At 43.9% G+C, this 55,910-nt stretch carries 65 protein-coding genes and 1 tRNA gene (1 of these 66 only partly in view); 11 read left to right on the top strand and 55 right to left on the bottom strand.

The genetic code is table 11. The features are described 5' to 3' along the window. The 3 genes from ilvC to BTW00_RS07875 all read right to left on the bottom strand — a co-directional run. On the bottom strand, nucleotides 1–619 hold the 5' portion of the coding sequence (ilvC, locus tag BTW00_RS07885; RefSeq protein ID WP_075106944.1) for a ketol-acid reductoisomerase. It extends 398 nt beyond the left edge of the window; only the first 619 of its 1,017 coding nucleotides appear in the window; it begins with the start codon at nucleotides 617–619; the stop codon falls past the left edge of the window. Nucleotides 620–769: 150 nt separating this feature from the next. Next, nucleotides 770–1,267, bottom strand: coding sequence for an acetolactate synthase small subunit (gene ilvN / locus BTW00_RS07880; RefSeq protein ID WP_075106943.1), 498 nt, complete (start codon nucleotides 1,265–1,267; stop codon nucleotides 770–772). After that, the gene (locus BTW00_RS07875; protein ID WP_178379274.1) at nucleotides 1,267–3,099 is read right to left on the bottom strand and encodes an acetolactate synthase 3 large subunit; all 1,833 of its coding nucleotides are present in this window, start codon (nucleotides 3,097–3,099) and stop codon (nucleotides 1,267–1,269) included. The genes ilvN and BTW00_RS07875 overlap by 1 nt, the downstream gene beginning before the upstream one ends. 853 nt (nucleotides 3,100–3,952) lie before the next feature. On the opposite strand from BTW00_RS07875, the gene BTW00_RS07870 reads away from it, so the two are divergent. Then, entirely contained in the window at nucleotides 3,953–4,450 is a 498-nt protein-coding gene (locus BTW00_RS07870) for a DUF4124 domain-containing protein (protein WP_075106942.1), read from the top strand. Nucleotides 4,451–4,468: 18 nt separating this feature from the next. Here BTW00_RS07870 and BTW00_RS07865 read toward each other — a convergent pair whose 3' ends face one another. Next, nucleotides 4,469–6,289, bottom strand: coding sequence for a bifunctional ADP-dependent NAD(P)H-hydrate dehydratase/NAD(P)H-hydrate epimerase (locus tag BTW00_RS07865; RefSeq protein WP_075106941.1), 1,821 nt, complete (start codon nucleotides 6,287–6,289; stop codon nucleotides 4,469–4,471). Between the two features lie 248 nt (nucleotides 6,290–6,537). Here BTW00_RS07865 and queG point away from each other — a divergent pair, with 248 nt between their 5' ends. Next, entirely contained in the window at nucleotides 6,538–7,701 is a 1,164-nt protein-coding gene (gene queG, locus BTW00_RS07860; protein WP_075106940.1) for a tRNA epoxyqueuosine(34) reductase QueG, read from the top strand. A gap of 139 nt (nucleotides 7,702–7,840) precedes the next feature. Here queG and lysM read toward each other — a convergent pair whose 3' ends face one another. The 6 genes from lysM to BTW00_RS07830 form a co-directional block, all read right to left on the bottom strand. Further along, entirely contained in the window at nucleotides 7,841–8,350 is a 510-nt protein-coding gene (gene lysM, locus BTW00_RS07855) for a peptidoglycan-binding protein LysM (protein ID WP_058025369.1), read from the bottom strand. Between the two features lie 258 nt (nucleotides 8,351–8,608). Further along, nucleotides 8,609–8,845, bottom strand: coding sequence for an acyl carrier protein (gene acpP, locus BTW00_RS07850; RefSeq protein ID WP_071003168.1), 237 nt, complete (start codon nucleotides 8,843–8,845; stop codon nucleotides 8,609–8,611). Between the two features lie 253 nt (nucleotides 8,846–9,098). Then, on the bottom strand, nucleotides 9,099–9,827 hold the full coding sequence (gene fabG / locus BTW00_RS07845; RefSeq protein ID WP_058025367.1) for a 3-oxoacyl-ACP reductase FabG: 729 nt from the start codon (nucleotides 9,825–9,827) through the stop codon (nucleotides 9,099–9,101). Beyond that, nucleotides 9,824–10,792 carry an ACP S-malonyltransferase gene (gene fabD, locus BTW00_RS07840; protein WP_075106939.1) on the bottom strand — a complete coding sequence of 323 codons (969 nt, stop codon included), beginning with the start codon at nucleotides 10,790–10,792 and terminating at the stop codon, nucleotides 9,824–9,826. Before fabD ends, fabG begins: the two co-directional genes overlap by 4 nt. Before the next feature lie 423 nt (nucleotides 10,793–11,215). Further along, a complete protein-coding gene (gene rpmF / locus BTW00_RS07835) occupies nucleotides 11,216–11,398 on the bottom strand; it encodes a 50S ribosomal protein L32 (protein WP_057758809.1) in 183 nt (60 codons plus the stop codon). A 317-nt stretch (nucleotides 11,399–11,715) separates the two neighbouring features. Beyond that, nucleotides 11,716–12,309, bottom strand: coding sequence for a DUF177 domain-containing protein (locus BTW00_RS07830; protein ID WP_075106938.1), 594 nt, complete (start codon nucleotides 12,307–12,309; stop codon nucleotides 11,716–11,718). 182 nt (nucleotides 12,310–12,491) lie between these two features. Here BTW00_RS07830 and BTW00_RS07825 point away from each other — a divergent pair, with 182 nt between their 5' ends. Continuing rightward, on the top strand, nucleotides 12,492–13,235 hold the full coding sequence (locus BTW00_RS07825) for an elongation factor P hydroxylase (protein WP_075106937.1): 744 nt from the start codon (nucleotides 12,492–12,494) through the stop codon (nucleotides 13,233–13,235). Between the two features lie 232 nt (nucleotides 13,236–13,467). Continuing rightward, nucleotides 13,468–14,088 (top strand): L-threonylcarbamoyladenylate synthase, encoded by a 621-nt coding sequence (locus tag BTW00_RS07820; RefSeq protein ID WP_058025561.1) that lies wholly within the window; start codon nucleotides 13,468–13,470, stop codon nucleotides 14,086–14,088. 93 nt (nucleotides 14,089–14,181) lie between these two features. Here the strand turns inward: BTW00_RS07820 and rplQ are convergent, their stop codons facing one another. The 33 genes from rplQ to BTW00_RS07655 all read right to left on the bottom strand — a co-directional run bounded on the left by rplQ (nucleotide 14,182) and on the right by BTW00_RS07655 (nucleotide 33,921). After that, nucleotides 14,182–14,541 (bottom strand): 50S ribosomal protein L17, encoded by a 360-nt coding sequence (gene rplQ, locus BTW00_RS07815; RefSeq protein ID WP_021813387.1) that lies wholly within the window; start codon nucleotides 14,539–14,541, stop codon nucleotides 14,182–14,184. A 19-nt stretch (nucleotides 14,542–14,560) separates the two neighbouring features. Then, nucleotides 14,561–15,568 (bottom strand): DNA-directed RNA polymerase subunit alpha, encoded by a 1,008-nt coding sequence (rpoA, locus tag BTW00_RS07810; RefSeq protein ID WP_058025562.1) that lies wholly within the window; start codon nucleotides 15,566–15,568, stop codon nucleotides 14,561–14,563. Between the two features lie 80 nt (nucleotides 15,569–15,648). After that, a complete protein-coding gene (gene rpsD, locus BTW00_RS07805) occupies nucleotides 15,649–16,290 on the bottom strand; it encodes a 30S ribosomal protein S4 (protein ID WP_058025563.1) in 642 nt (213 codons plus the stop codon). Between the two features lie 48 nt (nucleotides 16,291–16,338). Further along, nucleotides 16,339–16,728 (bottom strand): 30S ribosomal protein S11, encoded by a 390-nt coding sequence (rpsK, locus tag BTW00_RS07800; RefSeq protein ID WP_045454458.1) that lies wholly within the window; start codon nucleotides 16,726–16,728, stop codon nucleotides 16,339–16,341. A 20-nt stretch (nucleotides 16,729–16,748) separates the two neighbouring features. Continuing rightward, entirely contained in the window at nucleotides 16,749–17,105 is a 357-nt protein-coding gene (gene rpsM / locus BTW00_RS07795) for a 30S ribosomal protein S13 (RefSeq protein ID WP_058025564.1), read from the bottom strand. A 252-nt stretch (nucleotides 17,106–17,357) separates the two neighbouring features. Further along, nucleotides 17,358–17,474 carry a 50S ribosomal protein L36 gene (gene rpmJ / locus BTW00_RS07790; RefSeq protein ID WP_010196721.1) on the bottom strand — a complete coding sequence of 39 codons (117 nt, stop codon included), beginning with the start codon at nucleotides 17,472–17,474 and terminating at the stop codon, nucleotides 17,358–17,360. Between the two features lie 31 nt (nucleotides 17,475–17,505). Beyond that, a complete protein-coding gene (gene secY / locus BTW00_RS07785; protein ID WP_178379273.1) occupies nucleotides 17,506–18,837 on the bottom strand; it encodes a preprotein translocase subunit SecY in 1,332 nt (443 codons plus the stop codon). Nucleotides 18,838–18,856: 19 nt separating this feature from the next. Next, the gene (gene rplO / locus BTW00_RS07780; RefSeq protein WP_058025566.1) at nucleotides 18,857–19,297 is read right to left on the bottom strand and encodes a 50S ribosomal protein L15; all 441 of its coding nucleotides are present in this window, start codon (nucleotides 19,295–19,297) and stop codon (nucleotides 18,857–18,859) included. Beyond that, complete coding sequence (gene rpmD / locus BTW00_RS07775) at nucleotides 19,297–19,476, bottom strand: 50S ribosomal protein L30 (RefSeq protein ID WP_057758718.1); 180 nt, start codon at nucleotides 19,474–19,476, stop codon at nucleotides 19,297–19,299. The genes rplO and rpmD overlap by 1 nt, the downstream gene beginning before the upstream one ends. A gap of 20 nt (nucleotides 19,477–19,496) precedes the next feature. Next, the gene (gene rpsE / locus BTW00_RS07770) at nucleotides 19,497–20,012 is read right to left on the bottom strand and encodes a 30S ribosomal protein S5 (protein WP_075106935.1); all 516 of its coding nucleotides are present in this window, start codon (nucleotides 20,010–20,012) and stop codon (nucleotides 19,497–19,499) included. 2 nt (nucleotides 20,013–20,014) lie between these two features. Next, on the bottom strand, nucleotides 20,015–20,365 hold the full coding sequence (rplR, locus tag BTW00_RS07765; protein WP_057758713.1) for a 50S ribosomal protein L18: 351 nt from the start codon (nucleotides 20,363–20,365) through the stop codon (nucleotides 20,015–20,017). 11 nt (nucleotides 20,366–20,376) lie between these two features. Continuing rightward, nucleotides 20,377–20,910 (bottom strand): 50S ribosomal protein L6, encoded by a 534-nt coding sequence (rplF, locus tag BTW00_RS07760; protein WP_058025569.1) that lies wholly within the window; start codon nucleotides 20,908–20,910, stop codon nucleotides 20,377–20,379. A gap of 176 nt (nucleotides 20,911–21,086) precedes the next feature. Further along, complete coding sequence (rpsH, locus tag BTW00_RS07755; RefSeq protein WP_058025570.1) at nucleotides 21,087–21,485, bottom strand: 30S ribosomal protein S8; 399 nt, start codon at nucleotides 21,483–21,485, stop codon at nucleotides 21,087–21,089. Between the two features lie 11 nt (nucleotides 21,486–21,496). Then, nucleotides 21,497–21,802: a 30S ribosomal protein S14 gene (gene rpsN, locus BTW00_RS07750; RefSeq protein WP_058025571.1), complete on the bottom strand. Its 306-nt coding sequence runs from the start codon at nucleotides 21,800–21,802 to the stop codon at nucleotides 21,497–21,499. Nucleotides 21,803–21,814: 12 nt separating this feature from the next. After that, complete coding sequence (rplE, locus tag BTW00_RS07745; RefSeq protein ID WP_057758706.1) at nucleotides 21,815–22,351, bottom strand: 50S ribosomal protein L5; 537 nt, start codon at nucleotides 22,349–22,351, stop codon at nucleotides 21,815–21,817. Between the two features lie 21 nt (nucleotides 22,352–22,372). Continuing rightward, a complete protein-coding gene (gene rplX, locus BTW00_RS07740) occupies nucleotides 22,373–22,690 on the bottom strand; it encodes a 50S ribosomal protein L24 (protein ID WP_011279796.1) in 318 nt (105 codons plus the stop codon). 8 nt (nucleotides 22,691–22,698) lie between these two features. Beyond that, on the bottom strand, nucleotides 22,699–23,067 hold the full coding sequence (rplN, locus tag BTW00_RS07735; protein WP_010196702.1) for a 50S ribosomal protein L14: 369 nt from the start codon (nucleotides 23,065–23,067) through the stop codon (nucleotides 22,699–22,701). 183 nt (nucleotides 23,068–23,250) lie between these two features. Continuing rightward, nucleotides 23,251–23,526: a 30S ribosomal protein S17 gene (rpsQ, locus tag BTW00_RS07730; protein WP_021813375.1), complete on the bottom strand. Its 276-nt coding sequence runs from the start codon at nucleotides 23,524–23,526 to the stop codon at nucleotides 23,251–23,253. Further along, the gene (rpmC, locus tag BTW00_RS07725) at nucleotides 23,523–23,720 is read right to left on the bottom strand and encodes a 50S ribosomal protein L29 (RefSeq protein ID WP_025644397.1); all 198 of its coding nucleotides are present in this window, start codon (nucleotides 23,718–23,720) and stop codon (nucleotides 23,523–23,525) included. The genes rpsQ and rpmC overlap by 4 nt, the downstream gene beginning before the upstream one ends. Continuing rightward, entirely contained in the window at nucleotides 23,720–24,133 is a 414-nt protein-coding gene (rplP, locus tag BTW00_RS07720; RefSeq protein ID WP_025644399.1) for a 50S ribosomal protein L16, read from the bottom strand. The genes rpmC and rplP overlap by 1 nt, the downstream gene beginning before the upstream one ends. 3 nt (nucleotides 24,134–24,136) lie before the next feature. Then, nucleotides 24,137–24,865, bottom strand: a complete 729-nt coding sequence (gene rpsC / locus BTW00_RS07715) for a 30S ribosomal protein S3 (RefSeq protein WP_058025573.1) — start codon at nucleotides 24,863–24,865, stop codon at nucleotides 24,137–24,139. A 3-nt stretch (nucleotides 24,866–24,868) separates the two neighbouring features. Then, nucleotides 24,869–25,198, bottom strand: a complete 330-nt coding sequence (gene rplV, locus BTW00_RS07710) for a 50S ribosomal protein L22 (protein WP_021813373.1) — start codon at nucleotides 25,196–25,198, stop codon at nucleotides 24,869–24,871. Nucleotides 25,199–25,208: 10 nt separating this feature from the next. Then, nucleotides 25,209–25,484: a 30S ribosomal protein S19 gene (gene rpsS / locus BTW00_RS07705; RefSeq protein ID WP_010196682.1), complete on the bottom strand. Its 276-nt coding sequence runs from the start codon at nucleotides 25,482–25,484 to the stop codon at nucleotides 25,209–25,211. A gap of 12 nt (nucleotides 25,485–25,496) precedes the next feature. After that, nucleotides 25,497–26,324, bottom strand: coding sequence for a 50S ribosomal protein L2 (rplB, locus tag BTW00_RS07700; RefSeq protein ID WP_058025575.1), 828 nt, complete (start codon nucleotides 26,322–26,324; stop codon nucleotides 25,497–25,499). Between the two features lie 11 nt (nucleotides 26,325–26,335). Beyond that, complete coding sequence (gene rplW / locus BTW00_RS07695; protein WP_071003149.1) at nucleotides 26,336–26,686, bottom strand: 50S ribosomal protein L23; 351 nt, start codon at nucleotides 26,684–26,686, stop codon at nucleotides 26,336–26,338. Further along, on the bottom strand, nucleotides 26,683–27,285 hold the full coding sequence (rplD, locus tag BTW00_RS07690; protein ID WP_075106934.1) for a 50S ribosomal protein L4: 603 nt from the start codon (nucleotides 27,283–27,285) through the stop codon (nucleotides 26,683–26,685). The genes rplW and rplD overlap by 4 nt, the downstream gene beginning before the upstream one ends. A 14-nt stretch (nucleotides 27,286–27,299) precedes the next feature. Beyond that, nucleotides 27,300–27,938: a 50S ribosomal protein L3 gene (rplC, locus tag BTW00_RS07685; RefSeq protein WP_075106933.1), complete on the bottom strand. Its 639-nt coding sequence runs from the start codon at nucleotides 27,936–27,938 to the stop codon at nucleotides 27,300–27,302. Nucleotides 27,939–27,987: 49 nt separating this feature from the next. After that, the gene (rpsJ, locus tag BTW00_RS07680) at nucleotides 27,988–28,299 is read right to left on the bottom strand and encodes a 30S ribosomal protein S10 (protein WP_010196670.1); all 312 of its coding nucleotides are present in this window, start codon (nucleotides 28,297–28,299) and stop codon (nucleotides 27,988–27,990) included. 407 nt (nucleotides 28,300–28,706) lie between these two features. Next, nucleotides 28,707–30,311: an Rne/Rng family ribonuclease gene (locus tag BTW00_RS07675; protein WP_075106932.1), complete on the bottom strand. Its 1,605-nt coding sequence runs from the start codon at nucleotides 30,309–30,311 to the stop codon at nucleotides 28,707–28,709. 120 nt (nucleotides 30,312–30,431) lie between these two features. Continuing rightward, nucleotides 30,432–31,118: a nucleoside triphosphate pyrophosphatase gene (locus BTW00_RS07670; RefSeq protein WP_071003143.1), complete on the bottom strand. Its 687-nt coding sequence runs from the start codon at nucleotides 31,116–31,118 to the stop codon at nucleotides 30,432–30,434. Between the two features lie 74 nt (nucleotides 31,119–31,192). Continuing rightward, a complete protein-coding gene (gene mreD, locus BTW00_RS07665; protein ID WP_058024002.1) occupies nucleotides 31,193–31,678 on the bottom strand; it encodes a rod shape-determining protein MreD in 486 nt (161 codons plus the stop codon). Nucleotides 31,679–31,803: 125 nt separating this feature from the next. Further along, a complete protein-coding gene (gene mreC / locus BTW00_RS07660; protein WP_075106930.1) occupies nucleotides 31,804–32,661 on the bottom strand; it encodes a rod shape-determining protein MreC in 858 nt (285 codons plus the stop codon). Nucleotides 32,662–32,892: 231 nt separating this feature from the next. Further along, nucleotides 32,893–33,921, bottom strand: a complete 1,029-nt coding sequence (locus BTW00_RS07655; RefSeq protein WP_083499578.1) for a rod shape-determining protein — start codon at nucleotides 33,919–33,921, stop codon at nucleotides 32,893–32,895. A 625-nt stretch (nucleotides 33,922–34,546) separates the two neighbouring features. On the opposite strand from BTW00_RS07655, the gene gatC reads away from it, so the two are divergent. The 5 genes from gatC (at nucleotide 34,547) to BTW00_RS07630 (ending at nucleotide 39,339) form a co-directional block, all read left to right on the top strand. Beyond that, nucleotides 34,547–34,861 (top strand): Asp-tRNA(Asn)/Glu-tRNA(Gln) amidotransferase subunit GatC, encoded by a 315-nt coding sequence (gene gatC / locus BTW00_RS07650; protein ID WP_058024005.1) that lies wholly within the window; start codon nucleotides 34,547–34,549, stop codon nucleotides 34,859–34,861. An 81-nt stretch (nucleotides 34,862–34,942) separates the two neighbouring features. Then, nucleotides 34,943–36,439, top strand: a complete 1,497-nt coding sequence (gatA, locus tag BTW00_RS07645; RefSeq protein WP_075106929.1) for an Asp-tRNA(Asn)/Glu-tRNA(Gln) amidotransferase subunit GatA — start codon at nucleotides 34,943–34,945, stop codon at nucleotides 36,437–36,439. Beyond that, nucleotides 36,439–37,965, top strand: coding sequence for an Asp-tRNA(Asn)/Glu-tRNA(Gln) amidotransferase subunit GatB (gene gatB / locus BTW00_RS07640; protein WP_075106928.1), 1,527 nt, complete (start codon nucleotides 36,439–36,441; stop codon nucleotides 37,963–37,965). Before gatA ends, gatB begins: the two co-directional genes overlap by 1 nt. Before the next feature lie 114 nt (nucleotides 37,966–38,079). Continuing rightward, nucleotides 38,080–38,156, top strand: a tRNA-Pro gene (locus BTW00_RS07635). Between the two features lie 214 nt (nucleotides 38,157–38,370). Next, on the top strand, nucleotides 38,371–39,339 hold the full coding sequence (locus tag BTW00_RS07630; RefSeq protein ID WP_075106927.1) for a DUF1853 family protein: 969 nt from the start codon (nucleotides 38,371–38,373) through the stop codon (nucleotides 39,337–39,339). A 62-nt stretch (nucleotides 39,340–39,401) separates the two neighbouring features. On the opposite strand, the gene BTW00_RS07625 is transcribed toward BTW00_RS07630, so the two are convergent. From BTW00_RS07625 to BTW00_RS07590, 8 genes are all read right to left on the bottom strand, one after another. After that, nucleotides 39,402–39,932: a DUF2726 domain-containing protein gene (locus tag BTW00_RS07625; RefSeq protein ID WP_075106926.1), complete on the bottom strand. Its 531-nt coding sequence runs from the start codon at nucleotides 39,930–39,932 to the stop codon at nucleotides 39,402–39,404. Nucleotides 39,933–40,230: 298 nt separating this feature from the next. After that, nucleotides 40,231–41,373 carry a LysM peptidoglycan-binding domain-containing protein gene (locus BTW00_RS07620; RefSeq protein ID WP_075106925.1) on the bottom strand — a complete coding sequence of 381 codons (1,143 nt, stop codon included), beginning with the start codon at nucleotides 41,371–41,373 and terminating at the stop codon, nucleotides 40,231–40,233. 248 nt (nucleotides 41,374–41,621) lie between these two features. Next, nucleotides 41,622–42,980 (bottom strand): folylpolyglutamate synthase/dihydrofolate synthase family protein, encoded by a 1,359-nt coding sequence (locus tag BTW00_RS07615; RefSeq protein ID WP_075106924.1) that lies wholly within the window; start codon nucleotides 42,978–42,980, stop codon nucleotides 41,622–41,624. A 186-nt stretch (nucleotides 42,981–43,166) separates the two neighbouring features. Then, nucleotides 43,167–44,111 (bottom strand): acetyl-CoA carboxylase, carboxyltransferase subunit beta, encoded by a 945-nt coding sequence (accD, locus tag BTW00_RS07610; protein WP_178379272.1) that lies wholly within the window; start codon nucleotides 44,109–44,111, stop codon nucleotides 43,167–43,169. A 499-nt stretch (nucleotides 44,112–44,610) separates the two neighbouring features. Continuing rightward, nucleotides 44,611–45,435, bottom strand: coding sequence for a tryptophan synthase subunit alpha (gene trpA, locus BTW00_RS07605; RefSeq protein ID WP_075106923.1), 825 nt, complete (start codon nucleotides 45,433–45,435; stop codon nucleotides 44,611–44,613). 113 nt (nucleotides 45,436–45,548) lie between these two features. Next, complete coding sequence (locus BTW00_RS07600) at nucleotides 45,549–46,109, bottom strand: NADAR family protein (RefSeq protein WP_075106922.1); 561 nt, start codon at nucleotides 46,107–46,109, stop codon at nucleotides 45,549–45,551. After that, a complete protein-coding gene (trpB, locus tag BTW00_RS07595; RefSeq protein WP_256714034.1) occupies nucleotides 46,110–47,384 on the bottom strand; it encodes a tryptophan synthase subunit beta in 1,275 nt (424 codons plus the stop codon). Between the two features lie 135 nt (nucleotides 47,385–47,519). Beyond that, a complete protein-coding gene (locus BTW00_RS07590) occupies nucleotides 47,520–48,191 on the bottom strand; it encodes a phosphoribosylanthranilate isomerase (RefSeq protein ID WP_075106921.1) in 672 nt (223 codons plus the stop codon). A gap of 201 nt (nucleotides 48,192–48,392) precedes the next feature. Between BTW00_RS07590 and BTW00_RS07585 the strand changes: the two genes are divergently transcribed. After that, nucleotides 48,393–50,012, top strand: coding sequence for a deoxyribodipyrimidine photo-lyase (locus BTW00_RS07585; RefSeq protein WP_075106920.1), 1,620 nt, complete (start codon nucleotides 48,393–48,395; stop codon nucleotides 50,010–50,012). A 1-nt stretch (nucleotide 50,013) separates the two neighbouring features. Here the strand turns inward: BTW00_RS07585 and BTW00_RS07580 are convergent, their stop codons facing one another. After that, nucleotides 50,014–50,757, bottom strand: coding sequence for a DUF4230 domain-containing protein (locus BTW00_RS07580; RefSeq protein ID WP_083603600.1), 744 nt, complete (start codon nucleotides 50,755–50,757; stop codon nucleotides 50,014–50,016). 593 nt (nucleotides 50,758–51,350) lie between these two features. On the opposite strand from BTW00_RS07580, the gene BTW00_RS07575 reads away from it, so the two are divergent. After that, nucleotides 51,351–53,069, top strand: a complete 1,719-nt coding sequence (locus tag BTW00_RS07575; RefSeq protein ID WP_075106919.1) for a proline--tRNA ligase — start codon at nucleotides 51,351–51,353, stop codon at nucleotides 53,067–53,069. Nucleotides 53,070–53,143: 74 nt separating this feature from the next. Here the strand turns inward: BTW00_RS07575 and queF are convergent, their stop codons facing one another. From queF to BTW00_RS07560, 3 genes are all read right to left on the bottom strand, one after another. Then, nucleotides 53,144–54,013 carry an NADPH-dependent 7-cyano-7-deazaguanine reductase QueF gene (gene queF / locus BTW00_RS07570; RefSeq protein ID WP_075106918.1) on the bottom strand — a complete coding sequence of 290 codons (870 nt, stop codon included), beginning with the start codon at nucleotides 54,011–54,013 and terminating at the stop codon, nucleotides 53,144–53,146. Nucleotides 54,014–54,097: 84 nt separating this feature from the next. Then, nucleotides 54,098–54,871: an ABC transporter permease gene (locus BTW00_RS07565; RefSeq protein ID WP_057762348.1), complete on the bottom strand. Its 774-nt coding sequence runs from the start codon at nucleotides 54,869–54,871 to the stop codon at nucleotides 54,098–54,100. A gap of 29 nt (nucleotides 54,872–54,900) precedes the next feature. After that, the gene (locus tag BTW00_RS07560; RefSeq protein ID WP_058024026.1) at nucleotides 54,901–55,863 is read right to left on the bottom strand and encodes an ABC transporter ATP-binding protein; all 963 of its coding nucleotides are present in this window, start codon (nucleotides 55,861–55,863) and stop codon (nucleotides 54,901–54,903) included. Between the last annotated feature and the right edge of the window lie 47 nt (nucleotides 55,864–55,910).

Below are 55,910 nucleotides of genomic sequence, written 5' to 3'. Positions count from 1 at the left end.
TTACCAATTCAACCGCGCCGCCACAAAGAACCGCTTGCTCACCGAATAGATCGGTTTCAGTCTCATCTTTAAATGTGGTTTCGATGATGCCTGAACGACCACCACCAACACCAGCAGCATATGATAGTGCTAATTGCTTAGCTTGACCTGAAGCGTCTTGATAGATTGCAATAAGATCAGGGATACCACCGCCTTTAGTGAACTCTGAACGTACGGTGTGACCTGGTGCTTTTGGTGCTACCATGATCACATCAAGATCGCCACGTGGTACCACTTGGTTATAATGGATCGCAAAACCGTGGGCAAATGCAAGGGTCGCGCCTTCTTTGATGTTTGGCTCGATGACGTCGTTATAAAGCTCTTTTTGGAACTCATCAGGCGTCAAAATCATGATTACGTCAGCAGCTTTTACGGCTTCTTCTACTTCAGCAACTTTTAGGCCTGCATTTTCAGCTTTTTTCCATGAGCCTGAGTTGGCACGTAGACCAACCGTTACATCAACGTCTGAGTCTTGTAGGTTAAGCGCGTGCGCATGGCCTTGTGACCCATAACCGATAATGGCAACTTTTTTACCTTGAATAATTGATAGATCACAATCTTTGTCATAAAAAACGTTCATAAATAGAGTCCTTGTCCTCAATCATGGCGTACCATGGATAGTAGGCGCTTATACTGTAATCAAGATAGTGACTAAGATAAGCGCTTTGTTGATTTAGATAAATAGTTTTTAATTAAAATATAGCTTGATTAAAATAGGTCGCAATAAATACTAGGTGCTAAGTGTTTTTTCGCCGCGAGCAATACCAATCACACCCGAGCGAACCACTTCCATAATACGCTCACGTCCAAGCACATCGATAAAGCCATCAAGTTTGGCTTTATCACCAACTATTTGAATCGTATACAAGTTGGCATTCACATCGACAATCTGTGCGCGGAAAATATCTGCGCTGCGTTTCACCTCTTCACGTACGCTACCAGTCGCTCTTACTTTGATCAGCATCAATTCACGCTCAACGTGTACATTCTCCGTCAGATTATGCACTTTAACCACTTCAATCAATTTATGCAATTGTTTGGTGATTTGTTCGATTCTTTCTGGTGAAGTAATGGTCGTCAACGTCAGACGTGAAATACTTGGGTCATCAGTAGGCGCGACGTTTAGCGTTTCGATATTGTAGCCACGCTGTGAGAACAAGCCGACTAGACGCGACAACGAACCCGCTTCGTTTTCCATCAATACCGAAATCAGATGTTGTTGTTGCATTAGGTACGCTCCCCTTTTGTTAACCACATATCACGCATGGCCTGTCCAGCGATTTGCATCGGATATACATGCTCATTACGATCGACATAAACATCGATAAATACCAGTTTGTCTTTCATTGCCATGGCTTCAGCCAACTGTGCTTCCATGGTCGCAGGATCAGTAATCTTGATACCGACGTGACCATAACTTTCAGCCAATTTGACAAAGTCTGGTAAGGAGTTCATATAAGACTGAGCATGGCGACCTTCATACAGCATGTCCTGCCACTGCTTGACCATACCTAGCTGTGCGTTATTCAAGTTCAGGATCTTGACTGGCAAGTTGTATTGTAAGCAAGTTGACAGCTCTTGGATATTCATCTGAATAGAGCCTTCGCCTGTGATACACACCACATCACGCTCAGGGTTGGCAAGCTTTGCTGCCATGGCATACGGCAAGCCAACGCCCATCGTACCTAGGCCGCCTGAGTTCAGCCATTGGCGAGGCTCATTATAAGTATAGTAAAGGGCTGCAAACATCTGATGCTGACCGACGTCACTTGTGATAATAGCGTTACTGTTAGTCACTTTATCTAGAGCTTGTACGACACTTTGTGGCTTAATGCCATTATCTGTGCTGGTGTCATAACGTAAACCATGGCGCTTACGCCACTCATTAATTTGTGACCACCAATCGAGCAATGCGTGTTGCTCTAATTGCTTATCTTCTCCAACGATCTCTAGCATATCGGTTAAGACAGATTTTACATCGCCAACGATAGGAATATGCGCAAGGATGGTCTTTGAAATCGACGCAGGATCGATATCGATATGGATAATCGTCGCGTTCGGACAGAATTTTTTGACATTATTGGTGACGCGATCATCGAAACGCGCACCCACTGCCAAAATAACATCGGCATGATGCATAGTCATATTGGCTTCATAAGTACCATGCATACCAAGCATACCTAGAAACTGACGATCAGAGCCAGGAAATGCACCAAGACCCATCAATGTATTGGTCACTGGTAAATTAAGACGGTGAGCCAAATCAGTCAACTCTTCATGAGCATTGCTCCAAATAACGCCGCCACCTGCATATACGACAGGACGCTGGGCAGATAGTAGTGTCTCGACCGCTTTTTTGATCTGACCACTATGGCCTTTGAGCGAAGGTTGGTATGAGCGTATAAATACCTCTTCTGGATATTTATAGGCAAACTTTTCACTAGGAGCAGTCATGTCTTTTGGCACATCAATAACGACAGGACCTGGTCGGCCAGACTGTGCAATGTGAAATGCCTTTTTAACAATCATCGGAATTTCGCTAGCATGGCGCACCTGAAAACTATGCTTAACGATCGGACGCGATACCCCCACCATATCCGTTTCTTGGAAAGCGTCTTCACCGATTAGACTACTTGGCACCTGACCTGAAATCACGACCATCGGTACTGAATCCATAAAGGCGGTCGCAATAGCAGTAACCGTATTGGTGGCACCAGGCCCTGAGGTTGCCAATACAACCCCCGTCTCACCAGTGACTCGTGAATAAGCATCTGCCATGTGTCCTGCCGCCTGCTCATGACGCACCAAGATATGCTCAATGGCTTCTTGCTGAAATAGCGCATCATAGATGTGCAGGACGGCACCGCCTGGATAACCAAAGATATATTTGACGCCTTCGTCAGTCAGCGCTTGTACCAGCATTTCAGCGCCCGATAGCATCACAGGCTGTGAGCTGCCTTCTGCAAGACGTTGTTGCTTTTCTTCAAAATTTTTGGCGGCATTACCCGTTTGGGTATGTCCCGTCATATTCGGACTTTGCGTGGTTTGCGTCACTGTCATCACCTTTTTTTGCGGCGAGGATTTGCGGTATTCTATGACAAGAGATAACCCCATATAGGTATTACTTCCAAACTCATAAAATGATCGCTAATCCTTGTCCATATCAAGAATATTTGCCTATCATATTTAAGTAATGTTGTTTTTTAAGACAGCAAATTACTCAAACACAGCAATGTATTTAAGGTCAGTTTTGTGATGGATGTTTATCGATATACAGTGACAAGATGCGGGCGCACCTATAAAGAAGCTTATTATTGAGTATTCATGCAAGCAAGTACGGATAATAAATTCATTGATACAGATGCATCGATATAGATGAAATGACTTTTATAGCCAAATACGGTGTCACAAGCTCAGTAGAACTGATGACAAGGCATTAAAAAAATATCATACCTAATATTATATCGTGTTTCATACAACTGCTAGAATCACATTTAGCACATGTCAAATAATAAGTTTATCTTAGTCATTGTAGACAGATAAGTCCGGAGATGATGATTAGCTATCAATAGTAATCGTTCTGCTACTATATCTGCTATATCATTATCACAAAGGAAATAAAACTGCGTAAGCTACCGATAAGTAACCCGTAGTTCTCATTCTCAAGTGTCACGGCAATATCATAAAAGCCGCTCACTGACCAATCAACTTCTATTATATTCGATTGTTTGTCTGTTATTGTCAAGAAAAACTTCTAAAGCCCATCCCAAACTATTAGTTATTAAATAATATACATTGATAAGTATTATTTGCTAAAATCGGAAGTCGATACATTAGTGCTGCCAATAAAGTGCTCAAATGTTATATTTACCCTTATATAAATTTGCTTTTATAAAACAAGAGGATTGCTGTTATGGCATATGCATCTAAAATAGCGACTGCTGCCAAACTGCTAACAAGTACTGCGTGTATGCTAATGCTGTCCATGAATGCCAGTCAGGCTATTCAAGTTTACAAATCCATTGGCGCACATGGCGAAGTTAAATATAGTCAGCACGCGCCGCAAAATGGTAAAAACGTTGAGTTGATTGAATTTCGTAGTGACGGTAGACAAAATAACGCCGGACAAATGGCTGGCAAAACAGACCCCAGCCAAAGCAATAATACTCAAACGGCAGAAGAACAGCGCGTAGCCGCACTTGAAGCACGTATCAAAGAGCAAGAAGCTCAAGCCAATGCTCAGCGCTGCCAATCGCTACGTAACAATTTAACGAATCTAAATGTTGGCGGCCGTATCTATGAGATGGATGCAAATGGCAAACGTCAATATCTAGATGGCCGTGAGATTGAGCTAAAACGTGAGCGTGTACAGCAGGCGATCGACCAGTATTGTAGTGGCTCTACAACCTAGTCGACCCAATAGTGAGGGTTAGTCGACCATCACTAGTTGCATAACATGGCGAATGGCTGCTGGCATATCTTGCGCTTGCAGCCCTCGTTGTCCAATCATAAGTCTGTTTTCACTATGACAATCACTATTTTGGTTGACCAATACATCTCCTGCAAATCCATGTATAAGTACCGCCTGAGGTAAACTGTACGACTCTGCTGCTAAGTCTTGTTGTGCTAATAATCCAGCAATCACTCCAGATAGAATATCGCCCATGCCAGCAGTTGCCATACCAGCATTGCCCGCATCACATACATATACTCGCGCTCGTCCTGATTTTTGCTCCAAAACTAGCGACCCTGCTCCCTTTAATACCCAGTCACCACCATAAACTGCAGCGCATTGTTTTATGGCTCGCAATCTATCACTTTCTACCTCGCTTATTTTTTGATCGAGCAATCTAGCCGCTTCGCCGCTATGCGGTGTCAAGCAAACTCGATGATTGATGCTATGTTCGCGAAGCTCTGTTACCAGTTCATGGCTATCCACTTGCAGCGAGGCCAAATGATAAAGACCATCTGCATCGATCACTATTGATTTTTCATGAGCGATCGCAGTCTGTATGTAGTCGATAAACAGCGCCTTTGCTTTTTCGTCACGGCCCAATCCCATGCCAATAGCGACAACACTGGCGTGTTCAATCAGTGCCTTTAACCCATCTGCATCATGCAAATTAATTGTCATCGCATCTGGCAGTGACGTTAATAATGCACCATGAAAAGCCTCATGACAGGCAACGGTTATTTTACCAGCGCCAGTTGCCATGGTGCTTGAGGCAGACAGTATCGCAGCACCGCCCATCCCTTGAGAGCCATCAACGCGATTTCCACCAATGATTAGCGCATGACCGTAGCTACCTTTGTAACTGTTTCGGCGGCGCGGCTTCATACTCTGTGCAGCCGTCCGTAGTATGGCAACAGGTTCAAATGCTTCAATAGTATTTTGCTTGGCATTTTTATCAGATATTTTGTGAGGTCTAGCTGTTTGATAAGGTATTAACGGTATATCGATTATGTCTCCGCTATAATCCGTACCATCTTTGGTGTGCAAACCAAATTTGCGCGCAATCAGGCATAAGGTGACATCAGCTTGTACTGCTATACGATCAAATACCGCACCAGTAGAAGCCACCAATCCGCTTGGAATATCGACGGCGACTGCTAGTGCGTTTTGTTGCTGAGTAGTACGATTAAAAGCGCTAATAGCCTCTTTATAAATACCTTCTGGTGCACGATCTAGCCCAATCCCAAACAGTGCGTCAACATAAACGTCAGCTGGCAAAACCTTCTCTTTTGCACTATCTTGATCAACAATTTCTTCAAAACGTTGGTAATGACAGTTGGCAGATAGCGCTATTTGAAGAGCCTTTGTTGCGTCAGTTATATTGCTACTGTCGCTGTCTTTGCTGTTAGAAGTGACTGATTTATCATCAATAACGAAATCGTTTTTATCAAAACCAACAGCAATGACCTCTACTTGCCAGCCAGCTTGTTGCAGATAGTGAGCAATGAGCCAACCGTCCCCGCCATTATTACCCTTACCTACCCAGACACTTACTCGGCGCAAACGCTCCGTACGATGATAAACGTTGGTATTAGCAGAATGATTAGCATTGAGACATTTTTGTTCATAAAGCAATTCTATCTGCTGTGCCATTTGCCAAGCTGCTTGCTGCATTAAGCCAAAACTATCATATCCTTGAGCAAACCACGCTTGCTCCATGGCATAAATTTGCTCACTACTATAAAGCGCAATAGGTTTTGTATTTTTTATAGGTGATAAATTGGTAAAATTTTTCATTTATTATCCTCGGCCATATTTTTCTGATATTTTTATAGTGTTGAAAGTCTAGTTTCTAAACTTTGGTATCAGCTTAGCAAAAGCTCATGTCTACTTATGTATCAATATGAATGTGAGTTTATTTTCTTTTCTACTTGCGCTTATCGCTCACTGGCTTATCATAAACACTATTCATATGATTACTGATTGTGAGATGCGAATAATCTGATCAACCCAAACAAGCAGACAGCCAATAAGCCTCTATCTATATGCCTACCGATAAAAACAAGATTGCCGTTAGTAACTCAACAGTCTTTGCAACAACAGCAGATATTAAACAATGGATCAAAACGCAAGCGCAAACATTAGGATTTGCTGACTGTGGGTTTTTATCTGTCCATCATCCACTGTTTACTAAGCAAATCGAACAGCTACAGAAGTGGCTGGATAAAGGCTATGAGGGTCAATTGCAGTTCATGCACAACAACCATCATCTGCGCGCTCATCCCGAGCAGTTAGTGGATGGCGCAAAGACCATTATTAGTGTAAGGATGGACTACCTAACCAAAGCCCCAACACCGCGTGCTGTCACAGACAACGACCATCCCAACCAAGGCATCATTGCGCGTTATGCAAGAGGTCGTGATTATCATAAGACAATGCGTAGCCGTTTAAAGCAATTGGCTCTGAATATCGAGGCCATGCTTCCTGAATGGCAACATCTCGATATTGGTTCAGATAAAGAGTTTGTTTTTAGACCCTTTAGTGATTCTGCGCCTATCTTTGAGCGGCCTATTGCCGATGCTGCTGGTCTGGGCTGGACAGGTAAGCATACGTTATTAATCAACAAACAAGCTGGCTCATTTTTTGTGCTAGGTGAGCTGTTTTTAAGCTTAGAGCTGCCCGATGACCAGCCTGTTAAAGAGCATTGTGGCAGTTGTAGCGCTTGCATTGATGTATGCCCTACCCAAGCGATTGTAGCGCCTTATGAGCTCAATGCTTCTGCCTGTATCTCTTATTTGACGATTGAACACGATGGTATTATTGATACCAAGTATCGACGCGCGATTGGCAATCGGGTGTTTGGCTGCGATGACTGTCAGCTGATCTGTCCATGGAATCGTTATGCCAATCTGACTACCGTTGAGGACTTCGCACCAAGGCATGGTCTCGATAACAGCAGTTTGCTTGAATTATGGCAATGGCAAGAAGCGGATTTTTTGAACAACACACAAGGAAGCCCGCTCAGACGCACAGGCTATATCAATTTTTTACGTAATATCGCGATTGGTCTTGGCAATGCCAATGCCAGTTTGGATGTGGTTGAGCAGTTAAAGTCTAAGCTCACCATGTATAGTGCTATGCTCGACGAACATATCGAGTGGGCCTTGGATGAGCAGCAAAAAAAGCTGAAAGACAACAACCAGTTCTAAATACTTCAAGTATTCGCCACTATTAGAACTTCATATCCATTGCTATATCATTTTAAATAATAAAAAAGCCTCTTATAAAAGAGGCTTTTTTATCATCGATTTTTTGTACAGATTATTTATTGTTTATATCATCAATTTGTTATGGCTTAGGAATGCGTAACACTTGACCTGGATAGATTTTATCTGGATCAGATAGCATTGGCTTATTGGCTTCAAATATTTTCATATAATCGCCAGACTCACCGTAAACATCTTTAGCAATCTTAGATAAGCTATCGCCAGATTTTACCGTATACATCGTTGACTCAGGTGCATCTTCTTCGATATCGATATTATCAATGACCTTAGCAACATTTTGTACGTTACCAATAGCAATAATTGCTTTTTCGCGATCAGCTTGAGTTTTCGCGTTACCGCTGATTTCTGCTGTATCTGTAGAGCCGTTATATTTGATTTTTAAATTACTGATATTTAGATTCTGTTGTTGTATACGGCGTAACAAAATATTAGCAACGGATTGAGCTGAAGGCTCGCTACTTTTTACCGGTGTATTGGCATCTGCCTTGGTCTCTGATTTGGCATCGTGTTTCTCGTCATCACGATTAAAGATTTTATCGCCAATATCTTTTGCAAAACTGAACATACCCATATAACTGCTCCTTGAAATATTGTTATTTATTATTCATATTTATTTTCGGTGGTGTGTTATTGAACATCACCGTGCTTTGTACTGTCTACCATGATGAGTATAGACAAACGAACCAAACGTGAATAGTAAGAGTATGTTGAGTAATGTTAATTGACGTAGCTTATGTTAATGCAACCGATCAATTAAATCACCCTCATAAAAAAACCGCCTATCTATTAAGATAAGCGGCATTATAAAATTTGCTAAACAAATGGCAAATTATAGCTGGGCTTGTACGTAATCAATTGCTTTTTGAACAGTAGTCAATTCTGCAGAGTCTTCGTCAGGAATAGTGATACCAAAATCACTTTCAAAAGACATCACCAATTCAACTAAGTCCAACGAGTCCGCACCTAGGTCTTCCATGAATGAAGCATCGTTATTGATGTCTTCAACGTTCATACCTAGTTGCTCTGCTACTGCTGATTTTACTCTTAGCTCGATATCATTACTCATATAGATCACTCCGTTATCATCTATTATTTTTAATAAACTGCTATAGCGCCTCATTTAAGCTCTATAGCATGGTATATAAAATGTGTTTGCCAGACTAGCAATGCTGTCTGAGTACTCTATGACTTGTTACAAAGTCTGTCTAATAAAGCCCTGCTATAATACAGGGCTTTGAATCAAAAGTATTCGTTATTATAACACCCTTTATTATAGTTTACACTCGTTCACACAGTTTTTTATTATAACTATGTAACGCCTACATATACATGCCACCATTGACCGGAATGACCGCGCCGGTGATATAGCTGGCTTCATCACTGGCTAAGAAATGTACTGCTGCTGCGATGTCTTCTGGTTGACCAAGACGGCTGATAGGAACGGCATCTAGCATAGAATTCAATAGGCGCTCGTCGAGCTCATCTGTCATATCAGTCTCGATTAAACCTGGTGCCACGCAATTGATAGTCACTTGGCGTGAACCGATTTCACGTGCAAGCGTACGACTGAAACCTTCTACACCAGCTTTAGTCGCGGCATAGTTAGATTGACCTGCATTACCCATTTGAGCAACAACAGAGGTGATATTAATAATACGACCACGGCGCGCTTTCATCATACCGCGTACTGCGCGTTTGCTCATGCGGTAAACTGAGGTCAAATTCGTATCGATGACATTTGACCAGTCATCGTCTTTCATACGCATTAGCAGACCGTCTTGCGTGATACCTGCATTGTTGACCAATACTTGTACCGCTCCATAGACGCTTTCGATTTCTTCGAACAATTTATCAATTTGAGTAGTATCACGTACGTCTAAGACGCGACCGATACCACCACTATCATGAAGATAGTCATCAATAAGTTCAGCACCTTTTTCAGTGGTTGCTGTTCCAATGACAAAATGTCCTTCTTTAGCAAAGCGTTTGGCAACTGCCTTTCCGATACCGCGACTCGCGCCAGTTACTAATGTAATCGTACGGCTCATGATAACACCTCTAATAATTTCTCTAGACGGGCAGGCTTGTCTGTAGGATAGCTTGCGATTGGCTGCGCTTGACGCTTAGCTAAATTGCTTAATACGTTGCCACTGCCACATTCGATTAATAGATTAATTTGCTTATCGGCCAGTTCCTGCATGGTTTTTGACCACAGTACTGGCTCACTCAGCTGTTCAGTCAATGCTTGTTTGATACCTACTGCACTGGTTTCAACACGCGCATAGCGATTTTGAATCACAGGAATGGCCGCTTGATCAAATTGAATACCTGCTAATATCTCAGCTAAGGCATTACTTGCAGGCTCCATTAATGCACAATGAGATGGCACACTCACTTTTAAGGGCACAGATTTTTTGCCCGTATTTTTGACTTTGTCGATGACAGCGTTAACGCCAGCAGCGTTACCCGAGATCACTACCTGTCCTGGGCTGTTGAAGTTAGCAGCGCCAACAATGGCACCCTCGACATGCTCTGTTGCTTGCTCACACAGATTTTCGACTCGGTTGTCTTCTAGTCCTAACACGGCAGCCATAGCAGTATCGACACCTACAACGGCCTCTTGCATCAACTGACCTCGTTTATGCACTAGGGTGACGGCATTACCAAGCGATATCACATTGGCAGCACACAGGGCGCTGTACTCGCCCAGAGAGTGACCAGCTAAATAGCAAGGCGTCTCTTCTATTTCTTGTTGTAAGACACGCCAAATGGCAATGCTAGCTGTCAGTAGCGCTGGCTGAGTATACTCGGTTTGATTGAGTTTTTCTTCATCCTGACAGATTGCCCACAAATCCTCACCAAGCGCCTCACTCGCTTCGGTAAATGTATCGCGTATCTCTGGGTAGATTTCAGCAAGCTCACTCGTCATCGCGACTGCTTGAGATCCTTGTCCAGGAAAAATGACCGCGATACGAGCGGGTTGCTTTTTTACCATATCGGGTACAGAAGCCATAACCAATATCCCTTATCTGATTAGAAATATCCCTAAAACAATGGGGTGTATTATATTATTAGATGTGATACAAAGCCGCTAGTTCAATTATTTATCTAAGAAAACGGATTGTCAGTAAACTATACACTGACACACACTATTATCATAGCGGATGCAGACCAAACAACGATAGGAAAACACAGTACCAATCAAAAGCACTAACGATTGAGTACGCGTTTCTATCTGCTAAAAATAAAAAGTCATCTAAGCAATAAGTTTAGTCATAAATAACAAAAAGCCAAGTTATCCAGCCACATAATATATGATAGCGAAATAACTTGGCTTTTTTTAGCTCAAAGCTTATTGACTAATGATAGCCAGGTAAATACAACAACAGTCACCAGTACTGTCACTATTTTACCTAGCTATCATAGGGCCAATGTCTTAGGCATCTTGACTAACTTTGAATAGCTGACGACCACGGTAGAAACCATCTTTAGTCATGTGATGACGACGATGTTTTTCACCAGTAGTAGCATCTACGCTTAGTTCAGCAATTTCCATACGGTGATGTGAACGGCGCATGTCACGACGAGAACGGCTTTTACGACTTTTTTGAACAGCCATGATATAGCTCCTATACTTAAAAGGGATAAGCTTGAAATTCAGCTTTAGTCGATACTGACAGAGGCTATATAATCACAACAACCTAAGTCTGAAGCATCATTAGTTAAATAGATTGTTACTTACATAAAGCGCTAACTATGTCTGAAATTTATAAAAAATTTACCTAGTCAGCTTCTATCAGCACGCAACAGGTTGCTCGAATGCAATAAACCGGACATTATACGCATGTTTATTAGATTAATAAAGCCCTGCCTTGCACTCTTCTGTACAAAGCAGATAAAAGGCTTCTCAAATACTTGAATAAATAAATCTGGCTCTTATAGCTTACCTTTTAAGGAGGCTAAAGCAGCGAATGGATTTTCATTCTCTTCTTCTTCTGGTATCTCGCCAAACTGCTCAACTGACATCTCACAATCATCGTGCTTTGGCGCCATTGGTGTTTTGAGCAAGATCTCATCTTCTACCAGTTTTTTAAATGGTAATAGACGCTCGGGAGACTGTTCGGTGACGATTTCATCAAGTAACAAGTAGTCTTGCTCTTCATCAATCAAGCGTACTTGGCTATCATTCTCTAGTAATGCAATATTATAATCATCAGATAAATCTACGGCAACGGGCTGTAAACAGCGTTGGCATGTTAGCCAGATATCGCCTGTCAACGTAAATGCCAAATGCAAAACATTATTACGGCGATAGAGTTCAGCGTTTAACTGAGTGTTTGACTGATCATGCTCGGCGCTCAACGTCGTGGCAAGACGTTCAAAAGAGTTTGGATCGACTTCTCCTGACCACTCAAAACCCGTGTCTGCCCATTTGTCCAAAGAAATGTGCTCAGGCATGCTAGTAGATACAGGCGCTTTTTTATTGTCAGCGTAAGGTGCTGACGGTTTAGTTTCTGGAGTGCTTGACATGCGCGGCCTCATTCATAAAAACAGTGTATAATATTGCCTGCCATACTAGCGGAAAGTGCCATATTCTGCTAGCGCTAGTATGTTAAGATTTTTTGATAGCAAATATGTTCAAGCTTTTTTACTACTTACTTTTTTACCTAAAATTTTTTGTCTTTAATATTTATTAAGTCAATGTCTTCTCTATGAATCTACCTGATAATAAAATTAATTTTTCTGATTTACTTTCTCCTGCTACAGCAAATTCGTTGCTGCAATATCTTACTCAACTAGATCGTCATACTGAAAATGCTCTTAGCAATAGACTGTGCCTCGATGAAGATGAGTATTTAAGAGAATGGAGAAGTCAGTGGCAAAAGTTATCTACTACTCAGCCTGACAATACTTACTCAGCAGGATTGATAATTGATAGCGAACGATTAGCCACTGATTGGCTCATACAGCTATTTAATACTTTATTTACTAACCAGCAAGTGATATTGGTTCGTAGTGAGGGTGAGCCAGAGTATTTCCCTGCTCAAGACAATGAGCCTGCCAGAATTGAATTCGCTCATGGATTTTTTGCCAGTGCCCTGCACGAGCTAAGTCATTGGTGCCTGGCTGGTGACGCTCGTAGACAATTACCTGACTTTGGCTACTGGTATGCCCCAGACGGTCGGACAGAAGCTCAGCAGCAAGCATTTGAGCGCGTAGAGATCAAACCACAGGCATTAGAATGTTTATTCACCTTAGCGTGTGGTCGAAACTTCCAAGTCTCACAAGATAATTTGTTTGCCGACTTCGACACTAGTAGTAGTACCTTTGCTAGTGATGTCTATCAGCAAGTAGAAAGCTATATAGCCAAACCTTATACTCTGCCGCGTGACGCTAAGACTTTACTGACTGCTTTAATTAGCGTTTGTACTCCTTCATCTGAAATCAACGCTTAATTCAAATTACTAAGTGTTCCTACTTATTAACGATTTTCTACGGTTGGTAACGCCTTGCCACTAAACTTATATTTGCTTTAAGCTATACTGATAACTAAAGTAGTATGCTAAAAATACAGATTTGCTTAATTTTTAAAATAACTTTTTTAATATGTCTAATGATTGAACTACATCTAATTAATGAAAAAATTGTCTCAATTAAAAACCAATAATTATAAAATAAGGAACCATTATGGAAGTTTTCTATATTCATCCCGATAATCCTCAGCCACGTCTCATTGAACAAGCCGCTGACCTACTACGCAAAGACCAGTTAATCATTTACCCAACCGATACCAGTTATGCTTTTGGTTGTCGACTAGGTGCAAAAGACGCTTTGACTAAGCTCAAGCAAATTCGTGAGCTTGACGATAAGCATCAATTTACACTGTTGTGCCGTGACCTAAGCGAAATTGCCAACTATGCAACCGTGGATAACGTGCAATTTAAGCAGCTGAAAGCACACACCCCTGCCCCTATCACTTTCATCCTCAATGCGACAAAAGATGTACCCAAAAAACTGGCACATCCTAAGAAAAAAACCATTGGTATCCGTGTACCAAGCAATCCTATTGCTCAAGCACTATTAGAAGCAATGGATGAACCTATCCTGACCAGCTCGTTAATTCTCCCTAATCGAGATGATATATTAGACGATCCATTTGAGATTGAAGACTTATTAGGTAATCAAATCGACGGACTCATCAATGCAGGTATAAAAACGACCAAGCTCACCACCATTGTGGATATGACTAGTAGCCGCCCTGAAGTCATTAGGCAAGGTGCTGCTGATGTCGATTCATTACTACTGTGATCAGATAGCAATATAATTAACTAAATTTAAGCACAAAAAAAAAGCTCCAATTCAATTGGAGCTTTTTTTATGAAATAGGTCTTTAATGCAAAACTAGTCGCGATCAACCAATTCTACATAAGCCATTGGCGCATTGTCACCATCACGGTAACCACATTTTACGATACGCAAATAACCACCTGGACGCGTCTGATAACGAGGACCTAACGTGCCAAATAATTTGCCTACCATAGCTTTGCTACGCATACGGCTGAATGCTAAACGACGGTTAGCAACGCTGTCTTCTTTAGCCATAGTGATCAATGGCTCGGCAACGCGACGTAGTTCTTTAGCTTTTGGTAAAGTTGTTTTAATCAGTTCATGCTCAAATAATGAGTTGGTCATGTTCTGAAACATTGCCTTACGATGACTGCCGGTACGACCCAGCTTGACTCCACTCTTACGATGGCGCATAGTCAAAAATCCTTAAAGTTTAACGGCTACGATAAGAAAAGCGATCATCAACACGTAAATCAGCTGGTGGCCAGTTATCTAGGCGCATACCGAGCTCTAAATCTTTAGACGCTAGTACGTCTTTGATTTCTGTTAATGATTTCTTACCAAGATTTGGGGTTTTTAGAAGTTCAGTCTCTGAACGCTGTACCAAATCACCGATATAGTAAATGTTTTCAGCTTTCAAGCAGTTGGCTGAGCGAACCGTTAGTTCAAGATCGTCCACAGGGCGTAATAGCACCGGATCAACCTCTTCTTTTTCTTTCACAGGCTCAGGCGCTTCTTCAGCTTCTAGGTCAACAAAGATTGAAATCTGTTGCTGTAAAATAGTTGCTGCTTTACGAATTGCTTCTTCTGGATCTATAGTGCCATTAGTTTCAAGCTCAACGATAAGACGATCAAGATCAGTACGCTGCTCAACGCGAGCGTTCTCAACCTGATAAGCAACACGAAGCACAGGACTAAAACTTGCATCAAGCTTTAAACGTCCAATTGCTCTGGTATCACCATCTTCACGGCGCTGGTTTGCTGGCTCATATCCACGACCCATCACTACACGCAAACGCATCTTAAGATGACCACGGTCGCTCAATGTACCCAAGACCAATTCTGGATTGATGATGTCAACATTGTGCGGTAACGCGATGTCTGCAGCAGTGATAGTGCCTGGACCTTGTTTATCCAAGGTCAAAAATACTTCATTTTGGTCATGAAGTGTAATTGCCAAGCCTTTTAGATTCAAAAGCAGGTCAAGTACGTCTTCTTGTAGTCCTTCAAGCGTTGAATATTCATGGTCAACACCATCAATCTCAGCTTCAATGACTGCAGCACCAGGTAATGAAGATAACAAGATGCGACGCAGAGCATTACCTAGGGTATGCCCAAAGCCGCGTTCTAACGGTTCGAGCGTGACTTTCGCAATCGTTTCGTTAACCGTATCCACATTAATGGCGTTCGGCGTTAGAAACTCAGTTGCATTTAGCGTCATGATGTCACCTCGATTTATTAAACTGGTTTAATTAACGTTAATTGCTCAATGCCATTTTCATAACATTGAGCATGACGTTATTACTTAGAGTATAGCTCAACGATCAAGCTTTCGTTGATTTCAGCAGGTAGATCAATACGATCAGGCGCTTTTTTGAACGTGCCTTGTAGTTTGCTATGATCAACATCAAGCCATTCTGGAATACCACGTTGGGTCGCTAGTTCGATAGCGTTTTTGATACGTAGCTGTTCGCGAGACTTCTCTTGGATAGCGATGACATCACCATCTTGAAGCTGAATTGATGGAATGTTCACACGAACAAACTCATCACGACCAGCTTTTTTTACCATAACAGTACGATGACTGACTAGCTGACGTGCTTCAGCGCGAGTTGAGCCAAAGCCCATGCGATATACCACGTTGTCTAGACGGCTCTCAAGCATAGCTAACAAGTTTTCACCAGTAGCACCGCGCTTACGAGCAGCTTCTTTATAGTAATTAGCGAACTGACGCTCTAGTACACCATAGATACGCTTAACTTTTTGCTTTTCACGCAACTGTAGAGCATATTCTGAGGTCTTGTTACGGCTTACACCGTGTTGACCTGGTGGACGACCAGCTTTTTTCGTTTTTACGTCATATGGTTTAACGCCAGACTTAAGACCTAAGTCAGTGCCTTCACGACGTGATAATTTAAGTTTTGGTCCAATATAACGGGCCATTGTTATGTCTCCTATAAGCTTTTGGGATAAAAAGCTTCGTCTTTAATATTAGACGCGGCGCTTTTTCGGCGCACGGCAACCATTGTGTGGGATTGGGGTTACATCAGAGATGCTGTTAACTTTATAACCCAATGCACCTAGTGCTCTTACCGCAGACTCACGACCCGGTCCTGGTCCTTTGACCAAAACGTCGATATTCTTAACACCATATTCTTGAGCCGCTTTACCAGCAACTTCAGCTGCAACCTGAGCTGCAAATGGTGTAGATTTACGTGAACCACGGAAGCCTTGTCCACCTGAAGTGGCCCAAGCCAATGCATTACCTTGACGATCGGTAATCGTAACAATGGTGTTATTAAAAGACGCATGGATATGGGCAATGCCCTCCGATACTGAACGACGAGTCACCTTTTTGCGACTACGAGTGTCTTTTGCCATCTTTTAGCTTCCTAAGTTAATTATCTTTTGAGAGGACGTGTCGGACCCTTGCGAGTACGAGCGTTGTTCTTGGTGTTCTGACCTCTAACTGGTAGGTTACGACGATGGCGGATGCCACGGTAACAACCAAGATCAACTAAACGCTTAATATTCATTGAAACTTCACGACGAAGGTCACCTTCAGTCATGTAATTTGCAACTTGTGCACGGATAGCATCCAACTGTGTATCATCTAACTGACTAACTTTAGTAGTAGGGGCAATGCCAACTGCTTCTAAGATTTTCTGAGCAGTGGTACGACCGATACCAAAGATGTAAGTTAGTGAAATAACAGCATGCTTATTATCCGGAATGTTTACGCCGGCAATACGAGCCATTGATTTCTCTCCATTAAAGAAAAATAAGCGTTATTTATCAATAAGGCATTATTCTTCAGATTTGTTGCTGTTAATACTAGATTCTTTATAACGATAGTCGTTCTTTCGACTTAGTTAAAAGCCTATTGATCGAAAACATTATAAAACATTCTGCATAAACACGGCAAGTGGCGGATAATATCCCATCCGCCGTTATTTTTCAAGTATTAATTTATTTAGTAACAAAAGTTAAAAAACTTATGCTATCAAATATTAACCTTGACGTTGCTTGTGGCGCGGTTCTGCTGTACAGATAATATGTACACGGCCTTTACGGCGCACAACTTTACAGCTACCACAAATCTTTTTAACTGATGCTTGAACTTTCATAGCATGCTCCTTGAAATATCGTACCGCTCATTTAAGGTTGAGTGGGCGATTGAATTAACGTCTGATCATGATATTGATGGGTCATCAAATGCGCTTGAATCTGCGAAATGAAGTCCATTACCACAACCACCATAATCAGTAAAGACGTACCACCGAGTTGAAACGGCACACCAAACGATGACTGGACGACCATTGGCATTAAACAAATAACCGTCATATACATCGCGCCAATAAAGGTCAGTCGGTTTAATACATGATCGAGGTAACGCTGAGTTTGTTGTCCGGGGCGAATACCTGGGATATACGCACCACTACGTTTAAGGTTCTCTGCTACTTCACGCGGACTAAATACCAATGCCGTATAAAAATAACAGAAGAAGATAATCATTGCGCCAAACAGTACTAAATATAGCGGCTGTCCTGGAGACAACACCAATGCCATATTTTGAAGTATTTTCTGTACAAAGGTAGGATCAGTCGATTGACCGACCCACTGCCCTAAACTCGCTGGAAACAATAACAAAGAACTGGCAAAAATAGCTGGGATAACCCCTGCCATATTTAGCTTTAGCGGCAAATGTGACTGCTGCTGAGCATAAATTTTGCGACCTTGTTGCTGTTTTTGTGCATAGTTAACAGGAACACGGCGCTGAGCACGTTCAATATAAACGATACCAGCAGTGACCGCGATACCTAGCAGTACAAAAATAAATAGTACAATCAAGTTCATCTGACCTTGATTGACCTGTTCGATAGATTGCGAAATCATACCTGGCGTACCAGCAACAATACTCGCAAAAATGAGCATTGATATACCATTACCAACGCCGCGTTCTGTAATCTGCTCACCAAGCCACATCAAGAACATTGCGCCCGCTACCAATGAAGTAACGGCTGGAATATAGAAAGTCAGACCAGATGATAAGGTAAGATTTTGGCTGATTAAGCCAGCACACATTCCTAATGACTGTACTAGGGCTAAAGCAAGCGTTCCTTGACGGGTATACTTGTTCAGCTTGCGTCGTCCCGCTTCACCCTCTTTTTTGAGAGCTTCGAGCGATGGCAATACCGCAGACATCATCTGTACGATAATCGATGCTGAGATATATGGCATAATGCCAAGCGCCATAATAGACATACGCTCTAGCGCACCACCTGAGAACATGTTGAACATGCTCAAAATGGTATTCTCGTTGCGCGAAAACAGATCAGCCAGATTAACCGGATTAATACCCGGGACTGGAATGTGCGACCCTAAACGATAAACAATCAATGCGCCGATTAAGAATAATAAACGCGACCATAGCTCATCATACTTACGTATAAATGCGAATGGATTAAGCGGTATACCAGCCGATGACATTGATTGCTTTGACACGTTACTACTCCTCGATGCTACCACCAGCAGCTTCGATTGCTTGCTTAGCACCCTTAGTCACTTTGATACCTTTGAAAGTATAAGCTTTAGTGACTTCACCTGATAGCATTACACGAGCACGTTTCATATCGTGACGGATAAGGTTAGCAGCTTTAAGTGTTTCAAGGCTAACTACATCGCCTTCAATTTTATTCAGTTCAGAAAGACGTACTTCAGCAGTCTTCATAGCCAGTTTACTGGTAAAACCAAATTTTGGTAGACGACGATATAAAGGCATTTGACCACCTTCAAATCCTGAGCGAACGCTAGAACCTGAACGAGATTTCTGACCTTTTACACCACGACCACCAGTCTTACCAAGACCTGAACCGATACCACGACCACGACGTTGGGCAGTTTTCTTTGCGCCAACACCTGGTGATAATTCATTTAATCTAAGACCCATTACGCTTCCTCCACTTTTACCATGTAGTTAACGCGATTAACCATACCACGTGTTGAAGGAGTATCTTCTACTACAACAGTGTGATTAATGCGGCGTAAACCCAATCCTTTCAAGCTCGCTTTGTGGCTCTTTAGGCGATGGGCACCCGATTTAAATTGAGTGACTTTCATTTTTTTCATCGTAACTCACCTAGTCTAAGTTAACCCAAGATTTCGTCTACAGATTTACCACGTTTAGCTGCCATCTTCTCTGGAGTTGACATATCACGTAAACCGTTAAACGTTGCACGAACAACGTTAGCAGTATTGGTAGAACCATAACATTTAGTCAAAACATCTTTGACACCAGCAACTTCTAACACAGCACGCATTGCGCCACCAGCGATTACGCCAGTACCTTCAGATGCAGGCTGCATGTAGACTTTACTAGCACCATGACTTGCTTTGATCGGATGATACAAAGTTGCATCATTTAGCTCAACAGTAATCATATTACGTTTGGCAGCTTCTAGTGCTTTTTGGATAGCAGCAGGCACTTCACGCGCTTTACCACGACCAAAACCAACACGACCATTACCGTCACCCACTACAGTCAACGCAGTGAAAGAGAAAATACGACCACCTTTAACAACTTTTGCAACGCGATCAACGGTAACTAAGCGTTCTACTAGACCGTCAGTCTGTTCATTTTTATCATTTTTATCATTTCTAGCCATGATTAAAACTCCAATCCGTTTTCGCGAGCAGCTTCTGCTAAAGCTTTAACTCGACCATGATATTTGAAACCACTACGGTCAAAGGCAACTTTAGTAATGCCAGCTGCTTTTGCACGTTCTGCGATCATTTGGCCTACAGACGTTGCTGAATCAGCGTTACCAGTCGCGCCTGAACGCAAGCTGCTGTCTAAGGTAGATGCCTGAGCAATCACTTCACCACCATTTGGAGAGATAATCTGGGCATAAATATGTTTTGACGTGCGGTTAACCGTTAAGCGATGAACGCCTAAGAAACGGATATGTGCGCGTGTTTTCTTAGCTCGACGCAGACGAGCTGCTTTTTTATCAAACATTTCAACTCACCTTATTTTTTCTTAGCTTCTTTGCGAATCACATGCTCGTCACTATAACGAATACCTTTACCTTTATAAGGCTCAGGTGGGCGGAAACCACGGATATTAGCCGCTGCTTGACCAAGCTGCTGTTTATTGTTTGATTTCAAAACAATTTCAGTTTGCGTTGGGGTTTCAGCCGATACACCTTCAGGTAGTGTGTACTCTACTGGATGAGAGTAGCCAACGTTCAAGGTTACTTTGTTACCAGCAACTTGTGCGCGATAACCAACACCAATCAATTGAAGACGCTTTTCAAAGCCTTCATTTACGCCAGTAACATAGTTGTTAACAAGAGCGCGCATGGTGCCAGTGTGCATCATAGCTTCTTTTGAATCGACTGCAGGTGAGAAAATGATAGCATCATCTTCCTGTTTCAGCTCGACCAATTCATGCAGGTGTAAAGACATAGTACCGTTCTTGCCTTTAACTTCGACCTGCCGATCGTTCAAAGTAACGCTTACGCCATTTGGCAGCGTTACTGGGGCTTTAGCCACACGAGACATAGGAATATTCCTTAAAAAATTTAACTTCTTTATATTAGCGAAAAAACTAACAGGCTAAAAAGCGTGTTAGTTTAGCATAGTTGACTGTGTTAGACACCTATCAATTTGAAATAATTTAACATTACTCAATCGATAGAAGCCTAACCACCATCAAATAGACTTCATCGTCGTATAGCTTACGCTACAAATGCAACGATTTCACCACCGATACCAGCAGCGCGTGCAGCACGATCACTCATGATACCTTGGCTTGTAGATACGATAGCAACACCCATACCTTGCTTAACAGTAGGGATTTCGTCTTTACCGCGGAACTGGCGTAGACCAGGGCGGCTATAACGTTGAATAGTTTCGATAACCGCACGGCCTTCGAAATATTTTAATTCAATAGTAAGGGTTGCTTTGTTGTTTTCTTCTTCAGTAACAACAGCGCTCGCCACATAACCTTCACTAACTAGCAAATCAGCAATTGATTTACGTAATTTAGAGCTCGGCATTGCTACCGATACTTTGTTAGCCATTTGTGCGTTACGGATACGGGTTAGCATATCCCCAACGGTATCTTGCATACTCATATAGTTACTCCTTACCAGCTTGCTTTACGAACACCAGGCACATCGCCTTGCATGACACGCTCACGCAGCATATTGCGTGATAAGCCAAACTTGCGGAAGTAACCGTGAGGACGACCGGTGATAGCACAACGATTACGCAGACGTACTGGTGATGAGTTGCGTGGAAGAGCTTGTAGCTCTAACATCGCGTCCATACGCTCTTCGTCTGATGCGTTGATATCACTGATAGTTTCTTTTAGCTTGATACGCTTTTCAGCATATTTAGCAACCATTTTTTCGCGCTTTAATTCGCGGTTAATCATGCTCTTCTTTGCCATAACGTCTTTACCTTATTTAAATGGGAAGCCGAATGCTTTAAGTAACGCACGACCTTCTTCATCAGATTGAGCTGACGTGGTGATTGTCACATCCATACCACGGATACGGTCAATCTTGTCAAAATCTACTTCTGGGAATACGATCTGTTCTTTGATACCCAATGAGTAGTTACCACGTCCGTCAAAGGCTTTAGGTGAAAAACCGCGGAAATCACGAATACGAGGAATTGCAATGGCAACGAGACGATCTAAAAATTCGTACATTTGCTCACCGCGTAGCGTTACTTTACAGCCAATTGGCCATTCTTCACGAATCTTAAAGCCAGCAACTGATTTACGCGCTTTGGTGACAACAGGTTTTTGACCAGCAATAGCGGTCATGTCAGCTACAGCACCTTCAAGCAATTTTTTGTCTTGAGACGCGCCGCCTACACCCATGTTAAGTGTGATTTTAGTGATTTTAGGCACTTGCATCACATTGTCCAAACCAAGATCTTCTTTGATTTGCTGCTTTAATTTATCGTTATATAAAGATTTTAATCTTGCCATTACCATTACACCCTTAGTGTCTTACGCAGTCGCCACTACTTCACCGTTTGAACGATAGACGCGTTGTTTCTTGCCGTCTTCGCCAAACTGATAAGTAATACGGTCTGCTTTTTGGGTTTGCGCATTTAAGATTGCGACATTTGAGATATGCAGAAAAGCTTCTTGCTTAAGAATGCCACCTTCAACGCCAGTCGCCTGATTTGGCTTCTGATGTTTGGTGACAATATTAATGCCTTCAACTTTAATACGATCGTTTTTTACAGCTTGTACAGTACCTTGCTTGCCTTTGTCTTTCCCAGCAATCACGATAACTGTATCGCCTTTACGTAATTTTGACATGGATTACCTCACAATACTTCTGGTGCTAGTGATACAATTTTCATAAACTGATCACCACGTAGTTCACGAGTTACCGGTCCAAAAATACGAGTTGCAATCGGCGCCTTGTTTTGGTTCAACAATACCGCAGCATTGTCATCAAAACGTAACACAGAACCATCTGGACGACGAACGCCTTTTTTGGTGCGTACAACTACTGCATTCATCACGTCGCCTTTTTTAACACGACCACGAGGAATGGCTTCTTTAACCGTTACTTTAATAATGTCGCCAACTGATGCATAACGACGATGAGAACCACCCAGTACTTTAATGCACTGAACTCGCCTTGCACCGCTATTGTCTGCAACTTCCAGCATTGACTCAACCTGAATCATAGCGTTACTCCACACGTATGAGCAATAAAAACCAGTTGCTGCCGCTAGCACAGAATGAGTAGGACGGCATTTTAATATAAATAACCGCAACTTACTCTTAATGTGAGTGATATGCGACGGGCGCAATCAGCATCCTTAAAAAGGCGGCTATTTTAACAGCTTCTGGCTTTCAATGCAATTTACTTAGATTTTTTCTACTTTTTCAACCACATCAACTAAAGTCCAAGACTTAGTTTTTGAGATTGGACGCGTTTCTTTGATGCGGACAAGGTCGCCTTGTTGACAAACATTGTTCTCATCATGTGCTTTGATTTTAGTAGAACGACGAAGCTGCTTGCCATACAAAGGATGACGAACCAGACGCTCAATCAAAACTGTGATGGACTTGTCCATCTTGTCGCTGACAACTCGTCCTGTCAATACGCTAGCATTGGTAGCTGTTTGATTGTTATCGCTCATGAGTCGCCTCGTTGTTTCTCGTTAATCAAAGTCTGAAGCTGAGCAATCGTACGACGATTTGCTCTGACTTCATGGGTATTACCCAACTGACCAGTTGCTTTAGCCATACGAATACGGAAAGCATCAAGTTGCTTTTCATCAAGTAACTGGGTCAGTTCTTCTAATGATTTATCACGTAATTCACTGATCTTCATTACATTATCGTCCGCTTAACAATGGTAGTTTTAAAGGGCAGTTTTGCTGCAGCAAGCGTTAATGCATCGCGAGCAAGCTCTTCAGATACCCCTTCAATTTCATATAGCACTTTACCAGGCTTGATTTCGCATACCCAGTACTCAACTGGACCTTTACCTTTACCCATACGTACTTCTAATGGTTTGTTAGTAATAGGCTTGTCTGGGAATACACGAATCCAAATCTTACCGCCACGCTTGATTTTACGAGTGATGGTACGACGTGCTGCTTCAATTTGACGGGCTGTCATACGACCACGCGTCAATGATTTTAGACCAATTTGTCCGAATGCAACGGTGCTTCCACGATGAGCTAGCCCAGTGTTACGACCTTTATGCATTTTACGAAACTTGGTACGTTTTGGCTGTAACATAGTTTAACCTCTGTCTGAGTTTCGACGGTTTCCGTTTCCGCGACCACGGCGTTTTGGCGCACGAGTCTGCTCTTCTTTGACGGGATTATAAACACTGTTCATACCGTCAAGGATCTCTCCGCGGAAAATCCAAACTTTAACACCGATGGTGCCGTAAGTTGTCTCTGCACGAATTGACGCATAGTCAATATCAGCACGAAGTGTATGCAAGGGCACACGGCCTTCACGATACCATTCGCTACGAGCAATCTCAGCACCGCCAAGACGACCAGACAGCTCAACTTTAATACCTTTAGCACCAGAACGCATGCTGTTCTGTACAGCGCGTTTCATCGCACGGCGGAACATAACACGACGCTCAAGCTGGCTTGCGATACCCTCTGCTACCAAACGTGCATCAAGATCAGGTGACGTGATTTCTTCAATGTTGACCTGAGCAGGTACGCCCATAATTTTGGTCAATTCTTTTTGAAGTCTTTCGATATCTTCGCCTTTCTTACCGATAACGATACCAGGGCGCGCAGTGGCGATGGTAATCTTAGCAGCACCAGTAGGACGCTCGATCATGATGTTGCTGATCATTGCGTTATCTAGCTTTTTACGTAGATATTCACGAACTTGAATATCGTTGATTAGGTATTCTGAGTATTGTTTAGGATCAGCATACCAGTTTGCGTTATGCTTTTTTACAACACCAAGACGAATTCCGATTGGATGTACTTTTTGACCCATAACTTATTCTCCTACCTTTATAGTGATGTGACAAGTACGCTTGCTGATACGATCAGCGCGACCTTTGGCACGTGGTAGGATACGTTTTAGCGTAATGCCTTCATCAACATAGATAGTAGCGACTTTTAGGTCGTCAATATCTAGGCCGTGATTATGTTCGGCATTGGCGATGGCTGAGTTAAGACATTTCTTAACAAACACAGCGCCTTTTTTATTGCTATACGTTAGGATATCCAAAGCACGCTCAATAGATTTGCCACGAACTTCATCAGCAACGAGTCTAACTTTTTGTGCCGATATGGCGGCACCGCGTAATTTTGCAGTTACTTCCATGGTAAGCACCTTATCTCTTAGCTTTTTTGTCAATGCCATGACCACGATACGTACGAGTCGGGGCAAATTCACCTAGTTTATGACCAACCATCTGCTCACTTACGATAACCGGTACGTGAGTACGGCCGTTGTGGACAGATAAAGTCAGGCCAACCATTTGTGGTAGGATCATCGAGCGGCGCGACCAAGTTTTAATTGGCTTGCGTGAGTTGGTGTCTAATGCATTCTCAACTTTAGCAAATAAGTGCGCGTCTATGAATGGACCTTTTTTCAATGAACGAGGCATGAAATTCTTCCTTTATTTCTTCTTGGCGCGGCGGCGGATGATCATGTTGTCAGTACGCTTATTATGACGCGTTTTAAGTCCTTTAGACTTCTGACCCCAAGGGCTAGTTGGATGGCGACCTTTGTTACGACCTTCACCACCACCATGTGGGTGATCAACCGGGTTCATCGCGACACCACGAACTGAAGGACGAACACCACGCCAACGTGAAGCACCAGCTTTACCAAGTGATTTCAAGTTGTTTTCAGTGTTAGAAACTTCACCAATAACAGCACGGCAGTTTACGTGTACACGGCGAGTTTCGCCTGAACGTAGACGTAGAATAGCGTAGATACCGTCACGGCCTAATAACTGAACGCTAGCACCCGCAGAACGAGCCATCTGTGCACCTTTACCGATTTTAAGTTCGATATTATGAATCACAGTACCCAATGGGATGTTTTTTAGCGGTAGGCAGTTACCTGGACGTATTGGAGATGTTTCGCCTGACATTACTGTATCGCCAACTGCTTGTTTTTTAGCAGCGATGATGTAACGACGTTCGCCATCAGCATACTTAAGTAATGCAATATGTGCAGTACGGTTAGGATCGTATTCAATACGCTCTACCACAGCTGGAATATTGTCTTTAGTACGTTTAAAGTCGATAATGCGATAATGTTGCTTATGACCACCGCCAATGTGACGAGTAGTAATACGACCATTATTGTTACGACCACCTGACTTACTTTTTGATTCTAGAAGCGCTGCATAAGGACGACCTTTATAAAGGTGTGGATGCACCACTTTTTCAACAAAACGACGGCCTGGTGATGTTGGCTTTGCTCTTACGATAGGCATGAGTGTAATCCTTATTCGTTATTCGCTGTTTCACTAGTAGAGGCAGTCGTGTTTGCGACTTCTTCACCAGCATCAGCCATTTGTACATCTTGACCAGCTTTTAAGGTAACATAGGCTTTTTTATAGTCGTTACGACGGCCGATGCTTTTACCAAAACGCTTTGTCTTACCTTTAACATTCAAAGTGTTTACTTTAGTAACTTCAACACCTTCAAACATCAACTCAACTGCTTTTTTGACTTCAAGCTTAGTAGCGTTAGAGTCAACTTTAAATACCTGCACACCAAGTGAGTCGCCAAGCATTTGAGATTTTTCTGAGAATACAGGCCCTCTTAAGACCTGATAAAGTCTTGCGTTGTTCATGCTAGTGCTTCCTCAAATTGTTTCGCAGCTTCAACTGACATGATCACTTTATCAAATGCGATCAAGCTCACTGGATCCACTTCGTTTGTACCAAGTACATTGACGTGCGGAATGTTGCGAGCAGCTAAGTACAAGTTTTCGTCGACTTCTTTGGTGACGATTAATGCACGAGGTGCACCAAGCTCATTTAGCTTTGCAATCAGTTCTTTAGTTTTCGGCCCAGAAACGCTCAACTCTTCTACCAAAATCAGACGCTCTTGACGAATCAATTCTGCTAGGATGCACTGCATCGCACCGCGATACATTTTACGGTTTACTTTCTGTGACCAATCTTGTGGTTTTGCAGCGAATGCACGACCACCTGAACGCCAGATTGGGCTACGAATAGAGCCCGCACGAGCGCGACCAGTACCTTTTTGGCGCCATGGCTTGATACCACCGCCAGAAACTTCGGCACGGGTTTTTTGTGCGCGTGTACCTTGGCGAGCACCAGCTAAATAAGCGGTGACGACTTGATGCACTAGTGCTTCGTTGAATTCACGACCAAATGCCGTATCAGAAAGCTCAACCGCCGCACCTGTAACTGTTTTTAAATCCACGTTAATCCCCTTGCTTAGGCTTTGACTGACGGACGTACGATAACATCGCCACCGGTGGCACCTGGGATAGCACCCTTGATGACAAGTAACCCTTTTTCGGCGTCAACCGAAATCACTTCTAGGCCTTGAACAGTAACACGCTTGTTACCCATCTGGCCCGCCATCTTTTTGCCCTTGAATACTTTACCTGGTGACTGGTTTTGACCAGTTGAACCATGTGCACGATGAGACACTGAGTTACCATGAGTAGCATCTTGCATACTAAAGTTGTGACGTTTGATAGGACCCTGGAAGCCTTTACCTTTGCTCTGTCCTGTCACATCAACCATCTGACCTTGCTCGAACAAGTCAGCTAGAATCTCACCACCAATCTCACGACCTTCAAGATCGCTATCGTTGACACGAAATTCCCAAACACCACGACCAGCTTTAACGCCAGCTTTCGCGAAGTGACCTTTTTGTGCAGCAGTTACGCGGCTGTCACGACGGGTACCTGTGGTGACTTGGATGGCTTGGTAACCATCTACATCAGTATTTTTTACTTGAGTAATGCGGTTTGCATCTACCTCAACCACTGTTACAGGGATAGATGCGCCTGTTTCAGTGAAGACACGGGTCATGCCGCATTTTTTACCGACTAAACCGATCGCCATTTTAGACCTCTTTATATCTTATATTAATGGGTTGGGTGTGTAATGTGCATTAACCCAAAGCAATTTGGACGTCAACACCCGCCGCTAAATCTAATTTCATTAGCGCATCCACAGTTTTGTCAGTAGGCTGAACGATATCAACCATACGCTTGTGAGTACGAATTTCGTACTGGTCACGCGCGTCTTTGTTAACGTGTGGTGAGGTTAGAACGTTGAAGCGCTCAATGCGAGTCGGCAACGGTACAGGACCACAAACTTGCGCACCGGTGCGCTTTGCAGTATCAACAATCTCTTGTGCAGATTGATCGATCAGACGATGATCAAAAGACTTAAGACGGATACGGATTCTCTGGTTAGCCATGCCAGCAAGCTCCTAATATGTGCTTTCGTCATTCTTGCGTCGCAAGATCATGATCAAAAGCAGTTTGGTTAAATATTCACTTAAAGCGGCCTTCTGTTCTTAACCAGAATGAGTTCTTTATCCGAACTTATAGCGTGCCAAAAGCAAAATAGTTTAAAGCCCCACCAACTCTCCTATAATGGATGTCAGCAAAGGCATAATGAAATAGTGCTAGAAACGATGCTCCAGCTGTAATAGCGCCAGCTTTTTAGTCAGCTGCGCATATATAATTCAGTGGTGTATATTATACACAGTATTTTAGGTATTGCAAGGGCAATCTCTGAAGTGATGAAAGATACCAGCTCTCAAAAATCTGCTTTACCAGTCAGTGTGTTGCCACCAAAAAATTTTAACTGTACTCAATGATATCAGTCTAAAACAATATCATACTGCTCTTGAGTATATAAGTTCTCTACATCAAACGTAATAACCCTACCTAGTAGGTACTCTAAATCGGCTACCGTATCTGACTCTGATGTCAGCAATAAATCAATGACTGCAGCATGAGCCACTACTGTGAATTTTTTAGGGGAGTTATAAGTTCGAGCACAGCGCATGATTTCGCGGAATATCTCAAAGCAAACGGTCTCTGCCGTTTTGACAAACCCGCGGCCTTGGCAGGTTGAGCAAGGCTCACACAGCTGTTGTCCTAGTGATTCACGCGTGCGTTTACGTGTCATCTCTACCAATCCAAGCTCACTAACCTGCGTAATCTTGGTTTTGGCATAGTCTTGGGTTAGCTGCGCCTGTAAGCTCTCTAGTACATCATCCTTATGCTGCTGTTCAAGCATATCGATAAAATCTAGAATAATAATACCGCCTAGATTACGCAGGCGCAGCTGACGTGCGATGGCATGTGTGGCTTCTAGATTAGTCTTATAAACGGTGTCTTCTAATGAGCGACCGCCTACAAAAGAGCCTGTATTAACATCAATCGTCGTCATTGCTTCTGTTTGGTCAATAATCAAATAGCCACCAGACTTCAAGTCAACACGACGTTTCAATGCGTCACGTAAATCATCTTCAACCCGATGCACGTCAAACAGTGACTGCTCTGCCGTATAATGCACGATTTTATCGTAAATGAACGGTACAAACTCTTTGGCAAAGTATCTGACTTGTTCATAGATTTGCGTATTATCAATGATGACTTTTTCGGTATCAGCATGTACCAAGTCACGAATAGAGCGCAGTGGTAGCGATAGTTCTTGATAAATAAGTTCTGAGCTTTGGTGATGATTGATCTCTTGGCGGCGAGCACAGATAGTACGCCACAGCTGCAACAGATAGTAAATATCTTCTTCTAGCTTATCGACAGGGACACGCTCAGCCGCAGTACGAGCGATCAGACCACCTTTTAGATTGACTGTTTGCATTAAGCTACTAAGCTCAGTTTTCAGACGCATGCGCTCTTCTTCACCATCAATACGCTGTGATATACCGATATGATCGCTTGATGGTAAATAGACCAGATAGCGAGATGGCAACGATATATTGGTCGTTAAGCGAGCACCCTTACTGCCTAATTGGTCTTTAGTGACTTGTACCAAGATACGCTGGCTTTCGTGTAATCGATGCTGAATCAAGGTCTTAGAAACAGGCACGACCTCCGTACTTTGAGCACTGACAACAGGTGGCGTGACTGCTAAGCTATCCGTGGATGTTTCTAAGATGGCGCTATTGTCACTATTATCTTTTTTGATATTTGTAGCGGCTTTGCTTTTGTCTTCTGCAACTGGGCGAGGCTCACGCTGCATATCATTGACATGTAAAAATGCTGTCCGCGATTGACCGATATCAACGAAGGCTGCCTGCATGCCTGGAAGGACACGTACGACTGTGCCCAGATAAATATTGCCGACCAAACCCAGTTTATGATGTCGCTCAATATAAATCTCACCCAAGATGCCATTATCTAAAACCGCAACACGGGATTCCATTGGACTAATATTAATCAGCAGCTCTTCGGACATAGTTTTTTCTCTTATCTCTCAGCTTTCTTATCAGACGGTCATCGTCTATTAGATTGACAGTGTAACAAATGCGCCTTGCTCTTGCCCATTGCCCTACCGTGTCATTATGTGCATATATAATTATAACGGGTCAACGATATCCTCACTGCCTTCTGTCATGTCTTTGATTAAGGCCAGCGTTTGCGCCAGTGGCAATCCAACGACATTGGTGTAACTGCCGTTGATACGACTCACCCAAGCAGCACCCAAACCTTGAATACCATAGCCACCCGCTTTATCAGCAGGCTCTCCACTGTCCCAATAATTGCTCATCATCTCTGTAGTCAATGGTATAAAGGTTACTGCTGTACGCTCAGTAATTTGCTGCTGGTCGATAATTTGAAATGCCTGAGTGCGCTTTGATGCATTGTGTTCTGTTCCTTTAGGTAGCCGCTGTATTTTGGTGGCTTGTACGGCAGTCCATACTTCATGAATATTATCTGACATCTGCTGCCACATGCTATAAGCATGCTCACGATCGGTCGGTTTAACCAGTACTGTCTTGCCATCTGGTAACACACCGATGGTATCAGAGGTCAAAATGATAATTAATTCGTTGGTCCCGTTCTCATCGATTTCTAATGTGCCGTTTAGTTGCTCTATGGCAGCCATGGCTTTGGTAGCGACCATACGCTCAATATAGTCTTTGGGTAATTCATCATCTTGCGGCGTTTCGTCAATATCTACACTCAATACTCTAAAATCTAACTGTGCTCTTGCTAGTAGCTCTCGACGGCGCGGCGAACCAGACGCTAAAATGATATCCATCGCTCTTCTCTTCATTTACAGATTTATGAGGTATGTATTTTTTAGATATTTTGTATATAAGTTAATAAACATCATTAACGCGCAAACTTGCGTAGAGCCAGTAAGACAAGTGGCCAGCTGATGATACTCATCATAAGCGACAAAGCAGATTTTGCGATAAAGGTATTTTGGATAAACATCTGCAGCATCCATAAATTTAGCTGAAAAACAATTAATCCTAAACTGGCTATCAACCATGCGCTGATGGTATTTAGTTGTCTAACATAGATACTAGTAATTTTGATCACTAGTGCCACCACGACAGCGGCAAAGGCTTGCTGTCCTAGATGGGTGTCCATCAGCAAATCTGCAATAAGCCCAATAGTAAATGCGGTAAAGATACCCACATAGCGCGGCTGGAACAGTAGCCAATATATCAGCACCATGATCATAATCATGGGCCGTAATGTTGCCATACTTGGGCTTAACGGATAGACATTGAGCGATGAAGCAATGATAAAGCTTAGAACAATGACCACAATCAACAGTGCCGTTGAATTCTCAGAATCAGGATACGACATGAGTATTTACCTTAGCGATTGTATAGTGGCTACTGTGATATGGTTGATTGAATAGATAGGATACTATGGATAAAAAAATTAATGAGCCATTTGGTAGTTTTGCATAAAGTGTTAATTTATCTTTGCTACTGACCAATGGCAGTGTCATTTTTATTAAGTAGCTTGTCTTGTAATATCAAGACATAAGCGTTGTCAATAAAGTTTGCAGAAGGCGTGACCTCAATGCTTCTAAAGTTATCCGCTTGCTCATCTTTGATGTGGGCAATACGGCCAACACGATAGCCCGCTGGAATTCGCCCACCCAAACCAGATGATACCAACTCATCACCCACGCGCACGTCTGAAGTCTTAAAGACATAGTTTAGGCTCAGTGCAGATGGGATACCTTGGCCTGTCACAATAGCCCGCTGACCAGTACGTTTGACAGTGACAGCCACTGACTGCTGGTCATCCGTAATCAATAACAAACGGCTCGTATTAGGATAGACGTTGATGATCTGTCCTAAAATACCATCTTCATCGATAACCGTTTGTCCCACTTGTACACCATCTTGCTTGCCTTTATTGAGCACAACAATCTGTCTGAGCAAGTTGGTATCTGTACCAATGACTTGAGCTAAGTTGAGATCAAACTGCTCAGGCTTAGTGGTTGATAAAATCCCTTGCAAGCGTGCGTTTTGCGCCAAGATATAATCTTGTTGCTGCAGTTTGGCATGTGCATGAATGAGTTGCGATTTTAGCTGCATGTTTTCGCGGCGCAGCGCTTCTTTTGACTGCAAACTACCACTCGCCCAATGCTTGGCATAGCTCGGTAATAAAGACAGCTCATAAATAGGCTGCATAGCGGCGTGGCTGGTACTGCGCACTGGATTGAACCACTCCGAATTTTTGCTATCAAACCACATCAGTATTAAGGCTGCTATCAATACAATGGCAGTCTTACGAAGTGATAACGCTTGGCGCGCAAAGATACTTGTAGTCATAAGTCGTCTGATTTAAGAATTCTAAAATGAGCAATAGCACTTATTTAGAGCATGAATGTTTATCGGTGATATTGGGTTCTAGCATGGATTAATGCAATTAAAGGCAGCGCAATTGGCTACCTTTAATGTTATTTACTTATCAGCGCATCGGCTACATCAATGATTGATGCATAAACCATGAGGCATTATAGGTATCCTAACAAGGAAACCATGCTCATGAGCAAAAACTATTTAGACAAAAATCATGTTCAAGCTTTTGTTATTGATGAAATCAAGGGCGATACCACCACCACGGCTAACGCAGGTTAATGGGTCTTCTGCTACCGTCACTGGTAAGCCCGTCTCTTGTGAGATAAGCTTGTCAAGATCGCGTAGCAATGCGCCACCACCCGTCAATACGATACCGCGCTCTGCGATGTCTGATGACAACTCTGGCGGTGTCTGCTCAAGAGCGACTTTGACTGCGCTGATAATACCGCTTAATGGGTCAGTCAATGCTTTTTGTACTTCTTCTGAATTGACGATAAAGGTTTTCGGCACGCCTTCTGCCATGCTACGACCACGAACCTCTACTTCTAGCTGGCTATTTTCATTCAATGCAGAGCCAACTTCTTTTTTGATGCGCTCAGCGGTCGTCTCACCGATCACACAACCATGCGTACGGCGCACGTGTGTAATAATCGCCTCATCAAACATATCGCCACCGATACGGATAGATTCAGCATAGACGCAACCAGATAGCGCGATAACAGCAATCTCAGTGGTGCCACCACCGATATCGACGACCATAGAACCACTGGCTTCATGAACAGGCATGCCAGCACCGATAGCCGCAGCCATTGGCTCCTCTAGCAATAATACTTTGCTCGCGCCTGCTGATGATACTGCCTCACGAATCGCCTTACGCTCAACCAAGGTAGACTTACATGGCACACAAACCACCACGTTAGGCTGTGCCATAAAACGCTTGGCTTTTACCTTAGTGATGAAGTGTTTTAGCATTTTTTGCGTCACTTCAAAATCAGCAATCACACCGTCTTTTAGCGGGCGAATCGCTGTGATATTGGCAGGCGTACGACCCAGCATTTGCTTGGCATCGATACCCACAGCAGCGACGGTCGGGTTTTGAGTACGATTGCTTCGTAATGCGACCACCGTAGGCTCGTCAAGTACGACGCCTTTATTAGGAATAAAAATAAGGGTGTTCGCAGTACCGAGGTCGATAGCGATATTATTTGATAAAAATCCAAACAGGTTCATGACTAATATATCCAGCGTCTTACGAATGAGGCGAATGAGATTGACTGAGGTGTTACTCGTCAGTGTTGAGCAGGTCGTCGTTAGACATTAACGGGAGCGAAAGTGAATCATCGCAACCAGTCAAACCTAAGCAATAATGATGAAATGAAAAACTGAGCTAAATTATACCGATTTAGCTCAAAAAAAACATAGGTATTTGCATCAGTAAGCAAGGATTTTTGTCTGAAACGCTAAAAGTTGTTACAAAGTTTGAAATAGTAGTGACTATCATTCCACTCAATGGAACAGTATTTAATTCGATAACTAACAAGGCTCTACAGGCAGATAGTTGTTTTGCTTAGTAGTAGGTACATACTGTAACGTATTTTAGAACCTAATTGGGAAGCAATTGAAAATCAATCATGAATTATGCGGTCAGTTTTGCAAGTATTGCGTATTGCTATGCCGGCACTCTGCCCTGATTGATACGGATGTTGATTGATATTGTGCATCAATCAAGCCTCATACTCTGTAAACTTGGGTCAGATGCTTTATAATAAGCCAACTTTATAGCCAATTACATTTGAGCGCTTATATATTTGCCTTATCCCTACTCTAACAAAAACTGTCCTTAACTGGAGAAACTATGTCTCAGCAATCAGCAACGTCTGACAACACTGTCAGCCGTGAAGAAATCCTAGAAGTGGCCAACCTTGCACGCTTGGGTGTCGATGAAAGCACGGCCGATAGCTATGCCGCCGATATCAGTAAAGTATTAAAATTGATGCATACCTTATCTAACGTTGATACAACAGACATCAAACCACTAGCCAATATCCATGAAGCTTGCCAAGAGTTACGTGCTGATGTGGCCAAACACGATATCAATCGCGAGCGCAATCAGTCAGTCGCGCCTGCCGTTGAAGAGGGCTTATACCTTGTACCTCAGGTGATTGAATAATAGTGGCTGAATAATACAATCACGCATTTGCCATTATCCTATTTTATTTTATGCTATTCACATTTTGACGGACGACACCTTATGTCTGAACTTCATTTATTAAGTACCGAGCAGCTAATTACTGGCTTGCAAGACAAACAATTTAGCAGCGCAGAATTAACCGAGCATTACATCAAGCGTATCGATGCGCTAGACAGCAAGATCAATAGTTTTATCACGCATACTTCTGAGACAGCACGTGCACAAGCAAAAGCCGCTGACGAGATGCGTGCACAAGGCGATCAGCGTCCATTACTTGGCGTACCGATGGCGCACAAAGACATCTTTTGTACCCAAGGCGTATTAACGACTTGTGGCTCTAAGATGCTGCATAACTTTGTCTCACCATATGACGCGACTATCGTCTCTAACATCGACAAAGCTGGCATGATTAGCTTAGGTAAGCTCAATATGGATGAGTTTGCGATGGGCTCAGACAACAGTAGCTCATACTACGGCACCGTACAGAATCCTTGGAACCTAGAGCGCGTCCCTGGTGGCTCATCAGGTGGTAGTGCCGCTGCCGTTGCCGCAGGTTTTGTCCCTGTTGCTACCGGTAGTGACACGGGTGGCTCTATTCGTCAGCCAGCTTCATTCTGTGGCCTAACCGGTATTAAGCCTACTTATGGCCGTGTGTCACGCTTTGGTATGATTGCCTATGCCTCAAGTTTGGATCAAGCTGGTAGCATGGGACGCAGCGCTAAAGATTGTGCTTATTTGCTACAGCCAATGATTGGGCACGATCCGCGTGATGCCACTTCTATCAAATACGATATGCCTAACTACGTACAAGACATCAATGATGCAGAGGCTGCGGCTGGTGATAAGCCATTTGACGGTTTGCGTATTGGTGTGGCTAAAGAATATTTCAGTACAGGGCTTGATAGCGAAGTCGAACAAGCAGCACGTGCCGCTTTAAAGAAATACGAAGAGCTGGGCGCAACGATTGTAGAAGTAAACATCACTGACCCTGAGATCACGCTCGCCACCTATTATATGCTAGCACCTGCCGAAGCGTCTTCGAACTTGTCACGCTTCGATGGCGTACGCTTTGGCTATCGCTGTGAAAACCCAACCGACCTGATTGATCTATATACACGCTCACGTTCTGAAGGCTTTGGCCCTGAAGTACAGCGCCGTATCTTGACAGGGACTTATGCGTTATCTGCTGGTTACTTCGATGCTTACTATACTAAAGCACAAAAAATCCGCCGCTTAATTGTCAAAGACTTTGATGATGCTTTTGCCAATTGTGATGTGATTGCCAGTCCCACCGCGCCGACCGCAGCTTATAAGCTGGCAGAAGACCTCGACCCTGCGACCATGTACCTAGGCGACGTTTATACCATCGCGGTCAACCTAGCGGGTCTACCTGCGCTCAGTCAGCCAGTAGGTTTGACGACAGAAGGCCTACCTATTGGCTTGCAATTAATCGGTAAGCACTGGCAAGAGAGTCAATTGCTCACGACTGCGCATTTGTTCCAGCAGCATACCGACCATCATTTACAACACTCAGCCATCGCAAAGGAGACGGTATAATGAGTACAGCTACTACTGATAACAGTGCCGTCCGCGAACACGCTGTGCGTAAAGAACTATTCGTTGATGGCTATGAAGTGGTCATAGGTATCGAGATTCACTGCCAGCTAAATACTGAAAGCAAGATATTCTCAAGTGCGCCAACTGACTTCGGTCATGAGCCAAACAGCCAGGCAAGTATCGTTGACTTAGGCTTACCTGGTGTATTGCCAGTATTAAATGCTGGCGTGGTCGATCGCGCGCTAAAATTCGGTATCGGTGTCAATGCTGAGCTGGGTCTGTTTAATACGTTTGATCGTAAAAACTACTTCTACCCTGACCTGCCTAAAGGCTATCAAATTACCCAGATGGCCAATCCTATCGTGGGTGAAGGTTATATCGATGTCGTGGTCAATGAAGGCGAGAAAAACGAATACCCTAAACGTATGGGTATCACCCGCGCACATTTAGAAGAAGATGCGGGTAAATCTGTCCATGATGCCGTCGATGGTATGACGGGTGTGGATTTGAACCGTGCGGGTACGCCGCTGATCGAAATCGTCTCTGAGCCAGACATGCGCTCTGCTCACGAAGCGCTTGCCTACATCAAAGCCATTCACCAGCTGGTCACTTGGCTAGGTATTTCAGACGCAGTAATGGCTGAAGGTTCATTCCGCTGTGACTGTAACGTCTCTGTGCGCAAGCCAGGTGCTGAGCTCGGTACGCGTACTGAGCTAAAGAATCTAAACTCTTTCCGCTTTATCGAACGTGCTATCAATCGTGAAATCGAGCGTCAAATCGATATCTTGGAAGATGGCGGCAAAGTCGTTCAAGCGACGATGCTGTATGATCCAGAGCGTGACGAAACGCGTACCATGCGTACCAAAGAAGACGCCAACGACTATCGCTACTTCCCTGATCCTGACCTGCTCCCTGTCCGTATCGAGCAGCATACGGTTGACGCGATCAAAGCAGCCATGCCAGAGCTACCTGTCGCTCGCCGTGCACGTTTTGAAGAAGCGCTTGGTCTGTCAGAATATGACGCTCGTATCCTAACGGCCAGTCGTCAGATTGCTGATTACTTCGAAGATGTGGTCGCAGAAGTTGGGCAAGCAGATGCCAAAATGGCGGGTAACTGGGTCATGGGCGACTTGCTCGGCGCACTGAACAAAGATGACAAAGACATCGTCGACTCTCCTATCAGCGCCAAACAGTTGGCTGGTATGCTAAAACGTATCAAAGATGACACGCTATCTGGCAAACTGGCTAAGAAAGTCTTTAGTGCGCTATATGAGCGCGAAGGTGGCAATGATGATGACGCAGCAGATAAGATCATCAAAGAAAAAGGTCTCAAGCAGGAAACTGACACGGGCGCTATCAAAGCCATGGTCGAAGACGTCATTGCAAAAAATGAAGCCATGGTAGAAGAATATCGCGGCGGTAAAGAAAAAGCCTTTAACGGTCTGGTCGGTCAGGTCATGAAAGCCAGTCGCGGTAGTGCGAACCCGCAGCAAGTGAACCAAATTCTAAAAGAATTGTTAGGTTAACACGAGCAGCGTAGCAATTAGACTGACTATACTAGGCAGAATTGTATTGTAGATTTTGACTAATATAAATAGCCCTTGCAATATACATAATTTTGCGTAAAATAGTCAGTCATTCGGGGCGTAGCGCAGTCTGGTAGCGCACTACACTGGGGGTGTAGTGGTCGCAGGTTCAAATCCTGCCGTTCCGACCAAACATAGCAGTAAAGAGAAAAGCCAATCATTGTTTTCAATGGTTGGCTTTTTTTTGTGCTAAATTTTACTGATATCAGTATTCATATCCATCACATTAATATCATGTTTTGAAGCCAAAAAGCTTAGCACTGCCATCGCCGATACTCGTATCCTATAGACTTTTATAGAGCGAGCCGTTAGGGTAAATGCTACCTCTTCACACTGGTGTATCCTATGTCCGATCCTGTCAATCAGCCCACATTTAATCGCCTCATAGATAATGCACCTTGGGAAGCGTATAAGCGACCCTATGTGCGTGATTTGGCGTATGTACTGGCATGTCCCAATGTTTTGACGCAGTGGCTAGACTTTGCACCGCATGAGAACACCCATGCGGTTGCCGTGCATAGTGCGAGCTTTTGGCAGGCGCAGTTTGAGGCTTATGCGCCGCGATTAACAGAGCTAGACACCACTGCCGCCTATCAGAAGCTGACCCGCTATTTACTCAAACGCCCTAGTCCCAATCGATTGGGGTTTCACTTTGAGGGACTACTATCGTTTTGGTTAGAGGATGGGTTTGCGCGTAATCTGCATCCGTACGAGACCCTGGCTAATAATGTACAGCTGTACAATGGTAAGCAGACTGTCGGTGAGCTTGATTTGATTTTGTATAATCATGAAGAGGATCTGGTGGAGCATTGGGAACTAGCCATTAAATTTTTTATGGGATCAGCACCTTTTGAGCCTGTGAACTGGGTAGGGATTAACTCCAATGATAATCTACAGCGTAAGATGACGCACATGCAAACTAAGCAATTTCGAGCGGTGTGGGTAGATACGGAAGAGCACGGGCAGGTCAAAATAGACAAGCGCTATGGTGTGATCAAAGGGCGATTCTTTTTACCGATTAACACAACCAACCTTGGTGATTATGATTGGCCTCATTGGCTAACACCCAGCTTTCCGATACATGAATGGTGTGATAAGAGAGATAAAGCCGCTCTTGCGACGATTGACACCACTTCATTGCGAGCCGCGCATTATATTGAATGGTTCACTAAGCGCGACTTTTATGACCGCTATGGTCGGTTTGAGCCGCCCCTTACCTACCCTGACACGCCAAACCTCAGAACAGGATTGTACTTCGAAGGTGAGCGACTGATTGTCATTTATCCAAGGCAGTTAAGCCAAATAAAAGAATAGTCTAAGCTAGATAGTTTGAATAACTGTCTCATTTTAACAACCAAAGAAGCTTAGTGAGCCATTTAATAACTCTCTATCACCTGCATTAGCTCATATCTCAGCATATCGGCACTAGGCATACGCTCAGCGTGAAAACGAACGATGGCGATGCCTGCACTCGCCAGGGCTTTGTCTTTTTTATCATCGGCTTTTTGCCGCGCTTTGCTGCTATGTGTCCAGTCATCAAGCTCGATGGCAACTAGCGTGGTCTGAGCGTCAACATCCACGATTACATAATCAACGCTCTGGCGACAGATACGATTAAACCAAAAACTGCGCTCGGATGTCTCGACACTATTGGCTTCAATGATTCGTGACAGCTGAACTTGCACAAAGATATGATACTCTGGAAGCGCATTTTTTAACTTATTAAAAAATATCACTTCAGTGTCGGTCATGATTGGCATTGGGGCAAATGGCCAGATAGCCAGCTCATCACCGCGCACAGGCTTTGGCTCAGGCTCTACGACTGGGCGTTTCGCCAATAGCTTTGGTAACGTAATCAGCCCTAAAAACCCAACGGCCAAGATTAAAAATATAGCGCCAAATGACATGGTTTTACCTTATACAATATAACAGTGACCGGCTAGCGTTCAAGACTCTGAAGAGTCAATGATTGGCTGATCACCACAGGGCAACCTTTATAGGCTGACAGGTTATACAAAAATGAGTAATAAAAATGGTGCTCATCGTAACCAAGCTTACGCCAATCGGCAAACGATAAAACAAAAAACACGACAGCGAATGTCGTGTTTTGATCATTAAATAATAATTCAAGTCAGTACTAAAGAAAATATCTCACTTATCTACTCATCAATCTCTGACGACAGTCGCTGAGTCTATAGTTATAGCTTAACGCCAGTAAAGCACCCATGCACCTGTTGTATCAACATTGGCGTCACTATTGATCTTATCTTTTAGTGCCAATGCAGCGACCTTTCCACGTTCAGGACCAACAATGACGCGTACACCGCGACTGGTCGGACTGGTCTTCACTTGATATCCAGCCTCTTTGAATTTTTTCGCTAGTTGATCCGCTTTGGCCTGATTATCTGCGAGCGCTACTTGCACCCCAAAGCTGCCTTTCGCATCGGTTTCTTTGACTTTTTGACGAGCCTCACGAAGCTTTTGCTGAGCCTCTCGCTTAGCCTCAGCCGCTTTTTCGGCAGCAGCGGCTTCTCGCTCCAGACGTTGCACTTGATTACGCGATGGTATGGTAATGTTTTGACCCAGCTGTAATGAGGTCGATGGTGAAATGTTATTTGCTTGAGCCAAGACTTCGACAGGCATATTGTACTGTCTTGCAAGCTTAATCAGCCCATCGCCTTTTTTGACTTGATAATCAGAGGGCGATTTTGGTGGTTCATTTTTAGCCGCTTCAGCTGCCTCTCTCTTTTTTTCGGCCGCAGCTTGAGCGTCCGCTTGTCTTTTCGCTTCTGCTTCTTTTTTACTTTCTGCTAGTTTTTCAGCAGCGGCTTTTTCTTGTTTTGCTTTGGCTTGTTGCTGCTCATCTTCCGCCTGCTTTTTTGCTTTGGCTTCATTCACTGCATCATCGGCTGCCTTGACCAATTTTTCAGCATCTTGCACTTCCTTACTTTTGACACTTTTTTCTGTGTCTTTTACGTCTTCTGAACTCTCACTCTGTTCATTTGTCGCCGCGATATTTTTGACATACTGCTGGCTTTCAGCACGGGCTTTGGCCAACGCTTCTGCTTCAGCCACTTCTTGTTCTGTCAAAAACTCCTGTGCGCGTCTCTCCTGCTCGGCAACACGAGCAGCACGTTCTTTTTGCTTTTGCGCAAGGATACGTTTTTCTGTCTCAATGTCAGTCGTTAGCGGTTGCGGAGATTCTTGCTCGGTCGTTGGTTTCTCTATCATCGCTGATGTTGGCTGTGGCTGGTTGCTCTCGCCAATCTGCTGCACCATGGCGTATAACATCACGCTACCGCCTAGAATCATCCCAATGCCCAATAAGGCTTGTCTCGAAAAGTTCATCCGTTTACGTCTCTTAGTTGGTGATAAGGTTGATTGAGCGGCGCAGGTACTGTCTTACAGCAATATAGATAATTGCGCTAATAAATACCTCGTACCGCCAGTTACTGCCATCAGTGTTCAGAATCTATGCCGACCCATTTATGCCAGTCTTGCAAATCATTTTGATTATAAAGCATATTTTTCGTGCTGTCTGCTATCAGGCAAGTACTAAGATTAACACTAAACAGGCGCCACCTTAACTTAAATGATCATACGGCGAGTGCAGCAAGCGTTTCGCCAATCGTATGAAACGAGCCGCACACGACGATTAGATCTTGTGGCTGACTATCAGCTATTACCGCATACGTCGCTGCATGCAAGCCATCGAATTGATATATGTTGGCGCTATCCACATATTGAGTTAAGACGCCTTGTAGCTGCTCGGTACTCGCGGCACGAGGATAATCAATCTCAGCAATGAACCAATCACTAATCGGCAAGCCTGCTTGAGTCAGACGCTGTACTACTTTGTCGATATCTTTATCACCCAACATAGAGAACAACATTTTGATTTTTGGAAGGTCTCTATCAGCTTGGCTGCCGTGTTTACTCAAATGCTGATGCCAAAATGGCAATAACTGCGCTAATAAAAATTCCACACCTTGCTCGTTGTGCGCCACATCAAACAACCAATGGCGATGATGGCTTTCACGATAATCAAAGCGCCCTGCCAGTTTGACAGTTTGCAATGCCTGCTCGATGGCACTTATATCGACTTTCAACGGGCTTGCAAGTACCGCCGATAGTGCATTAGCAGTATTGGTCAAGGATAGCGCAGGGCGTGGTAGTTGCAAGGTAACTGCCGCATTACTGTATTGCCAAATCATTGAGTCAATATCGCGGTAGCTAAAGTCTTGCCCAATTTGATAACAAGTCGCTTGCTTATTATCGATAGCGTGCTGCACGCTAGATGGCATTTCAATAGCACCATAAACTAAAGAAATACCTTGGCGCAATATACCTGCTTTCTCGCGACCGATGTCCTCAACATTGTCACCTAGCCAGTCGACATGATCGATACCAATATTAGTAATCACTGCCATATCAGGATCAATAATATTGACCACATCTAACCGTCCGCCTAATCCAACTTCTAACACCCATACATCACAGTCTGCCTCAGCAAATATGAGTAATGCTGCCAGCGTTGTCATCTCAAAGAATGACAAGGTCAAATCGCACTCTAAACGTGCTGCTTCGACTTTGCTAAAAGCATCAATCAGCGTCTCATCGCTGACCATTTCGCCATTGATACGCACGCGTTCATTAAATACGCTCAAGTGTGGCGATTGATATAGTGCCGTCTTATAACCTGCGGCTTTACACATTTCGGCGATAACAGCGGTCGTAGAGCCTTTACCATTGGTGCCTGCCACAGTGAAGACATAAGCGTCATCTTTAGCTGACTTCACTACTCCTAGCGCTTCGGCAACAGGCAATACACGCGATAGTCCCATATCTATCGCAGACACATGTATTTGCTGCATATAATTTAGCCATTCGGTCAAGCTGACCAAACCAACGTTGTCGTTAGGGCTACTAGAGTTGGACGCTACAAGATCAGACATGGATAAAACCTATAGGAAATTTAATAAGAAACAGAAATATATGTGTTGGCTAAAACCAAAAATAGCATTTACCGTGCAATGACGATAAATGCTATTAGAGGGTCTTGCATATGCAGTAGATGTTAGCACGCGGCTAGGCGTTTATGCACTCAATAATTGACTCATGATACTGAGCCATACATCTTATTAAGCATCTACATTAGGTACGTGGCACAGTTTTGCGAGCAAACGATAGATCGTATCAATCAGTTGATGACGATGCACCACTTCATCTACGACGCCATGCTCTAGTAAGAACTCTGCACGCTGGAACGGCTCTTCTAACGTCTCACGCACGGTCTGCTCGATCACGCGCTTACCCGCGAAGCCAATCATCGCTTTTGGTTCTGCCAGATGGATATCACCCAGCATGGCCAATGACGCAGTCACACCGCCATAAACAGGGTTAGTCAATACCACGATGTAAGGGATGCCAGCGATTCTCAAACGTTCAATCGCTGCCGCCGTGCGTGCCATTTGCATCAATGATAACAGACCTTCTTGCATACGCGCACCGCCAGAAGCAGCAAAGCACACTAACGGTACTTTTTGCTCAAGCGCTCTTTCAGCGGCTTGTACAAAACGATCGCCAACCACTGAACCCATCGAGCCGCCCATAAAACGGAAATCAAAGGCACAAGCGACAATATCAAGGTTACGCAGTTTACCGTACATGGCAACCAGCGCTTCACTCTCGCCCGTTTTTTCTTGTGCTTCGCTCATACGCGCAGGATATGGCTTGCTATCCACAAAGCTCAGCGGATCTTTGGCAGTGAATTCTTGCCCTGTCTCACCGTCTACTTGATCAAGCAACCAATTTAAGCGCTCACGCGCACTCATCGGTAAATGATGATCACAGTGCGGACACACATAACAGTTAAAAATCAGTGCGGTGTTGGTAATCACAGAATGACAATTGCTGCACTTTGTCGACGGTTCAGTCTCTACCGCGGTCAGTTGCGCAGTTAATTGCTGCTTGATACCTGGTATAGGACGGTTAAACCATGACTGCCTATCCGCGTTGCTGTTTGGCTCGGCTTTAGCAGTATTATTATCGAGTTTTGTTGCTGTATCAGTCATATTATTTGCCATCATAAAAGGCTTATTGACAAGTTGGCTCATTCGCCTGTCATTGAGAGTTTAATGGTTGTCTAAACAAAGCGTCAAACCCAGTCATAACATGAGCAATTATGCGACACGCTGATGTATCAATCTTACGTGTCGATCATTTGGTTAGGTGCTTGTTGATAGATGATGTGCTTGTTGAGACTTTTTGGCAAATGCTTTTTGGCAAATGCTTTTTGAAACTAGTCACTGACAAACCACGGCTATCAGACGCCATATAATAGTCATGTTAGTTTACACTCGTAAACTAAATTTAGCAAAGTCATTTAACGTCATCTTTCAGTAACGTTTTTGAGTCATTGATTCCCATTATTTAACTTCGTGATTCAAGGCCAATTACTCAAAATAACCCCTTCAAACCAGTTATCGCCTTTATAACTATTACCTTTATCAAATCGCCTTAATTAGATACTTAAAACATCATGCAGCTGTTAGCTTAATAAAAGCGATACTAGGATAATGAATATTAAGCACTCAGACTGTCTAAAGCTGCACGCAGCTCATCCATTTTTGCCATGATGTTTTGCTGAGCACTTGCTACCGCATCGGTATCATTGGCATCAATATCTGCAAAATTCTGTACCAATGCACTACCCACGATAACGCCATCCGCATGAGTACCAATTGCTTTTGCAGAGGCACCATCACGGATACCAAAGCCAACACATACTGGCAAGTCTGTCTCTGCTTTGATTGCTTGCACTTGGGTGGCTACATCGTCTGTATCTAGCGTGGCTGAGCCAGTCACGCCTTTTAGGGACACATAATAAATATAGCCGCCGCAATGAGTCAATACTTGCTCACGGCGCTCGGGCAACGTCGTTGGTGATAGCAAGAAAATCTCATTCATCGAATGGTCGGTCAAATGCTGAGTAAAACTGCCCGCCTCTGCTGGTGGCAAATCTACCATCAATAAGCCATCCACGCCTGACTGCTCACATAGATCCACAAAATTATCGTAGCCGATGATTTCAACAGGATTGAGATAGCCCATCAAGATGATTGGCGTTTGCGTGTCGGTTTGGCGAAACTCTGCCACCATCTTTAGCGTGTCGCGTGTGCTCGTACCTGCTGCTAATGCGCGCTCACCAGCCAACGCAACCACAGGGCCATCTGCCATCGGGTCAGAGAACGGCAGACCGACTTCAATCATATCTGCGCCGTGTTTGACCAAGTCGTGCAATAGACCGACAGTGGTTGCAGGATTAGGATCGCCTGCCATCACGTAAGGGATCAGGGCTTTTTTATTTTGTGATTTTAAAGTTTCAAAAGTGCTTTCAATTCTGGTCATAATGTTCTCTTATAATTTTGTTAAATAAATTTTTAGCTTATATAAGTGTATTCTTACCAGCCAATATCCATTAAATAATTATGGTTGTCTTGTAATAGATAGTTTGAGGTTTATTAATAACCCTTCAATTTGTCCCTAACCTCCATTAAAGCAAAACCAAGCAAATTACGCCCTTTCCATTTTGACGGGTCATAAATTTGCTGATCATCTTTGCCAAGTCCTACACCCCATATTTTATCAACTGGGCTTGCTTCGACTAGTACTCGCTCATGCGTACTAAGTAAATAGTACTTTAAAGCTTCGTTCTGCCCGAACTTGGCAAGATTTCCATCAACCACAATATCAAATCGATGTTTGTTCCAAACACCTTCATCGAAATTTGAGACCTTACGCCCCAGTTCCTTGGCTTGCTTTGGATGACTCGCCTGGATAATTTGCTCAAATATCAGTTGATCATTAAACAATAGTGCCTTTTGTGCCATCATATAGTGTTCAGCCGTCAGATAGCTGACATTATCGATTACAAAAGGAGATTGCCACCACTGACTAAAACAACTGTGAGTAATTTTGCCGTCAGCACTGGGTCTATGTCCCCAGAAATATATGTATTTAAGTGTTTTACCCGCTTGGTGCTGCTCAATTATATTTTCTAAGTTATATTTCGGCTCATTCATCTACATCTCAATCCCTTCTGCCTTCATTACTGAATGCAAGTCTTTGTCACCGCGACCTGACATATTAACGATGATTGTCTGATCAGGCGTCATGGTTTTAGCCAGTTTCAATGCATAAGCGATAGCATGAGAGGTCTCAAGCGCAGGGATGATACCTTCTTTGCGCGTGGCTTCATGGAAACCTTCTAGCGCCTCTTTGTCAGTACAGCCGACATATTCGACGCGTTTCATGTCTTTTAAGAAGCTATGCTCAGGGCCAACACCTGGGTAATCAAGACCGGCTGAGATAGAATGCGTTTCTTGAATCTGACCATCATCATCTGCCATGAGGTAAGTACGGTTACCATGCAGCACGCCAATACGACCTGCAGCCAATGGCGCAGAATGACGACCTGACTCGATACCGTCACCCGTGGCTTCGACGCCATACATTTTAACATCGGTATCATTGAGGAAATCAAAGAACAAACCGATAGCGTTTGAGCCACCACCGACACAAGCAACCAACGCATCTGGCATTTTGCCTGTTTTTTCTAAATGCTGAATGCGCGCTTCTTTCCCAATAATCGCTTGGAAATCACGAACCAATAGCGGATAAGGATGTGGGCCTGCAACGGTACCAATAATATAATACGTGCTATCAACATTGGTCACCCAATCACGCATGGCCTCGTTCATCGCATCTTTTAGCGTGCGTGAGCCAGACGTCACTGGCACGACAGTGGCACCAAGCAAACGCATACGATAAACGTTCATTTTTTGACGCTCGACATCGTCAGCACCCATATAGACGATACATTCTAGGCCCAAGCGCGCAGCAATCGTTGCGGTCGCGACACCATGCTGTCCTGCGCCAGTTTCGGCGATGATACGTTTTTTGCCACACATCTTGGCAAGCAATGCCTGACCAATGGTGTTATTTACTTTATGTGCGCCAGTATGGTTCAAGTCTTCACGCTTAAAGTAAATTTGCGCGCCGCCGATCTCATCACTCAAGCGTTTGGCATGATATAGCGGCGTTGGGCGACCGACATAATTGACCAAATCGTTATGATACTCTTCCCAGAATGCTGGATCTGCTTTGACTTTGGTATAAAGCGTCTCAAGCTCTTCTAATGCGGCCATCAGCGTCTCAGAGACAAAGCGTCCACCATGTACACCGAAATGGCCGCGTGCATCAGGGTATTGGTTAAAATCTTGCACGTTTTCAGGATTGATAAAGGTGTTTACAGATTGTGCTGTAGTAGATAAATCTTTGTTCGCGACATGACTCATGGTAATTCCTACTGTAATAAGTGGTATTTTTTAGAATAAATATAAAGAGAAAAATGAAATAAGATTGGAACGGAAAAATCGGAATAACGACCAAATAAGCCTATTATATATAGAAAATAACCTACGATAACAAACTTAAATGGCGTCAGTGACCGTAGCGTTTTGCCATCGGTCGCGCTTGACCGCTTTCATAAAGGCACGCATCTTGGCAGCATCTTTTTTGCCTTTATCAACCTCGATACCACCACTGACATCGACGCCGTAGATGGGCAGATTTGATGTCTCTGCGACATTTTGCGCATCAAGACCACCAGCCAGTACAATTGGTAGCGTGCTGTCATGGGGAATGAGACTCCAGTCAAAGCGCTGCCCTGTCCCGCCATATGCCGCTTGATGATACGCATCCAGCAAAATACTACTGGCACCTGCGTCAGCAAACTGTGCAATCTGAGCACGAACGCTATCGGGCGTGTCTTGCTCTGCATTGATACGCAATGCTTTGATCCAGCGTTTATTGACACGGCTTGCCAGCTGCTCGCATTGTTCAGGCGTTTCATCACCGTGAAACTGAAGGATATCAAAAGGTACATCGTTTGCTAATTTGACCAGCTCTTCTTTAGGCATATTGACCACTAACGCCACCACGCTCACAAAAGCAGGCACGGCAGCACTCAATGTCTGTGCTTGCTCTATCGTGACCGCACGCGGACTTGGCGGATAAAACACCAAACCGACTGCGTCTGCACCTAACTGTGCCGCAGTCTGTATATCACTAAGCTGAGTAAATCCGCAAAACTTAACGTGCATTTTGTGACCTTGGATTTTATATTCATAAATCTGACATCGATTATAGCGGCATCAGATAGCGTCAGACTAAAGATAAATCGTGAGATATGATGAGAATTTGTTACGCAAACGGCAAAGCCATTGCATCCAAAAACTTATCCTAGCATACTTTTATGCCGAGTTTTGTTTATGATTGCGATTGATTCATATAGGGATACTTTGATGTCAAAGACTACTAACAACAATGGTAGCAATAATAAAAACAATGACAGTAGCGATAGCGACAGTCCGTTGCATTACTTGATGTGGTTTCGTCGAGATTTGCGTATTCATGACAATACTGCATTGGCAGCACTATGCGAGCGGGCTAATGAAGACAATGCATCGGTATCCGCCATATTCTTTTTGACGCCCGAGCAGTGGCAACAGCATGACACCTCTCTGGTGCAAGTCGACCATATTGCCCGTACGTTACCTATACTAGCAAAGGATTTGAAATCACAACTGAATATCACTTTAACAGTACAGCTCTGTCCAAGCTTTTCTGACTGTATAGAGTCTCTAGCGACCTTGTGTCAGGATCATGATATCAGCTGCGTAATGGCTAACCATGAATACGAAGGCAATGAGATTGATCGTGATGAGGCATTGAGTCAGCAGCTTGCAAGGGACGACATCGAGTTTGTCCGCTGGCATGACCAATGTATCTTGCCACCGCTGAGTATCACGACAAATGACGGCGATAGTATGTATAAAGTCTTCACGCCGTTTCATAAGAAATGGCGACATACGCTAGACGTTAGCACCATCCAGACGCATGACGCGCCAGCAGTCGACTGCGATGATAAAATCGAGCTAAAATCATCGAAAAATAGTGCCCATACAGTTGACGATATCAAAGCCCTCAGTGAAGAAATGCTTGGTGATTATCAAAAGACGCTGCAAAAAGAGGACTCGTTACAGCATATCGATATGAAAGCCCAACTTACTGCCGCAAGGGACGCCTATCCTGCAGGGGAGTCTGCTGCTTGCCAGCGCTTAGATGAGTTTGTCGCTGATGATATCAATGACTATGATGTCAGCCGCGATGTGCCACACCTGCATGCCACCAGTCAGCTATCCGCTTATCTCACTATAGGCACCATCAGCCCGCGGCTCTGCTATTTACAAGCCAGCAAAGTACAAGAAAAGCTACACGGCAATGATGGCGATAATGAAGATATCGACCGCTGGATAAGCGAGCTTGCATGGCGAGATTTTTATCGTCATGTGCTGGTCGATAAGCCAAACCTGATTCGCCATAAAGCGTATAAAGAGGACACTGACACCAAAGTGAGTTGGTCATACAATGAAGAGGATTTTCAAGCATGGTGTACAGGCAAAACAGGCGTACCACTCGTTGATGCTGCGATGCGCTGTCTCAATGCAACGGGGTTTATGCACAATCGACTGCGCATGGTCACAGCAATGTTTTTGACCAAAGACTTGTTGATTGATTGGCGCTTGGGTGAGCGCTACTTTATGCAGCAGCTCATCGATGGGGATTTTGCCTCCAATAATGGCGGCTGGCAATGGAGCGCATCAACAGGTACTGACTCAGCGCCCTACTTCCGTATTATGAACCCCTTTAGCCAAGGCAGCACTCATGATAAAAAAGCAATATTTATCAAAACGTGGCTACCAGAACTAAAAGACATCCCCGCGAGCACTTTGCATAGTGAGGATAAAATGCGTAAAGCACTGGCGAAGGGTGGAGACTTTGCAAATGCTGACTACCCTGCGCCGATGGTCGAACATAAATCAGCACGTAAGCTCGCCATTGCTGAATTTAAAAAAGAGTAAACTAGCTATTAGTGACTGCTGGCAACTGACATGCGCCTGCACCCTGCGTGTTGACCGTCACGACAGCACCCGTTAAAGCAAACAGCTGCTGCAATTGCGTTTGAGCATTTTGCAGCGCCATATTCATGACATCTCCTCGGCAGGCACGCTCTAGCACTTCCTTTTTTGCCATGGTTTGTGCTTGCGCCAATATCTTAGGATCAACTTGCATCATGCCAAAAGCGCCTGTCTGCCAGTCATAAATCTCGATATCATCTAAATATACTGAAAATATCTCTGTAGGTGGTAAGGTAATATTGATTTGTGGCATGGCTGAGGCAGGTGCATTATTCGCAGCTTGCTCATCCTCTGTATCAGTTATAGTCTGAGTAGGCTGAATGACCTGCACCATCTCAGGCGTCAAAGCACTCAGATCAACCCCTGCTTCGACGCGGCCATGAGCGATGAACAGCGCTTTTTGTTCATCTTGCCACAACTTCATCCAACTCCCCGGACGCTCACTCGTAATCACCGTATCAACACTAAACGCGACGGTATGGAGTCTGTTTAATTGCTGGATTTGCGTGACCACGCCTTCTCGAGTAATGGTTTCTATCGGTTCTTCTTCTGTGATTTTTTGCGCGCTATAAATAGCAAAAACGATGGCTGCTAAGCCAATGAGTAATATTACCCAAGACATTGTGGCAATAGGCTGCTTCGCTGGCTTGTGGGTGCCATTGGTATTGTTCATATCAGGACTACTCATAGAAGTTACCTTTATAAAGGTGCATCGTTATAAGAGTGCATCGTTTTTCAGATGACCAACGATTTTATATAATTAAAACAAATACTTAACCTGTAAATGCGACTATTGTGCAGTAAATTCAAGTAGTGGCTACCAATCTTCTACATAATACGTAAATCAGGCAATCTCCAAAACATACATTACCTTTGGCTTAAAAGCTTATAAACAACTCAATTATTCGAGCCTCATCTCAGCCTTTGTATAACGTTCGGTCTGAAAAGATAAAAAGTCATTGCGTCTTAGGCGAACTTTACCTAACATGTCAGATTGTGTGTATAAAATGTCAGTCTTTTAGCATTATCAGGCTTTTGCCCTGAATATCTTGCATTTCGGCATGTTCATACCTCAAATCAAATTTGCCTCTCTTGTTTACTCTTATAAGAGTGGTTCTTACTGATGTGCTTTTTTATACCAGCATGTGAGTAACTAGGAAATACCCTAGAATATTGCTAAGTGATAAAGGTAAGCTTGCGGCGGCAATGAAACGATTAGCCATACGCTCAACATCCTACTATTTCTTATGTTTTTATCAAAGATAAGGTTACGCTTTATTTATGAAAGCCAGTCAATTTTTATTTGCCACACTAAAAGAAACCCCAAGTGATGCCGACATCGCCTCAAGCCAATTGATGGTGCGTGCTGGTCTTATCCGCAAGATCGCTTCTGGATTGTATATTTGGTTGCCCATGGGTCTGCGTATTTTGCAAAAGGTTGAGCGCATCGTTCGTGAAGAGATGCAAAACATCGGCGCACAAGAGTTGCTGATGCCGATGACGCAGCCTGCTGAGCTATGGCAGACCAGCGGACGCTTTGAAGACTACGGCCCTGAGCTACTGCGTTTCAAAGACCGTCATGATCGTGACTTTGTGCTGGGTCCAACGCATGAAGAAGTCATCACCAATCTGGCAAAAGGCGAGCTACGTAGTTATAAGCAACTACCGATTACTTTCTTTCAGATTCAAAGCAAATTCCGTGACGAGATTCGTCCACGCTTTGGTGTGATGCGCGCACGCGAATTTACCATGAAAGATGCTTACTCGTTTCATATCGATCAAGCCTCACTTGCTGAGACTTATCGAGATATGTACGACGCCTATACTCGTATCTTTAGCCGTTTGGGTTTTGACTTTCGCGCGGTACAAGCGGATTCAGGCTCTATCGGCGGCTTTGCCTCACATGAGTTTCATGTTTTGGCAGACAGCGGCGAAGATGACATTGCCTTCTCCACCATCTCTGACTATGCAGCCAATATTGAGCTTGCTGAAGCCATTAGCACAGGCGAGCGTCAGCCTGCGACCCAAGAGCTAACCAACGTTGATACCGTTAATATGCCAACCTGCGAAGCAGTTGCTGAGCATTTAGACATTCCACTTGCCACCACCGTGAAAACCTTGATTGTCAAAGGTCATACGCCAGAAGACGAAGAGCAGTTGGTTGCGCTGGTACTGCGCGGCGATCATACGCTCAACGACATCAAAGCGGAAAAAATCGAAGAAGTAAACACGCCGCTGACTATGGCGAGTGAAGAGGAGCTAAAAGCCGCAGGACTGCTCAAAGGCTATATCGGTGTCGATCTAGATATCCCTGTGTTCGTCGATCGCGCAGCGGCTATTCTCTCTGACTTTGTCGCTGGTGCCAACGAAGTCAACAAACACGCAACCGGAGTCAATTGGGATCGTGACGCGCACATCACACGCATCGTTGATATCCGCAACGTACTCGAAGGCGACGCCTCACCTGATGGTCAGGGAACCCTACAAATCAAACGCGGTATCGAAGTTGGTCATATCTTCCAGTTGGGTGATAAGTACTCACAAGCACTTGGCTGCAGCGTCTCAGGCGAAGCTGGCAAGCCTGTAACCTTGATGATGGGCTGCTATGGTATCGGCGTCAGCCGCATCATCGCTGCTGCCATCGAGCAAAACCACGATGATAACGGTATCATATGGCCACAAACGCCTGATGTAAAAGACTCACTTGCGCCTTTTGAAGTGGCTATCGTACCGATGAAGTCAAAAGAAGAGACGGTCATGCAGACTGCCACTGAGCTTTATGAGACGCTAAAGGCCAAAGGTGTCAACATCCTACTGGACGATCGTAACGAACGCCCAGGAGTGAAGTTTGCTGATTTAGAATTGATTGGTATTCCACACCGTATCGTCGTGTCTGATCGTAACATCGCTGAAGACAAATACGAATATGTCAATCGTCGTGACGGTGAAAAAGAGTTGCTTAGCCGTGACGAGCTACTGGCAAAATTGGGCTGCGAGTAAACTGGTTAATACACAAAAAGCGCCTCATAAGTAGGCGCTTTTTTTATGTCTGTCATATCATGATTGAATGATCACTACTGGCGAATCAGGCGACTCGGCGCAGGCAATAGTGCCATATCGCTAACACGGCAAGGGTTAATATCGATACCGCCGCGGCGTGTATACCATGCGCGTACCATCAACTCACTTGGCTCATAATGCTCGCTCAAATCTGCAAATATCTGCTCAACACACTGCTCATGAAAGCCGTTATGCTGACGGAAACTTAATATATAACGTAGCATATTTGCGTTGTTAAAAGTCTTGTCAGTCGTTATCGACACAGCTAGTGTGCCCCAATCTGGCTGATTGGTCACAGGGCAGTTACTACGCAGCAGATTAGAATAAAACACATAAGGCTGATTGCTGTTATTTGCCACACGTTCACTGCTCGCTTCTGTTTCATCATTACTCAACAGTGATGCATCCGGATGCTCAGTTAACGCGATTTTTCCCGTGCTACCTGCCAATGCGTCATCAATACAAATACCTGTTGGCTGGGCTATTAGCAGGCTTGCTGCATCATTCAGCGCAAATAGCTCTACCTGTACTTCCGCTTGCAAACAGGCTGACAGGTCTTTAGCGATCAACGCTTGAACGTCATTCCAACTGGCGAACTCAGTAAAATTGATACTGTTCAAATATAGCTTGAGCGATTTTGACTCTACGATAAAGGGCGAGCTGGCAGGAATACTAAACCGCGCCATCGCCACTTGCGAAATACCTTGTAGATTTAACCAAGAGATCTCGAATGCCTGCCACCAATCTACGCCGACCGTTAGTTTGTCAGCGTGGCAGCCAATCACATCACGTCCCATACTACGTGCAATAGGATATAGCGTCTCTGGGCTATACTCAGTCGGATAATCGGTGGTTTGTTCTCCTAAAATACCATGAATACTCATTTACTTTCCTACTATTTAATCGTTAAACCCTAACTGCTCAACCGACAGCGCTTTGGGCATCGCTATCGCTTCACACGCTGACCATCACAAGCGCACGCGCGAACCGTTACTGAGCAAGCGATAAGCAATGGTATAAAATATTGCACAAAATACAAAAATCGCTGCCATCGAATACCAAACGTTGACATCAGAGTAGCCCAAGATACCGTAACGGAAAGAGTTGACCATATAGACGATAGGGTTTAATAGCGAGATGTTTTGCCAAAATGGTGATAAATTTTCCATCGAATAGAACACGCCGCCAAGATAGGTCAGCGGGGTCAATACAAAGCTTGGAATGATAGAGATATCATCAAATGATCGCGCAAACACCGCATTGATAAAACCGCCTAGTGAGAACAAAATAGACGTGCCAAGTACCGTAAATACAGTGACAAATAAATGCTCGATACCGAGGTCAGTAAAGAATAACGCGACAATCGAGACAATCACCCCGATAGCCAGTCCACGGAAGATACCACCGCTGATATAACCCATCAAAATTGCATGCTTGGAGACGGGTGAAACGAGCAGCTCCTCGATACTAGACGTGAATTTGGCACTAAAGAAGCTTGAGACCACGTTCGAGTAACTGTTGGTAATGATCGACATCATGATCAAACCTGGTACGATGAACTGCATGTAGGGCACGCCGCCCATCTCACCTACGCGCGAGCCAATCATCTTACCAAAAATGACAAAGTACAAGCTCATCGTAATCACTGGCGGTAATAGCGTCTGCGGCCAAATACGCAGAATACGGCGCACTTCTTTGAACCAAATAGTACGAAACGCAATCCACTTTTTACTGAGTGACATCGTTTTATTATGATCGATTAGTTCCTGACTCATAATCCCGCCTCCTTCATGCTGTTTGCACTTTCAATATTTTTGTCAACCAAGCGCATAAACAACTCTTCTAGACGGTTGGCTTTATTACGCATACTACCGACTTTGATGCCTTTATCAGATAACTGATCAAAGACACCATTTAATGACTCGCCTTCTGTCAGGGTGACTTCTAGCGTCTGCTTATCTGGCTGGGAGATGTCTGTCACTCCGGTCAGGGCCAATTGCTCATTGAGCGGCGTCTCTAGATCAAAGACAAACGTCTCTACTGACAACTGCGCCAATAAATCTTTCATTTCTGTATTAATACGAATCTCACCGTGATCCAAGATCGCAATGCGTTTACACAACTGCTCGGCTTCTTCGAGATAATGGGTGGTCAAAATAATCGTGGTGTTTTCTTCGATATTGATCTGCTGCATAAACTCCCACATCGAGCGGCGCAGCTCAATATCCACCCCTGCTGTGGGCTCATCGAGAATCAGTAATTTTGGTTTATGAATCAAGGCGCGCGCAATCATCAGACGGCGTTTCATACCGCCAGATAAATCACGCGATTTGCTATCACGCTTGTCCCATAGCCCCAGTGCTGTCAGCAGTCTTTTTGCCCTTGGCTTGGCTTCTTTTGCTGGAATACCAAAGTAACCTGCTTGCGTAATCAAGATATCTTCGACTTTCTCAAACATGTTGAAATTAAATTCTTGCGGTACTACGCCAAGGTACTGTTTGGCAATCGAAGGGTTCTCTAATAAATCTGTCCCAAAAATATGGACACTACCCGTTGTTGGCTTAAATAGTGAACTGATAATGCCAATCATGGTGGACTTACCTGCGCCATTTGGGCCAAGCAGTGCAAAGAACCCACCTTGTGGTACGGTTAAATCAACCCCTTTTAACGCCGAAAACCCATTGTCATAGGTTTTGGATAAGCCTTGGATAGAAAGTGCTGGTACATCAGACATGAAGACCTCTTATTTTTTATCAATTTGTATAAAACACGATTTTAGAA

The organism is Psychrobacter sp. C 20.9 (assembly GCF_001921765.1).
In the GTDB taxonomy this organism is placed as follows: Bacteria; Pseudomonadota; Gammaproteobacteria; order Pseudomonadales; family Moraxellaceae; genus Psychrobacter; species Psychrobacter piscatorii_B.
Note: the sequence above shows the minus strand (reverse complement) of the source record. Positions and strands in the feature narration are given on the sequence as shown.

What these genes read in the sequence shown, in the direction of transcription:
- BTW00_RS07565 (WP_057762348.1), bottom strand. Translation starts at nt 54,871, where the DNA reads ATGTCACTCAGTAAAAAGTGGATTGCGTTTCGTACTATTTGGTTCAAA.
- mreD (WP_058024002.1), bottom strand. Translation starts at nt 31,678, where the DNA reads ATGTCGTATCCTGATTCTGAGAATTCAACGGCACTGTTGATTGTGGTC.
- rplC (WP_075106933.1), bottom strand. Translation starts at nt 27,938, where the DNA reads ATGGCGATCGGTTTAGTCGGTAAAAAATGCGGCATGACCCGTGTCTTC.
- fabD (WP_075106939.1), bottom strand. Translation starts at nt 10,792, where the DNA reads ATGGCTTCTGTACCCGATATGGTAAAAAAGCAACCCGCTCGTATCGCG.
- gatC (WP_058024005.1), top strand. Translation starts at nt 34,547, where the DNA reads ATGTCTCAGCAATCAGCAACGTCTGACAACACTGTCAGCCGTGAAGAA.
- BTW00_RS07825 (WP_075106937.1), top strand. Translation starts at nt 12,492, where the DNA reads ATGAATCTACCTGATAATAAAATTAATTTTTCTGATTTACTTTCTCCT.
- trpA (WP_075106923.1), bottom strand. Translation starts at nt 45,435, where the DNA reads ATGACCAGAATTGAAAGCACTTTTGAAACTTTAAAATCACAAAATAAA.
- BTW00_RS07560 (WP_058024026.1), bottom strand. Translation starts at nt 55,863, where the DNA reads ATGTCTGATGTACCAGCACTTTCTATCCAAGGCTTATCCAAAACCTAT.
- rpsD (WP_058025563.1), bottom strand. Translation starts at nt 16,290, where the DNA reads ATGGCCCGTTATATTGGACCAAAACTTAAATTATCACGTCGTGAAGGC.
- mreC (WP_075106930.1), bottom strand. Translation starts at nt 32,661, where the DNA reads ATGACTACAAGTATCTTTGCGCGCCAAGCGTTATCACTTCGTAAGACT.
- fabG (WP_058025367.1), bottom strand. Translation starts at nt 9,827, where the DNA reads ATGAGCCGTACGATTACATTAGTAACTGGCGCGAGTCGCGGTATCGGA.
- rplX (WP_011279796.1), bottom strand. Translation starts at nt 22,690, where the DNA reads ATGTCAAAATTACGTAAAGGCGATACAGTTATCGTGATTGCTGGGAAA.
- rplB (WP_058025575.1), bottom strand. Translation starts at nt 26,324, where the DNA reads ATGCCTATCGTAAGAGCAAAGCCAACATCACCAGGCCGTCGTTTTGTT.
- BTW00_RS07865 (WP_075106941.1), bottom strand. Translation starts at nt 6,289, where the DNA reads ATGAAAAATTTTACCAATTTATCACCTATAAAAAATACAAAACCTATT.
- BTW00_RS07615 (WP_075106924.1), bottom strand. Translation starts at nt 42,980, where the DNA reads ATGTCTGATCTTGTAGCGTCCAACTCTAGTAGCCCTAACGACAACGTT.
- BTW00_RS07600 (WP_075106922.1), bottom strand. Translation starts at nt 46,109, where the DNA reads ATGAATGAGCCGAAATATAACTTAGAAAATATAATTGAGCAGCACCAA.
- rplO (WP_058025566.1), bottom strand. Translation starts at nt 19,297, where the DNA reads ATGGGTCTTAGATTAAATGAATTATCACCAGGTGTTGGCGCAAAGAAA.
- rpsC (WP_058025573.1), bottom strand. Translation starts at nt 24,865, where the DNA reads ATGGGTCAAAAAGTACATCCAATCGGAATTCGTCTTGGTGTTGTAAAA.
- trpB (WP_256714034.1), bottom strand. Translation starts at nt 47,384, where the DNA reads ATGAGTCATGTCGCGAACAAAGATTTATCTACTACAGCACAATCTGTA.
- rplP (WP_025644399.1), bottom strand. Translation starts at nt 24,133, where the DNA reads ATGTTACAGCCAAAACGTACCAAGTTTCGTAAAATGCATAAAGGTCGT.
- rpsE (WP_075106935.1), bottom strand. Translation starts at nt 20,012, where the DNA reads ATGGCTAGAAATGATAAAAATGATAAAAATGAACAGACTGACGGTCTA.
- rplE (WP_057758706.1), bottom strand. Translation starts at nt 22,351, where the DNA reads ATGGCAAGATTAAAATCTTTATATAACGATAAATTAAAGCAGCAAATC.
- BTW00_RS07670 (WP_071003143.1), bottom strand. Translation starts at nt 31,118, where the DNA reads ATGGATATCATTTTAGCGTCTGGTTCGCCGCGCCGTCGAGAGCTACTA.
- rpoA (WP_058025562.1), bottom strand. Translation starts at nt 15,568, where the DNA reads ATGACGCTAAATGCAACTGAGTTTCTAACGCCGAACGCCATTAATGTG.
- queG (WP_075106940.1), top strand. Translation starts at nt 6,538, where the DNA reads ATGCCTACCGATAAAAACAAGATTGCCGTTAGTAACTCAACAGTCTTT.
- rpsK (WP_045454458.1), bottom strand. Translation starts at nt 16,728, where the DNA reads ATGGCAAAAGACACTCGTAGTCGCAAAAAGGTGACTCGTCGTTCAGTA.
- BTW00_RS07630 (WP_075106927.1), top strand. Translation starts at nt 38,371, where the DNA reads ATGTCCGATCCTGTCAATCAGCCCACATTTAATCGCCTCATAGATAAT.
- rpmJ (WP_010196721.1), bottom strand. Translation starts at nt 17,474, where the DNA reads ATGAAAGTTCAAGCATCAGTTAAAAAGATTTGTGGTAGCTGTAAAGTT.
- ilvN (WP_075106943.1), bottom strand. Translation starts at nt 1,267, where the DNA reads ATGCAACAACAACATCTGATTTCGGTATTGATGGAAAACGAAGCGGGT.
- queF (WP_075106918.1), bottom strand. Translation starts at nt 54,013, where the DNA reads ATGAGTATTCATGGTATTTTAGGAGAACAAACCACCGATTATCCGACT.
- BTW00_RS07620 (WP_075106925.1), bottom strand. Translation starts at nt 41,373, where the DNA reads ATGAACTTTTCGAGACAAGCCTTATTGGGCATTGGGATGATTCTAGGC.
- BTW00_RS07585 (WP_075106920.1), top strand. Translation starts at nt 48,393, where the DNA reads ATGTCAAAGACTACTAACAACAATGGTAGCAATAATAAAAACAATGAC.
- BTW00_RS07820 (WP_058025561.1), top strand. Translation starts at nt 13,468, where the DNA reads ATGGAAGTTTTCTATATTCATCCCGATAATCCTCAGCCACGTCTCATT.
- rplR (WP_057758713.1), bottom strand. Translation starts at nt 20,365, where the DNA reads ATGTTTGATAAAAAAGCAGCTCGTCTGCGTCGAGCTAAGAAAACACGC.
- rpmF (WP_057758809.1), bottom strand. Translation starts at nt 11,398, where the DNA reads ATGGCTGTTCAAAAAAGTCGTAAAAGCCGTTCTCGTCGTGACATGCGC.
- BTW00_RS07625 (WP_075106926.1), bottom strand. Translation starts at nt 39,932, where the DNA reads ATGTCATTTGGCGCTATATTTTTAATCTTGGCCGTTGGGTTTTTAGGG.
- rpsJ (WP_010196670.1), bottom strand. Translation starts at nt 28,299, where the DNA reads ATGGCTAACCAGAGAATCCGTATCCGTCTTAAGTCTTTTGATCATCGT.
- secY (WP_178379273.1), bottom strand. Translation starts at nt 18,837, where the DNA reads ATGTCATCGGCTGGTATACCGCTTAATCCATTCGCATTTATACGTAAG.
- BTW00_RS07575 (WP_075106919.1), top strand. Translation starts at nt 51,351, where the DNA reads ATGAAAGCCAGTCAATTTTTATTTGCCACACTAAAAGAAACCCCAAGT.
- rplW (WP_071003149.1), bottom strand. Translation starts at nt 26,686, where the DNA reads ATGAACAACGCAAGACTTTATCAGGTCTTAAGAGGGCCTGTATTCTCA.
- BTW00_RS07870 (WP_075106942.1), top strand. Translation starts at nt 3,953, where the DNA reads ATGGCATATGCATCTAAAATAGCGACTGCTGCCAAACTGCTAACAAGT.
- rpsM (WP_058025564.1), bottom strand. Translation starts at nt 17,105, where the DNA reads ATGGCTCGTATTGCCGGCGTAAACATTCCGGATAATAAGCATGCTGTT.
- BTW00_RS07675 (WP_075106932.1), bottom strand. Translation starts at nt 30,311, where the DNA reads ATGTCCGAAGAGCTGCTGATTAATATTAGTCCAATGGAATCCCGTGTT.
- BTW00_RS07875 (WP_178379274.1), bottom strand. Translation starts at nt 3,099, where the DNA reads ATGACAGTGACGCAAACCACGCAAAGTCCGAATATGACGGGACATACC.
- acpP (WP_071003168.1), bottom strand. Translation starts at nt 8,845, where the DNA reads ATGAGTAATGATATCGAGCTAAGAGTAAAATCAGCAGTAGCAGAGCAA.
- lysM (WP_058025369.1), bottom strand. Translation starts at nt 8,350, where the DNA reads ATGGGTATGTTCAGTTTTGCAAAAGATATTGGCGATAAAATCTTTAAT.
- rpmC (WP_025644397.1), bottom strand. Translation starts at nt 23,720, where the DNA reads ATGAAGATCAGTGAATTACGTGATAAATCATTAGAAGAACTGACCCAG.
- rplF (WP_058025569.1), bottom strand. Translation starts at nt 20,910, where the DNA reads ATGTCTCGTGTGGCTAAAGCCCCAGTAACGCTGCCAAATGGCGTAAGC.
- BTW00_RS07580 (WP_083603600.1), bottom strand. Translation starts at nt 50,757, where the DNA reads ATGAGTAGTCCTGATATGAACAATACCAATGGCACCCACAAGCCAGCG.
- rpsS (WP_010196682.1), bottom strand. Translation starts at nt 25,484, where the DNA reads ATGCCTCGTTCATTGAAAAAAGGTCCATTCATAGACGCGCACTTATTT.
- rpsQ (WP_021813375.1), bottom strand. Translation starts at nt 23,526, where the DNA reads ATGAGCGATAACAATCAAACAGCTACCAATGCTAGCGTATTGACAGGA.
- rplQ (WP_021813387.1), bottom strand. Translation starts at nt 14,541, where the DNA reads ATGCGCCATCGTAAGAGTGGAGTCAAGCTGGGTCGTACCGGCAGTCAT.
- gatA (WP_075106929.1), top strand. Translation starts at nt 34,943, where the DNA reads ATGTCTGAACTTCATTTATTAAGTACCGAGCAGCTAATTACTGGCTTG.
- BTW00_RS07655 (WP_083499578.1), bottom strand. Translation starts at nt 33,921, where the DNA reads ATGAACCTGTTTGGATTTTTATCAAATAATATCGCTATCGACCTCGGT.
- rpsN (WP_058025571.1), bottom strand. Translation starts at nt 21,802, where the DNA reads ATGGCAAAGAAGAGCATGATTAACCGCGAATTAAAGCGCGAAAAAATG.
- rpsH (WP_058025570.1), bottom strand. Translation starts at nt 21,485, where the DNA reads ATGAGTATGCAAGATACCGTTGGGGATATGCTAACCCGTATCCGTAAC.
- BTW00_RS07830 (WP_075106938.1), bottom strand. Translation starts at nt 12,309, where the DNA reads ATGTCAAGCACTCCAGAAACTAAACCGTCAGCACCTTACGCTGACAAT.
- rplV (WP_021813373.1), bottom strand. Translation starts at nt 25,198, where the DNA reads ATGGAAGTAACTGCAAAATTACGCGGTGCCGCCATATCGGCACAAAAA.
- BTW00_RS07590 (WP_075106921.1), bottom strand. Translation starts at nt 48,191, where the DNA reads ATGCACGTTAAGTTTTGCGGATTTACTCAGCTTAGTGATATACAGACT.
- gatB (WP_075106928.1), top strand. Translation starts at nt 36,439, where the DNA reads ATGAGTACAGCTACTACTGATAACAGTGCCGTCCGCGAACACGCTGTG.
- rpmD (WP_057758718.1), bottom strand. Translation starts at nt 19,476, where the DNA reads ATGAAAAAAATGAAAGTCACTCAATTTAAATCGGGTGCCCATCGCCTA.
- accD (WP_178379272.1), bottom strand. Translation starts at nt 44,111, where the DNA reads ATGGCAAATAATATGACTGATACAGCAACAAAACTCGATAATAATACT.
- rplN (WP_010196702.1), bottom strand. Translation starts at nt 23,067, where the DNA reads ATGATTCAGGTTGAGTCAATGCTGGAAGTTGCAGACAATAGCGGTGCA.